50 protein-coding genes, 1 tRNA gene and 2 pseudogenes (1 of these 53 running past the window's edge) are annotated in these 56,901 nt (G+C 73.6%); 16 read left to right on the top strand and 37 right to left on the bottom strand.

Going from position 1 to position 56,901, the window contains the following annotated elements:
- Positions 1-101: 101 nt before the first annotated feature.
- Positions 102-1,235 (bottom strand): zinc-dependent metalloprotease, encoded by a 1,134-nt coding sequence (locus GL259_RS21590; RefSeq protein WP_159535010.1) that lies wholly within the window; start codon positions 1,233-1,235, stop codon positions 102-104.
- Between the two features lie 62 nt (positions 1,236-1,297).
- Complete coding sequence (gene dacB / locus GL259_RS21585; protein WP_159535009.1) at positions 1,298-2,911, bottom strand: D-alanyl-D-alanine carboxypeptidase/D-alanyl-D-alanine-endopeptidase; 1,614 nt, start codon at positions 2,909-2,911, stop codon at positions 1,298-1,300.
- Positions 2,912-2,990: 79 nt separating this feature from the next.
- Between dacB and GL259_RS21580 the strand changes: the two genes are divergently transcribed.
- Together GL259_RS21580 and GL259_RS21575 are read left to right on the top strand one after the other, a co-directional pair.
- Positions 2,991-3,482, top strand: a complete 492-nt coding sequence (locus tag GL259_RS21580) for an inorganic diphosphatase (protein WP_159538844.1) — start codon at positions 2,991-2,993, stop codon at positions 3,480-3,482.
- Between the two features lie 133 nt (positions 3,483-3,615).
- Positions 3,616-5,376 (top strand): threonine/serine exporter family protein, encoded by a 1,761-nt coding sequence (locus tag GL259_RS21575; protein ID WP_159535008.1) that lies wholly within the window; start codon positions 3,616-3,618, stop codon positions 5,374-5,376.
- A gap of 29 nt (positions 5,377-5,405) precedes the next feature.
- Here the strand turns inward: GL259_RS21575 and GL259_RS21570 are convergent, their stop codons facing one another.
- Positions 5,406-6,353 carry a VTT domain-containing protein gene (locus tag GL259_RS21570; RefSeq protein WP_159535007.1) on the bottom strand — a complete coding sequence of 316 codons (948 nt, stop codon included), beginning with the start codon at positions 6,351-6,353 and terminating at the stop codon, positions 5,406-5,408.
- Between the two features lie 134 nt (positions 6,354-6,487).
- Here GL259_RS21570 and GL259_RS21565 point away from each other — a divergent pair, with 134 nt between their 5' ends.
- Positions 6,488-6,853 carry a YbjQ family protein gene (locus GL259_RS21565; protein WP_159535006.1) on the top strand — a complete coding sequence of 122 codons (366 nt, stop codon included), beginning with the start codon at positions 6,488-6,490 and terminating at the stop codon, positions 6,851-6,853.
- A gap of 13 nt (positions 6,854-6,866) precedes the next feature.
- On the opposite strand, the gene GL259_RS21560 is transcribed toward GL259_RS21565, so the two are convergent.
- Positions 6,867-7,628 carry a MerR family transcriptional regulator gene (locus GL259_RS21560; RefSeq protein WP_159535005.1) on the bottom strand — a complete coding sequence of 254 codons (762 nt, stop codon included), beginning with the start codon at positions 7,626-7,628 and terminating at the stop codon, positions 6,867-6,869.
- 119 nt (positions 7,629-7,747) lie between these two features.
- Here GL259_RS21560 and GL259_RS21555 point away from each other — a divergent pair, with 119 nt between their 5' ends.
- Both GL259_RS21555 and GL259_RS21550 read left to right on the top strand, forming a co-directional pair.
- Positions 7,748-9,034: an ion channel protein gene (locus GL259_RS21555; protein WP_159535004.1), complete on the top strand. Its 1,287-nt coding sequence runs from the start codon at positions 7,748-7,750 to the stop codon at positions 9,032-9,034.
- 96 nt (positions 9,035-9,130) lie between these two features.
- On the top strand, positions 9,131-10,540 hold the full coding sequence (locus tag GL259_RS21550; RefSeq protein ID WP_159535003.1) for a glutamate decarboxylase: 1,410 nt from the start codon (positions 9,131-9,133) through the stop codon (positions 10,538-10,540).
- Between the two features lie 105 nt (positions 10,541-10,645).
- On the opposite strand, the gene GL259_RS21545 is transcribed toward GL259_RS21550, so the two are convergent.
- From GL259_RS21545 to GL259_RS21520, 6 genes are all read right to left on the bottom strand, one after another.
- The gene (locus GL259_RS21545) at positions 10,646-11,413 is read right to left on the bottom strand and encodes an ABC transporter permease (RefSeq protein WP_159535002.1); all 768 of its coding nucleotides are present in this window, start codon (positions 11,411-11,413) and stop codon (positions 10,646-10,648) included.
- Positions 11,410-12,375, bottom strand: a complete 966-nt coding sequence (locus tag GL259_RS21540) for an ATP-binding cassette domain-containing protein (RefSeq protein WP_166461539.1) — start codon at positions 12,373-12,375, stop codon at positions 11,410-11,412. The genes GL259_RS21545 and GL259_RS21540 overlap by 4 nt, the downstream gene beginning before the upstream one ends.
- A 73-nt stretch (positions 12,376-12,448) precedes the next feature.
- Positions 12,449-13,090: a PadR family transcriptional regulator gene (locus GL259_RS21535; protein WP_159535000.1), complete on the bottom strand. Its 642-nt coding sequence runs from the start codon at positions 13,088-13,090 to the stop codon at positions 12,449-12,451.
- Positions 13,091-13,115: 25 nt separating this feature from the next.
- On the bottom strand, positions 13,116-13,664 hold the full coding sequence (locus GL259_RS21530; protein ID WP_159534999.1) for a DinB family protein: 549 nt from the start codon (positions 13,662-13,664) through the stop codon (positions 13,116-13,118).
- A 124-nt stretch (positions 13,665-13,788) separates the two neighbouring features.
- Positions 13,789-15,249 (bottom strand): aldehyde dehydrogenase family protein, encoded by a 1,461-nt coding sequence (locus GL259_RS21525; RefSeq protein ID WP_159534998.1) that lies wholly within the window; start codon positions 15,247-15,249, stop codon positions 13,789-13,791.
- Positions 15,250-15,328: 79 nt separating this feature from the next.
- Entirely contained in the window at positions 15,329-16,153 is an 825-nt protein-coding gene (locus tag GL259_RS21520; protein ID WP_159538842.1) for a helix-turn-helix transcriptional regulator, read from the bottom strand.
- A 204-nt stretch (positions 16,154-16,357) separates the two neighbouring features.
- On the opposite strand from GL259_RS21520, the gene GL259_RS37740 reads away from it, so the two are divergent.
- On the top strand, positions 16,358-16,615 hold the full coding sequence (locus GL259_RS37740) for a hypothetical protein (RefSeq protein WP_166461408.1): 258 nt from the start codon (positions 16,358-16,360) through the stop codon (positions 16,613-16,615).
- Positions 16,579-17,121, top strand: a complete 543-nt coding sequence (locus GL259_RS21510) for an ATP-binding protein (protein ID WP_243762353.1) — start codon at positions 16,579-16,581, stop codon at positions 17,119-17,121. Before GL259_RS37740 ends, GL259_RS21510 begins: the two co-directional genes overlap by 37 nt.
- Positions 17,122-17,260: 139 nt before the next feature.
- Here the strand turns inward: GL259_RS21510 and GL259_RS21505 are convergent, their stop codons facing one another.
- From GL259_RS21505 to rpmG, 5 genes are all read right to left on the bottom strand, one after another.
- Complete coding sequence (locus GL259_RS21505) at positions 17,261-17,545, bottom strand: DUF397 domain-containing protein (protein WP_159534995.1); 285 nt, start codon at positions 17,543-17,545, stop codon at positions 17,261-17,263.
- Positions 17,546-17,826: 281 nt separating this feature from the next.
- Positions 17,827-18,060, bottom strand: a complete 234-nt coding sequence (gene rpsR / locus GL259_RS21500; RefSeq protein WP_159534994.1) for a 30S ribosomal protein S18 — start codon at positions 18,058-18,060, stop codon at positions 17,827-17,829.
- A 5-nt stretch (positions 18,061-18,065) separates the two neighbouring features.
- The gene (locus GL259_RS21495) at positions 18,066-19,208 is read right to left on the bottom strand and encodes a GTP-binding protein (RefSeq protein WP_159534993.1); all 1,143 of its coding nucleotides are present in this window, start codon (positions 19,206-19,208) and stop codon (positions 18,066-18,068) included.
- Positions 19,205-19,459 (bottom strand): type B 50S ribosomal protein L31, encoded by a 255-nt coding sequence (locus tag GL259_RS21490; protein ID WP_159534992.1) that lies wholly within the window; start codon positions 19,457-19,459, stop codon positions 19,205-19,207. Before GL259_RS21490 ends, GL259_RS21495 begins: the two co-directional genes overlap by 4 nt.
- 9 nt (positions 19,460-19,468) lie before the next feature.
- A complete protein-coding gene (rpmG, locus tag GL259_RS21485) occupies positions 19,469-19,633 on the bottom strand; it encodes a 50S ribosomal protein L33 (RefSeq protein WP_159534991.1) in 165 nt (54 codons plus the stop codon).
- 73 nt (positions 19,634-19,706) lie between these two features.
- On the opposite strand from rpmG, the gene rpmB reads away from it, so the two are divergent.
- From rpmB to GL259_RS21465, 4 genes are all read left to right on the top strand, one after another.
- Positions 19,707-19,943 (top strand): 50S ribosomal protein L28, encoded by a 237-nt coding sequence (gene rpmB / locus GL259_RS21480; RefSeq protein WP_159534990.1) that lies wholly within the window; start codon positions 19,707-19,709, stop codon positions 19,941-19,943.
- Complete coding sequence (gene rpsN, locus GL259_RS21475) at positions 19,943-20,248, top strand: 30S ribosomal protein S14 (RefSeq protein WP_159534989.1); 306 nt, start codon at positions 19,943-19,945, stop codon at positions 20,246-20,248. Before rpmB ends, rpsN begins: the two co-directional genes overlap by 1 nt.
- A gap of 178 nt (positions 20,249-20,426) precedes the next feature.
- Positions 20,427-20,972: a hypothetical protein gene (locus tag GL259_RS21470; RefSeq protein ID WP_243762352.1), complete on the top strand. Its 546-nt coding sequence runs from the start codon at positions 20,427-20,429 to the stop codon at positions 20,970-20,972.
- A gap of 87 nt (positions 20,973-21,059) precedes the next feature.
- Positions 21,060-21,578 (top strand): DUF4232 domain-containing protein, encoded by a 519-nt coding sequence (locus GL259_RS21465; protein WP_159534988.1) that lies wholly within the window; start codon positions 21,060-21,062, stop codon positions 21,576-21,578.
- A 4-nt stretch (positions 21,579-21,582) separates the two neighbouring features.
- Here GL259_RS21465 and GL259_RS21460 read toward each other — a convergent pair whose 3' ends face one another.
- A complete protein-coding gene (locus tag GL259_RS21460) occupies positions 21,583-22,701 on the bottom strand; it encodes a DUF2786 domain-containing protein (RefSeq protein WP_243762351.1) in 1,119 nt (372 codons plus the stop codon).
- An 86-nt stretch (positions 22,702-22,787) separates the two neighbouring features.
- Between GL259_RS21460 and GL259_RS21455 the strand changes: the two genes are divergently transcribed.
- Positions 22,788-23,558, top strand: coding sequence for a Clp protease N-terminal domain-containing protein (locus GL259_RS21455; protein ID WP_159534986.1), 771 nt, complete (start codon positions 22,788-22,790; stop codon positions 23,556-23,558).
- Between the two features lie 40 nt (positions 23,559-23,598).
- Entirely contained in the window at positions 23,599-25,296 is a 1,698-nt protein-coding gene (locus tag GL259_RS21450; RefSeq protein WP_159534985.1) for a bifunctional 3'-5' exonuclease/DNA polymerase, read from the top strand.
- 105 nt (positions 25,297-25,401) lie between these two features.
- On the opposite strand, the gene GL259_RS21445 is transcribed toward GL259_RS21450, so the two are convergent.
- The 13 genes and pseudogenes from GL259_RS21445 to bldG form a co-directional block, all read right to left on the bottom strand.
- A complete protein-coding gene (locus tag GL259_RS21445; protein ID WP_159534984.1) occupies positions 25,402-27,381 on the bottom strand; it encodes an AfsR/SARP family transcriptional regulator in 1,980 nt (659 codons plus the stop codon).
- 374 nt (positions 27,382-27,755) lie between these two features.
- Positions 27,756-28,649: a glycosyltransferase gene (locus GL259_RS21440; protein ID WP_159534983.1), complete on the bottom strand. Its 894-nt coding sequence runs from the start codon at positions 28,647-28,649 to the stop codon at positions 27,756-27,758.
- A gap of 428 nt (positions 28,650-29,077) precedes the next feature.
- Positions 29,078-29,151, bottom strand: a tRNA-Thr gene (locus tag GL259_RS21435).
- A gap of 118 nt (positions 29,152-29,269) precedes the next feature.
- Positions 29,270-30,856, bottom strand: coding sequence for an alpha/beta hydrolase (locus GL259_RS21430; RefSeq protein WP_159534982.1), 1,587 nt, complete (start codon positions 30,854-30,856; stop codon positions 29,270-29,272).
- Positions 30,857-30,961: 105 nt separating this feature from the next.
- Positions 30,962-32,167, bottom strand: coding sequence for a DNA polymerase III subunit delta' (locus tag GL259_RS21425; protein ID WP_159534981.1), 1,206 nt, complete (start codon positions 32,165-32,167; stop codon positions 30,962-30,964).
- A gap of 76 nt (positions 32,168-32,243) precedes the next feature.
- Positions 32,244-35,467: pseudogene (gene tmk, locus GL259_RS21420) on the bottom strand (dTMP kinase).
- A 146-nt stretch (positions 35,468-35,613) separates the two neighbouring features.
- A complete protein-coding gene (gene topA, locus GL259_RS21415) occupies positions 35,614-38,433 on the bottom strand; it encodes a type I DNA topoisomerase (protein WP_159534980.1) in 2,820 nt (939 codons plus the stop codon).
- Positions 38,434-38,678: 245 nt separating this feature from the next.
- Complete coding sequence (locus GL259_RS21410; protein ID WP_159534979.1) at positions 38,679-38,876, bottom strand: hypothetical protein; 198 nt, start codon at positions 38,874-38,876, stop codon at positions 38,679-38,681.
- Between the two features lie 531 nt (positions 38,877-39,407).
- Positions 39,408-40,928 (bottom strand): class I SAM-dependent methyltransferase, encoded by a 1,521-nt coding sequence (locus GL259_RS21405; protein WP_159534978.1) that lies wholly within the window; start codon positions 40,926-40,928, stop codon positions 39,408-39,410.
- 153 nt (positions 40,929-41,081) lie between these two features.
- Positions 41,082-41,672, bottom strand: a complete 591-nt coding sequence (locus GL259_RS21400) for a small secreted protein (RefSeq protein ID WP_159534977.1) — start codon at positions 41,670-41,672, stop codon at positions 41,082-41,084.
- 204 nt (positions 41,673-41,876) lie between these two features.
- Positions 41,877-44,282, bottom strand: a complete 2,406-nt coding sequence (locus GL259_RS21395; protein ID WP_159534976.1) for a sodium-translocating pyrophosphatase — start codon at positions 44,280-44,282, stop codon at positions 41,877-41,879.
- A gap of 321 nt (positions 44,283-44,603) precedes the next feature.
- A complete protein-coding gene (locus GL259_RS21390; protein ID WP_159534975.1) occupies positions 44,604-45,041 on the bottom strand; it encodes an ATP-binding protein in 438 nt (145 codons plus the stop codon).
- Positions 45,042-45,152: 111 nt separating this feature from the next.
- Positions 45,153-45,494, bottom strand: a complete 342-nt coding sequence (bldG, locus tag GL259_RS21385; RefSeq protein ID WP_003991900.1) for an anti-sigma factor antagonist BldG — start codon at positions 45,492-45,494, stop codon at positions 45,153-45,155.
- A 79-nt stretch (positions 45,495-45,573) separates the two neighbouring features.
- Between bldG and GL259_RS21380 the strand changes: the two genes are divergently transcribed.
- Positions 45,574-48,060 carry a DEAD/DEAH box helicase gene (locus GL259_RS21380; protein WP_166461538.1) on the top strand — a complete coding sequence of 829 codons (2,487 nt, stop codon included), beginning with the start codon at positions 45,574-45,576 and terminating at the stop codon, positions 48,058-48,060.
- Here the strand turns inward: GL259_RS21380 and GL259_RS38865 are convergent.
- The 7 genes and pseudogenes from GL259_RS38865 to ssd all read right to left on the bottom strand — a co-directional run.
- A pseudogene (locus tag GL259_RS38865) lies at positions 47,993-48,358 on the bottom strand (Rv3654c family TadE-like protein); the annotation flags it as partial. The gene GL259_RS21380 and the pseudogene GL259_RS38865 sit on opposite strands and share 68 nt — an antisense overlap.
- A gap of 158 nt (positions 48,359-48,516) precedes the next feature.
- Positions 48,517-48,882, bottom strand: coding sequence for a TadE family type IV pilus minor pilin (locus GL259_RS21370; RefSeq protein WP_159534973.1), 366 nt, complete (start codon positions 48,880-48,882; stop codon positions 48,517-48,519).
- Positions 48,869-49,078 carry a DUF4244 domain-containing protein gene (locus tag GL259_RS21365; RefSeq protein WP_159534972.1) on the bottom strand — a complete coding sequence of 70 codons (210 nt, stop codon included), beginning with the start codon at positions 49,076-49,078 and terminating at the stop codon, positions 48,869-48,871. The genes GL259_RS21370 and GL259_RS21365 overlap by 14 nt, the downstream gene beginning before the upstream one ends.
- A 93-nt stretch (positions 49,079-49,171) precedes the next feature.
- Complete coding sequence (locus GL259_RS21360) at positions 49,172-49,969, bottom strand: type II secretion system F family protein (protein WP_159534971.1); 798 nt, start codon at positions 49,967-49,969, stop codon at positions 49,172-49,174.
- Positions 49,966-50,823 (bottom strand): type II secretion system F family protein, encoded by an 858-nt coding sequence (locus GL259_RS21355; protein ID WP_243762592.1) that lies wholly within the window; start codon positions 50,821-50,823, stop codon positions 49,966-49,968. Before GL259_RS21355 ends, GL259_RS21360 begins: the two co-directional genes overlap by 4 nt.
- Before the next feature lie 71 nt (positions 50,824-50,894).
- Positions 50,895-52,073 carry a TadA family conjugal transfer-associated ATPase gene (locus GL259_RS21350; RefSeq protein ID WP_243762591.1) on the bottom strand — a complete coding sequence of 393 codons (1,179 nt, stop codon included), beginning with the start codon at positions 52,071-52,073 and terminating at the stop codon, positions 50,895-50,897.
- 26 nt (positions 52,074-52,099) lie between these two features.
- Positions 52,100-53,206 (bottom strand): septum site-determining protein Ssd, encoded by a 1,107-nt coding sequence (ssd, locus tag GL259_RS21345; protein ID WP_159534969.1) that lies wholly within the window; start codon positions 53,204-53,206, stop codon positions 52,100-52,102.
- A 581-nt stretch (positions 53,207-53,787) separates the two neighbouring features.
- Here ssd and GL259_RS21340 point away from each other — a divergent pair.
- Positions 53,788-54,621: an HAD family hydrolase gene (locus tag GL259_RS21340; RefSeq protein WP_159534968.1), complete on the top strand. Its 834-nt coding sequence runs from the start codon at positions 53,788-53,790 to the stop codon at positions 54,619-54,621.
- 409 nt (positions 54,622-55,030) lie between these two features.
- Here the strand turns inward: GL259_RS21340 and GL259_RS21335 are convergent, their stop codons facing one another.
- On the bottom strand, positions 55,031-55,855 hold the full coding sequence (locus tag GL259_RS21335) for an oxidoreductase (protein ID WP_159534967.1): 825 nt from the start codon (positions 55,853-55,855) through the stop codon (positions 55,031-55,033).
- 101 nt (positions 55,856-55,956) lie between these two features.
- Between GL259_RS21335 and GL259_RS21330 the strand changes: the two genes are divergently transcribed.
- Positions 55,957-56,901 carry the 5' portion of an ATP-binding protein gene (locus GL259_RS21330; RefSeq protein WP_159534966.1) on the top strand. Its footprint extends 36 nt past the window's final position, so the window shows 945 of its 981 coding nt (coding positions 1-945); it begins with the start codon at positions 55,957-55,959; the stop codon falls past the right edge of the window.

The following is a 56,901-nucleotide window of genomic DNA, read 5'->3' as shown; positions in this document are numbered from 1 at the left end:
GAGCATTGCACGCCTACCCATGGCTCACGGTCCCTCGGACGGGTGATTGAAGGGGCGTCCGCATGCCGTCGGCCGGATTCGCTTCACGACGTGCGCGGGGCTCACACCTCGGGCTTGCGGTGCACCCGTGTGATCCAGTCCGCCGGTTTGGCGATCTCCGCCTTGGTGGGGAGCGTGTTGGGCGAGGTCCACACGCGGTTGAAACCGTCCATGCCGACCTCCTCCACGACGGCGCGCACGAAGCGTTCACCGTCGCGGTACTGGCGGAGCTTGGCGTCCAGGCCGAGCAGCTTGCGCAGGGCGAGGTCCAGGCGGGAGGCGCCCTTGGCGCGGCGCTGCTGGAACTTCTCGCGGATCTCGGCGACGCTCGGCACGACCTCGGGGCCGACGCCGTCCATCACGAAGTCGGCGTGGCCCTCCAGCAGGGACATCACGGCGGTGAGGCGGCCGAGGATCTCGCGCTGGGCGGGGGTCTGCACGAGCTCGACGAGGGAGTGCCCGTCGTCGCCCTCCTCGCCCTCGGGACGGCCGCCGACGAGGGACTGGGCGGCCTCGCGGACGCGCTCCAGGACGGTCATGGGATCGACGTCGGTCTCCCCCAGGAACGACTGGATCTCGCCCTCCAGGTGGTCCCGCAGCCAGGGCACGGCGGTGAACTGGGTGCGGTGGGTCTCCTCGTGCAGCGTCACCCACAGGCGGAAGTCGTGCGGTTCGACGTCGAGCTCGCGTTCGACGTGGACGATGTTGGGGGCGACGAGCAGCAGCCGGCCGCCGCCGTTCTCCCCGGCCGGGAACTCCCGGGTGGCGGGGGCGAAGGTCTCGTACTGGCCGAGCACGCGGGAGGCGAGGAAGGACAGCAGCATGCCCAGCTCCACGCCGGTGACCTTGCCGCCGACGGCGCCGAGGACCGCGTTGCCGGGGCTGCTGCCGCGGCGTTCCTGCATCTTGTCGAGGAGCGGCTTGAGGAGCTCGCGGAAGCCGGCGACGTTGGCCCGGACCCAGCCGGGGCGGTCGACGACGAGGACGGGTGTGTCGTGGGTCTCCTCGGTGCCCAGCCGGGTGAAGCCCCGGACGTGCTCCTCCGAGGCCTTCGCGTGCCGGCGCAGCTCCGCGACGACGGCCCGGGCCTCCTCGCGGCTCACGTCGGGGCCCGGCCGCATGAGCCGGGTCGCGGTCGCGACCGCGAGATTCCAGTCGACCATCCCGGAAGAGGCAGCACCACCGATGCTCGTCATGCGTCAACGGTACGTGAGTGCCCGGGTTCGGGGCAGGGCGGCGAGGCGGCCGGGGCGGGCGGTCACCGGCAGCCGCACGCCGCCAGCGCCGTGGCCGCCTCGTCCAGGGCGGACTGGGCCGCCGCCGGGTCGGTGGTGCCGTTCGCCAGGAAGGCGAAGGCCAGCAGCCTGCCGTCCCGGTCGACGACGGTGCCCGCCAGGGTGTTCACACCGGTGAGCGTGCCGGTCTTGGCGCGCACGACGCCGGCCGCCCCGTCGGCGTAGCGGCCGGCGAGGGTGCCGGTGAAGCCGGCCACGGGCAGGCCGGTGAGGACCGGGCGCAGCTCGGGGCGGTCGGGGTCGCCGGCCTTCACGAGCAGGGCGGTGAGGAGGTCGGCGGTGAGCCGGCCGCCCCGGTCGAGGCCGCTGCCGTCCTTGAAGACGGCGCCCTTCACCGGCAGGCCGAGCTTCTTCAGCCGGGCGGTGACGGCCGCGCCGGCGCCGGCGAAGTCGGCGCTCCCGCCGGTGGCGAGGGCGGTGTGGCGGGCGAGGGCCTCGGCGAGGTCGTTGTCGCTGCCGGTCAGCATCCGTTCGACGAGGACGCCCAGCGGCGGCGAGGAGACCGTGGCGAGAGTGGAGGCGCGGGTGGAGGCCTTCGACCGGCCGGGGGGCGTGGCCTCGACGCCGTGCTCCTCGAGGAAGGCGCCGAACTTCCGGGCGGCGTCGGCCGCGGGGTCGGCGACGCGCGGGGCGGGGCCGCTGGTGGAGTCGTCGGTGCGGGCCTCGTCGGCCATCAGGGGGGTGACGGCGGCGAGGTTGGGGTTGACCCCGATCGGGTGGTTCACGGTGCCCCGGTAGAGCGTCGTGTCGTAGGAGAGGGTCACCTCGCGCACGCCCCGCTTGGCCAGGGCGGCGGCGGTGCGCCCGGCGAGGTCGCGCAGGCTGGCGAGGCCGTGGGCCTCCTTGCGGGCGGTGAGGGTGGGGTCGCCGCCGCCGACCAGCACCACCTCCTCGGTGTCGGGCTCGAAGACGACGCGGGTGGTGAGGCGGTGGTCGGCGCCCATCGCGGAGAGCGCGGCGACGCCGGTGGCGATCTTCGTGGTCGAGGCGGGGGTGAGCGCGTCGCCGGAGCCGGTGCCGTACAGCCGCTCGCCGGTGGCCACGTCGACCACGGCGGCGGAGCGGCGGCCGAGCGCCGGGGTCTTCAGCAGCGGGCCGAGGACGCCGGTGAGCGCCTTGTCGCCGGGCGCCGACCGCACGGCGGCGGAGCCGAGGCCGGTGAGCACGGAGGCGGCCGACGGGGCGGCCTCGGGCCCGCGGGGCGGCGTACCGGCGTGGGCGCGGGCGTGATCTGTGCCACGCGCGGCTTCCAGGGCCACGGCCCGGTGCCGCTCGGACGTACGCTGACCGTTGGAGTCCCAGGGACCGGCGGCGGTCACCGCTCCCGCGGCCAGCGCCAGACCGGCGGTGGCGGCGGTCGCGACGAACCGCCAGGTCTTCGGCCGCGCGACCCGCGGGACCCGTGGTGATTCCGGCCGGTCCGGCCGCGCGAACCGCGGCCCGGCGGCCGCGGCGACGCGCGCGAGACGCGACCGTACGGTCTCCGCGGCCCGGGCGAGACGCGGTCGTACGGCGTCCGCGATCCGCACGACGTGCGGTCCCGCGGCCCGCCAAGGCCCCAGCTCCGGCACGACCACCAGCCCCTTTCGCGATCACACACCTGCGTGAGGGACACTTAACCACCAGAACTATGTGCTGATCATGGAGGAGCCACCGGTGGAGTTCGACGTCACGATCGAGATCCCGAAGGGTTCGCGGAACAAGTACGAGGTGGACCACGAGACGGGTCGGATCCGCCTGGACCGTCGACTTTTCACCTCGACCGCCTACCCGACCGACTACGGCTTCGTCGAGAACACCCTCGGCGAGGACGGCGACCCGCTGGACGCGCTGGTCATCCTCGACGAGCCGACCTTCCCGGGCTGCCTGATCCGCTGCCGCGCGATCGGCATGTTCCGCATGACGGACGAGGCCGGCGGCGACGACAAGCTGCTGTGCGTCCCGGCGACGGACCCGCGCGTGGAGCACCTGCGGGACATCCACCACGTGTCCGAGTTCGACCGCCTGGAGATCCAGCACTTCTTCGAGGTCTACAAGGACCTGGAGCCGGGCAAGTCGGTCGAGGGCGCCAACTGGGTGGGCCGGGTGGACGCCGAGGCCGAGATCGAGCGGTCCTACAAGCGCTTCGAGGAGCAGGGCGGCCACTGAGCCTCCGGCCCCCGCGCCAGTCGCAGGACGGGTCGCACGCGTGCGCGTGCGGCCCGTCCTGCTGTGCGTGCGCATACTGGGCGGGGGCAGGCTCACGGGCGGTGCCGTACGTCGTACAGGGAGCGCAGGGCAAGTGACGGACGCGGAGGACCGCAAGCCGCAGTCGGACGAGGCGAGGAGCGCCTTCGCGCCTCCCCGGGGCCGGGCGGCGCCGGCCGAGGCCGAGTCGTCGACGACCTCCGAGTTCGCCCTCCCCAAGGGGCGGGCCGTCCCGAGGAGCGGTACGGACTCCGAGACGACCTCCGAGTTCGCCCTTCCCAAGGGGCTGGCCGTCCCGAGGACCGGTACGGACTCCGAGACGACCTCCGAGTTCGCCGTCCCGGACGGACTGGACGTGGCTCCGCCGCAGCCGGCCGAGGCGGAGGGGTCGGCGTTCAGCCCGCCGAGCACCTACAGCTCCAGGCAGCCGCCGCCGGCGTTCACCCCGCCGAGCGGGATACCGCTCGTCAGCCTGACCAAGGACGTTCCCTGGCAGGACCGGATGCGCACGATGCTGCGCATGCCGGTGACCGAGCGGCCGGCGCCGGAGCCGGTGCAGCGGCACGACGAGGCCGGTCCCGCGGTGCCGCGCGTCCTCGACCTGACCCTGCGGATCGGGGAGCTGCTGCTGGCGGGCGGTGAGGGCGCCGAGGACGTGGAGGCGGCGATGTTCGCCGTGTGCCGCTCCTACGGCCTGGACCGCTGCGAGCCCAACGTCACCTTCACCCTGCTGTCGATCTCCTACCAGCCGTCCCTGGTCGACGACCCGGTGACCGCGTCGCGCACGGTGCGCCGCCGCAGCCCCGACTACACCCGGCTGGCGGCCGTGTACCGGCTGGTGGACGACCTCAGCGACGACGAGACGCACGTCTCCCTGGAGGAGGCCTACCGGCGGCTGGCGGAGATACGCCGCAACCGGCACCCGTACCCCGGCTGGGTGCTGACCGGGGCGAGCGGGCTGCTCGCGGGGGCCGCCTCGGTGCTGGTCGGCGGTAACTTCCTGGTGTTCCTGGCCGCCGCGGTCGGCGCGATGCTCGGCGACCGGCTGGCCTGGCTGTGCGCGGGGCGCGGGCTGCCGGAGTTCTACCAGTTCACGGCGGCCGCGATGCCGCCGGCCGCGATCGGGGTGACGCTGACGCTGGCGCACGCGGACGTGAAGGCGTCCGCGGTGATCACCGGCGGGCTGTTCGCGCTGCTGCCCGGGCGGGCGCTGGTGGCGGGCGTGCAGGACGGTCTGACCGGCTTCTACATCACCGCGTCCGCGCGCCTGCTGGAGGTCCTGTACTTCTTCGTGGGCATCGTGACCGGGGTGCTGACGGTGCTGTACTTCGGCGTGCAGCTGGGCGCCAAGCTGAACCCGGACGCGGCGCTCGGCGTCTCCGAGCGGCCGGTGTGGCAGATCACCGCGTCGATGCTGCTGTCGCTGACCTTCGCGGTGCTGCTCCAGCAGGAACGGTCCACCGTGCTGATGGTGACCCTGAACGGCGGGGTCGCGTGGGTGGTGTACGGGGCGATGCACTACGCGGGCGGCATCTCGCCGGTGGCGTCCACGGCCGTGGCGGCGGGTGTGGTGGGCCTGTTCGGGCAGTTGCTGGCCCGGTACCGGTTCGCGTCCGCGCTGCCGTACACCACGGCGGCGATCGGACCGCTGCTGCCCGGTTCCGCCACGTACTTCGGTCTGCTGGGGATCGCCCAGAGCGAGGTCGACTCGGGGCTGGTGTCCCTCACGAAGGCCGTGGCGCTGGCCATGGCCATCGCGATCGGGGTGAACCTCGGTTCGGAGATCTCGCGCCTGTTCCTGCGGATCGGCTCCGCCGAGAAGCGCAGGGCGGCCAAGCGGACGCGGGGCTTCTAGCCGCCCCGCGTCCCCGGTCCGGTTCCGGTTCAGTAACCGCCGTTGTACGGCTGCTGCTGGTGGTAGCCCGGGCCCTGGCCCTGTTCCTGACCCTGGCCCGGGCCCTGCGGGTACTGGCCGTGGTACTGGCCGTTGCCGTACGGCTGCTGGGGGTGCTGGGGGTGCTGGGGGTGCTGGGGGTGCTGCTGCGGGTAGCCCTGGTGCTGGTTGCCGTAGGGCTGGTGGGCGGTCTGCCGGGGCGGCTGCCGGTCAGGGGTGATGCGGCGCAGCTGGGTCGTGGCGTCGTCCATGACGGGGGCCTGGGGGTGCCGTGCGTACTGCGGCTGCTGCGGGGCGGCCGGGGCCTCGGCGGCGGCGCGCTTCTTCTTGCCGCGCTCGCGCAGGTACTCGATGATGATCGGGACCACGGAGACGAAGACGATCAGGATGAGGATCGCCTCGACGTTGGTCTTGATGAACTCGATCTGGCCGAGCCAGTACCCGGCGAGGGTGACGCCGGTTCCCCAGGCGATGCCGCCGATGACGTTGTACGTGAGGAACGTGCGGTACTTCATGCGGCCGGCGCCGGCCACGATGGGGGCGAAGGTGCGCACGATCGGGACGAAGCGGGCCAGGACGATCGCCTTGGGGCCGTACTTCTCCATGAACTCGTGGGCCTTCTCCAGGTTCTCCTGTTTGAAGAGCTTGGAGTTCGGCCGGCTGAACAGCCGGGGTCCGAAGAACTTGCCGATCATGTATCCGACCTGGTCGCCGATGACGGCGGCCAGCACGATCAGCGTGCACACCAGCCACAGCGGCTGGCTGATGTAGTTGCCCTCGGCCACGAAGAGCCCCGCCGTGAACAGCAGGGAGTCACCGGGCAGGAACGCGAAGAGTCCGGACTCCGCGAAGACGATCAGCAGGATGCCGGGAAGGCTGAAGGTCTCGATCAGGTAGTCCGGGCTCAGCCACTCGGGGCCGAGCGCAAGGGTGGTCACGGGGATGTGGCTCCTGCTGCTTGGGGGATAAGGGCCGGGCTGGTTGCCCAAACTATCAACGCAACCGTCAGGACCCGGGTTCCACGGGGGTACCCAGGATGCACTGTGGCCCGCCCGGGGTGAAGCTGGGAGCCATGGGCATCGAGGAACACGGCGGCGGACAGGGGCCACGGCCCGACGTCCTGGTGGTCACGACGAACGACGTCCCGGGGTACCGGGTGCAGGAGGTCCTCGGTGAGGTCTTCGGTCTGACCGTGCGGTCCCGGCACCTCGGCAGCCAGATCGGGGCCGGCCTGAAGTCGATGGTCGGCGGCGAGCTCAAGGGGCTGACCAAGACGCTCGTGGAGACCCGCAACCAGGCCATGGAGCGGCTGGTCGAGCAGGCACGCGCGCGGGGTGCCGACGCCGTGCTGGCGTTCCGCTTCGACGTGACGGACGCGGCCGACGTGGGCACCGAGGTGTGCGCGTACGGCACGGCGGTGGTCCTGGCCCGGGAGTGACCGGGCCAGGGGCTCACGCGGTGTGCCGGGCGGCGTTGGCGAGGATCGCCTCGCGCTGGTAGGCGGCGAGACCGGGCCTCGCCTTGTCGATGGTGCGGGTGAACCGCTCGTCGGCCACGTACATCTCGCCGAGGCAGGTGTGCATCTCGTACCCGCAGTCGTAGTGGCTGCGCGAGATCCACCGGCGGTGCTCCTCGGCGGCGTCCATCGCCGCCTCGGAGTCGGCGGGTTCGCCCGCCTCCATCAGGGCGACGAAGCGCCGGGTGACCTCGTCGGCCTCGCGCTGGATCCGCTGCCAGTCCTCCTTGGTGCAGGACGCGGCGCGCTGCTGCGACTGCCGGTAGGCGTCGGTGTCGCCCCAGCGTTCGCGCACCTCGTCCTCGTACTGCTCGGGGTCGTGGTCCCCGAAGACCTCGAACTTCTCCTCGGGCGTGAGGTTGATGCCCATGTTGCGCGCCTCCATGGCGTGTTCGACGGCCGCCGCCATCTTCTGCAGCTTCTCGATCCGGGCGGTCAGCAGGTCGTGCTGGCGGCGCAGGTGCGCGCGGGGGTCCGCGTCCGGGTCGTCGAGCAGGGCGGCGATCTCCTCGAGCGGGAAGCCGAGCTCCCGGTAGAACAGGACCTGCTGCAGCCGGTCGAGGTCGGCGTCGCCGTAACGCCGGTGGCCCGCGTGGCTGCGCTCGCTCGGGACGAGCAGGCCGATGTCGTCGTAGTGGTGCAGGGTGCGCACCGTGACGCCGGCGAAGCCCGCCACCTGTCCCACGGAGTAGCTCACTTCCGCTCCCTTCTCGGTACGCCCTCCACCCTGGATCCTCACGCCGCGTGAGGTGCAAGCCGAACACTTCCCCGGATGTTGTGCCGGATTTGCGCCTTTGGTCCGCCTATCTTGTGCCCGTGGCCCAGGACAGCGCACAGCAGTCACCCTCCACCGCCCCGGCGACTCCGGCACGCGCCCTGCTGCCGACCCTCGTCCCGGCGCTGCTCGTGGGCGTGGCGGCGAGCCTGGTCCTGCTGGGGGTGAGCGCCGCGGCCGGGGAGCTCCAGGACGTGCTGTGGCAGGACCTGCCGGACGCGCTGGGGATCGGCCGGTACTCCGTGCCCTGGATGTTCGCGGTGCTCGTCACCACCGGGATCGCGGTGGGGCTGGTGGTGTGGAGGGTCCCGGGGCACGCGGGCCCCGATCCGGCGACCACCGGTCTCGACGCGCCCGTGCTGCCGCCCGCGGTGCTGCCGGGGCTGCTGCTGGCCGCCGCCCTGATGCTGGCCGGCGGGCCGAGCCTCGGACCGGAGAACCCGATCATCGCCGTGAACGTCTCCCTCGCGGTCCGGCTGGGCACGAGGGCCTTCCCCCGGGCGCCGGAACGCGGCTGGGTGGCGCTGGCGGAGGCGGCGACGATCGGCGCGCTGTTCGGCACGCCGGTGGCCGCCGCGCTGGTCATCTCCGAGGCGCTGGCGGGGCAGCGGGTCAAGGGACGGCTGTGGGACAGCCTGTTCGCGCCGCTGGCCGCCGCGGGGGCCGGTGCGCTCACCGCCTCGCTGCTGGCGGATCCGCACTTCGACCTGCACCTGCCGTCGTTCGGACGGCCCGGCTGGGGCGACCTGCTGGCGGCGCTCGTGATCGCCCCGGCGGGCGCGCTGCTCGGGATGTGCGCCGTGTACGCCTTCCCGTACGTCCACGGGGCGTTCCGGCGGCTGCGGCACCCGATGCTGATGCTTCCGGCCGGCGGTGCGGTGCTGGGCGCCCTGGCGGCCCTGGGCGGGCACCTGACGCTGTTCAAGGGGCTCGACGAGGTCGCGGAGCTGGCACACGATCCCGACGGCTGGTCGGCGGGCGGGTTCGCGACGATGACGGTGGTGAAGCTGGCCGCGCTGCTCGTCGCCGCGTCCTGCGGCTTCCGGGGCGGGCGGATCTTCCCGGCGGTGTTCGTCGGCACGGCGCTCGGGCTGTGCGCGCACGCCCTGGTGCCCGGGGTGCACCCGGCGGTGGGCGTGTCGGCGGGGGTGCTGGGGATCCTGCTGGCCATCACCCGGCAGGGCTGGATGAGCCTGTTCGTCGCCGCCGTCCTGGTCGCCTCACCGGGAATCCTCACGCTCCTGTGCCTCGCCTCCCTGCCGGCCTGGCTGCTGGTCACGGGCCGCCCGCAGATGCAGCTGCGGGCGGACGGGACGGCGGTCCGGTGACCGCCGTCCCGTCCTCGCCGGCGCGTCCGTCCCCGCCTTCCTCGCCCCTCCCCCTCCCCTGTCCCTCCCGCCCGCTCCCGAGACCCGGAGGCATCCATGCCGCTTCACGAAGGCCCGCAGCACGACGGGCGGCCCCTGTCCGTCAACCCCTTCCTCGGGCCGGCCAACCCGGTCGGGGACATGACCGAGGCGCCGCCCCTGCACCGGCTGCCCGAGACGCCCATGGCGCCCTCGACGGCCTATCAACTGGTGCACGACGAGCTGATGCTGGACGGCAACGCGCGGCTGAACCTGGCCACCTTCGTCACCACCTGGATGGAGCCGGAGGCCGGCGTCCTGATGGCGGAGTGCCGGGACAAGAACATGATCGACAAGGACGAGTACCCGCGCACCGCCGAGCTGGAGCGGCGGTGCGTGGCGATGCTCGCGGACCTGTGGCACGCGCCCGATCCGTCGGCGGCCGTGGGCTGTTCGACGACCGGTTCGAGCGAGGCGTGCATGCTCGCCGGGATGGCGCTGAAGCGGCGCTGGGCGCGCAGGAACGCCGGCCGGTACCCGTCCAAGGACGCCCGTCCGAATCTCGTCATGGGCGTCAACGTCCAGGTCTGCTGGGAGAAGTTCTGCACCTACTGGGAGGTGGAGGCCCGCCGGGTCCCCATGGAGGGCGAGCGGTTCCACCTCGACCCGCAGGCCGCCGCCGGGCTGTGCGACGGGGACACCATCGGGGTCGTCGGCGTCCTGGGGTCCACCTTCGACGGGTCGTACGAGCCGATCGCCGAACTGTGCGCGGCGCTGGACGAACTCCAGGAGCGCACCGGCCTCGACGTCCCGGTGCACGTCGACGGGGCGTCCGGCGCGATGGTCGCGCCCTTCCTCGACGAGGACCTGGTGTGGGACTTCCGCCTCCCGCGCGTGGCGTCGGTCAACACCTCCGGGCACAAGTACGGACTGGTCTACCCGGGCGTCGGCTGGGCGCTGTGGCGGGACGCGGACGCGCTGCCGGAGGAACTGGTCTTCCGGGTGAACTACCTGGGCGGCGACATGCCGACCTTCGCGCTGAACTTCTCCCGGCCGGGCGCGCAGGTGGCGGCGCAGTACTACACGTTCCTGCGGCTGGGCCGCGCGGGCTACCGGGCCGTGCAGCAGGCCGCGCGGGACGTGGCCCGGGGCCTCGCCGCACGGATCGGGGCGCTCGGCGACTTCCGGCTGCTGACCCGGGGCGACCAGCTGCCGGTGTTCGCCTTCACGACCGCCGACGACGTGACCGCGTACGACGTGTTCGACGTCTCCCGGCGGATGCGGGAGCACGGCTGGCTGGTGCCCGCGTACACCTTCCCGGCGAACCGTCAGGACCTGTCGGTGCTGCGGGTGGTGTGCCGCAACGGCTTCTCCGAGGACCTCGCCGGCCTGTTCGCCGACGACCTGGCCCGGCTGCTGCCGGAGCTGCGCGGGCAGCCGCGCCCCCTCACCCGCGACAGGGACGCGGCCACCGGCTTCCACCACTAGGGCCCGTCGTTCGGACCATGCCGCGGACGCGGGGCCCGGCACGTCACCGCCGGTGCCCTGCGACCTGGTCCGGACGGCGGACCCCGGGGTCCGCCGGGGCGGGCCCTACCGGCTGAGCCGCGCGAACCTCCGTACCGCCAGCGGGAAGAACACCGCGAGCAGCACCAGGGGCCACACGACGGCGGCCCACACGTGCCCCGGTTCCCCGCCGGGGCTGTCGAAGAGGTCGCGGACGGCCGTGGCGGTCTGGGACAGGGGGTTCCACTGGACGAGCGTGCCCAGCCAGCCGGGCATGGACTCGGGTGCGGCGAAGGCGTTGGACAGGAAGCCGACCGGCCAGACCAGGATCTGCACGGCCGACACCATCTCGGGCTTCCCGGCCACCAGCGCCAGGTGGATGCCGATCCACAGCATGGCGAAGCGGAACAGCAGGAGCAGCCCCACGGCGCCCAGCAGACCGGCCGGGCCGCCGTGGGGGCGCCAGCCGAGCGCGGCGGCGACGGCGAGCAGCACCGCCAGGCCGAGCACCGACTGGAGCATGTCGGCGGCGGCACGGCCCACCAGGACCGCGCCGTCGGCCATCGGCATCGAGCGGAAGCGGTCGACGACGCCCTTGCCCAGGTCCTGGGTGACGGCGACCATCGTGCCCTCCAGGCCGAAGGCCATGGTGAGCGCGAGCATGCCGGGGACCAGGAAGTCGAGGTACGCGCCGCTCACCCCCCGGCCGCCGCCGACCAGGTAGCCGAACATCAGCAGCAGCATCACCGGGAAGACCAGGTTCACCACCACCGTGACCGGCTGCCGCCCCCAGCGGGCGAGTTCGCGGCGGGTCATGGTCCAGGAGTCGGTCAGGGCGTACGGCACGGTGGTCATGCGGCCTCCTTCACTCGGTCGTCGTGCCCGGTCAGGCGCAGGAAGACCTCGTCGAGCGTGGGCCTGCGCAGGGCGATGTCCTCGGCCTCGACGCCGGCCTCCTCCAGCGCGCGGACGACCCCGGTCAGGGCCGCCATGCGGTCGGTGACGGGGGCGCTGAGCATCCGGCGGTCGGTGTCCACCGTGATCTGGTCCTTCGGCACGGGCAGCAGGGCGACGGCCGTGCCCAGCTGCCCGGCGTCGCGCAGGACGACGTCGATGCGGTCGCCGCCGGTCGCCGCCTTGAGCGCGTCCGCCGTGCCGTCGGCGACGACCCGGCCGGCGTCCACGACCGAGATGCGGTCGGCGAGCTGGTCGGCCTCCTCCAGGTACTGGGTGGTGAGCAGGACCGTCGTGCCGCCGCCGACCAGGGAGCGGACCGATTCCCACACCTCCGCGCGGCCGCGCGGGTCGAGGCCGGTGGTCGGTTCGTCCAGGAAGAGCACCTCCGGTTCGGTGATCAGTGAGGCGGCGAGGTCCAGGCGGCGCCGCATGCCGCCGCTGTACTGCTTCACCGGCTTGCGTCCGGTGCCGGTGAGCTCGAAGCGCTCCAGCAGTTCGCCGGCACGCGCGCGTGCCCGCCGCGCGCCCAGGTGGTGCAGGCGCCCGAACAGCTCCAGGTTCTGCCGGCCGCCGAGCTCCTCGTCGAGCGCCGCGTGCTGGCCGAGCAGGCCGATGCGCAGGCGCACGGCGTACGCCTCGCGCACCACGTCGTGCCCCGCCACCTCGATCCGGCCCGCGTCGGGCCGCAGCAGGGTGGCCAGGACCCGGACCAGGGTGGTCTTGCCCGCGCCGTTCGGTCCGAGCACCCCGTGCACCGTGCCGCGCGCGACCGTGAGGTCGAGCCCGTCCAGTGCGGGTGCGCCGCTCCTTCCGCCGTACGTCTTGCGTGCTTCCTCGACGGTGATCGCCGCGTCGGCCACTGGGACTCCCTCGCTAGTCAAAGTTGACTACCCGGCTGAGGGTATGCCCGCGCTCCTCATTGGTCAAACTTGATCAGTGGGCGTCCCCGGGATGCCGCTCCCCTGTCGCGTACGGGTTCTCCTCGCCCTCGGCCAGGACACCGACGAACGGCTCGCCCTCGCCGGCGAAGGTGTAGGCGCCGCCCCGGATGCGCTCGATGAGACCGCGGGTCCACTCGGCGCCGAAGTCGGCCGAGCGGACCCAGAAGTCCATGATCTCCCCGATGTGGCCCAGCTGACCGGGGCCGTCCTCGGGCGTGTAGTACGTGGTGACGGAGTCGCGCCACTCCCCGATGGCGCGCATCCGCTGCCCCAGGAGGGCGAGGGCCTCCTCCCGCTCGAGGTCGACCATGAGGCCGAGCCCGGCCGAGAGCACGTCCGGCTTCTGGTCGTAGGAGGTCAGGGACTCCCGCAGCAGCCGGAAGTACTCCTCGGTGCCCTGCTCGGTGATCTCGTACTCCGTGCGCGGCGGGCCCCCGGCCGTGGACGGCGCGATCTCGTGCGCGTGCAGCAGTCCCTGCTTGGCCATCTGCTTCAGGGCGTGGTAGATCGAGCCGGGCTTGGCGTTGGACCACTCGTGCGCGCCCCAGTACTCCAGGTCGTTGCGCACCTGGTAGCCGTGGGCCCGCCCGTGCTGGCGCACCGCGCCGAGCACGAGGAGACGGATCACTGACATGCGGTCCAGGGTAGGCCGCGGGCGGTCACCCCCAGGAGCCGCCCTGCTCCTTCGCGACCAGCTCGAAGGCGGTCGCGCCGTCCAGGGACTCGCGGATGATGTCGGCGTGGCCCGCGTGCCGGGCGGTCTCGCGGATCAGGTGCAGGCACAGCCAGCGCATCGACACGCGCCCCTCCGGGGGGAACCAGGGCTGGTCCGGCAGCGCGAAGGTGTCGTCGAGGCTGGGCACCGAGCGGATGAACGCCTCCGTCCCGGCGGCGACCTTCTCCCAGTACGCCAGCTGCGACTCGAGCGTCTCACCGCCGGTCAGCCGGAAGGTCTCGTCCCAGGTGGACGCGTCCCGCTGGACGGCCGGCTCCTCGCCCTTCGCCCGGGCCACCCAGCCCTGCTCGACCTCGGCGACGTGCTTGACCAGACCGACCAGGCTGAGTTCGCTCGCGCTGGGCCTCGCCGACGCCTGCTCGTCCGTCAGCCCGAGCACCGCGCGCCGGATGCCGCCGCGCTGCTCGGCGAGGAAGGAGAGGAGCGCGCCGCGCCCGTCGCCGTGCTCTTCCGCGGGAACGTGAGTGACCATGACCGTCGCCTTTCGCCGGGTCGCCCCCTCGGGGGCTCTCTTCCTGACACCGACGACGCTACGGACCATCGAGGTCAGGTCCTGTCCTCGATGGTCCGCCGGACACGGAATCCGGTGCGGAGGACTAGAACGGGAAGCCGCTCCGGCCGTGCTGGACCGAGATCCACTTCACCGTGGTGAAGGCGTCCAGCATCGTGTCGCCGTTCAGCCGGCCGATGCCCGAGTGCTTCTCGCCGCCGAAGGGGACGATCGGCTCGTCGTGCACGGTGCCGTCGTTCACGTGGAACATGCCGGTGTCGATCTGCTTGGCGAAGTTCACGCCGCGCTCGACGTCACCGGTGTGCACGGCGCCGCTCAGCCCGTACGGGGTGTCGTTGACGATGCGCACGGCCTCCTCCTCGCCGTCGAACGGGACGAGGAAGACGACCGGACCGAAGACCTCCTGCCGGAGCAGGGGGGAGTCGGCGGGCAGGCCGGTCAGCACGGACGGCTCGACCAGGTTGTCGGTGCGGGCGCCGCGCACCAGGGCGGTCGCGCCCTCGGCGAGGGCCTGCTCGACGACACCGGTCAGGGCGTCCGCCTGCTGGGAGTTGATCACCGGGCCGATGACGGTGGCGGGGTCGCGCGGGTCGCCGGCCCTGAGGGACTTCACCTTGGCGACGAACTTCTCGGTGAACTCCTCGGCCACCGAGCGGTCGACCAGCACCCGGTTGGCGGCCATGCAGACCTGGCCCTGGTGGACGTAGCGGCTGAACACGGCCGCGTCGACCGCGTAGTCGAGGTCGGCGTCGTCGAGGACCACCAGGGCGCTGTTGCCGCCGAGTTCGAGGATCGACCGCTTGAAGAGGGAGGCGCACACGGTGGCGACGTGGCGGCCGACCTGGTCGGAGCCGGTGAAGGAGATGACCTTCGGGACCGGGTGCTCCAGGAAGGCGTCGCCGATCTCCGCGATGTCGGTGATGACGACGTTCAGCAGGCCGCCGGGCAGGCCCGCGTCCTCGAAGATCTTCGCGACCAGCGAGCCGCCGACGACCGGCGTGTTCTGGTGCGGCTTGAGCACCACGCCGTTGCCCAGCGCGAGGGCCGGGGCGACCGACTTCAGCGACAGGAGGAAGGGGAAGTTGAAGGGACTGATCACGCCGACGACCCCGACGGGGACGCGGTAGACGCGGTTCTCCTTGCCGTCCACCGGCGAGGGGATGATCCGGCCCTCGGGGCGCAGCGCCAGGTGGACCGCCTCGCGCAGGAACTCCTTGGCGAGGTGCAGTTCGAAGGCGGCCTTCAGGCGCGTGCCGCCGAGCTCGGCGACGATCGCCTCGGATATCTCCTCCTCGCGCTCCTCCACCAGCCTGAGCGCCTTCTCGAACACCGCGCGGCGGGCGTACGGGTTGGTCGCCGCCCACTCCTTCTGGGCGCGGGCGGCCGCCCGGTACGCCTGATCGACCTCGTCGACCGTGGCTATGGTGATCGACGCGAGCTTCTCGTCGTCGTACGGGTTGAAGTCGATGATGTCCCAGGAGCCGCTGCCCGGGCGCCACTCACCGTCGATGTACTGCTGAGCGAGGTCGGTGAAGTACGACGACATGCGATCCCTCAATCCCTGGCTGCATCAGCGGAGCACTGATCGACTTCGTTGCCTGATCGCACGTCATCGTACTTGTGTTTCAAGAGAGTTGGAGGAGACCCCGGAGAAGGTCCCGGCTCTCCGACGGACCCGGGCTGTCGTGCTGGAGCTCCTTGAGCGCGCTCTCGTACTGGGCGACGTCCTCGGGCTTGTCGAGGTACAGCGCGCTGGTGAGCTGCTCCAGGTACACGACGTCCGACAGGTCGGACTCGGGGAAGCTGAGGAGGGTGAACGCGCCGGACTCCCCGGAGTGGCCGCCGAAGCTGAACGGCATGACCTGCAGACGGACGTTGGGCCGCTCGGAGACCTCGATCAGGTGCTGGAGCTGGCCGCGCATCACCTCGCGGTCGCCGTACGGCCGGCGCAGGGCGGCCTCGTCGAGGACGACGTGGAACTCGGGGGCGTTCTCCGAGACCAGGTACTTCTGCCGCTCCAGGCGCAGCGCCACCCGCCGTTCGACGTCGGCCTCGCTCGCGCCCTTCATGCCGCGCCGCACCACCGCGCGGGCGTACTCCTCGGTCTGCAGCAGACCGTGCACGAACTGCACCTCGTACGCCCGGATCAGGGAGGCCGCGCCCTCCAGGCCCACGTAGGTGGGGAACCAGCTGGGCAGCACGTCCGAGTAACTGTGCCACCAGCCCGCGATGTTGGCCTCCTTGGCGAGGGAGAGCAGCGAGGCGCGCTCCTGCTCGTCCGTGATGCCGTACAGCGTCAGCAGGTCCTCGACATCCCTGGTCTTGAAGCTCACCCGGCCCAGCTCCATCCGGCTGATCTTCGATTCCGAGGCGCGGATCGAATAGCCCGCCGCCTCACGCGTGATCCCCCGCGCCTCACGCAGTCGCCTGAGTTGTGATCCGAGCAGCATGCGCCGCACCACCGATCCCGGCTCTCCCGCGCTCACGTTCGCCAGCCTCCCCAACGTCTTCAGGGCCCGCAGTCTGCCACTAAAACACTTCGAGCAGTACTCGCCCGGTTACGGAAACGGAATCCGGCCGCGGATCCGCTCGGGGAGGGACGCGGAAGGGCGGGGAAGGGCGGGGAAGGGCGGGGAAGGGCGGGGAAGGGACAAGTGAGGAGCAAGAAGGAGGCAAGAGGACAGCCGGAAGAGGACGCGAAGATGACGGAAAAATTGGCCAACAACCGGCACGGGAAGGTCGATTTCGGTCAGCTGCACGTGCATCTGCCCTTGCATCTGCTGTACGCATCCGAAACCATGGTCTCCGCACCACCGCCGCATCGCTACGACCGCGAATTCCGGGAGTGCCTCGCATGGGGACGAATGGATCGACCATGCTCGAGCCGTTACGGCAGGGCCTTCCGCCGCTGAACCTCGCGGCCGCCTCCGACGCCGCCTCCTGCGCCCTTCCCGCCCGGCACGAAGCGGTCCGTGAGGCCCGGCGGTTCACCCGCACGACGCTCGACGACTGGGATCTGGGCGACCGTTTCGACGACGTGTGCCTGGTGGTGTCCGAACTGGTCACCAACGCCCTGCGGCACGGCCTGCCCTTCACCCACCACCGCCCTTCCGGCGAGGCCCTGCGGACCGCCCCCTGCGATCCGCCGGGGGGACAGGAGCCGCCGGTGCGGCTGCACCTGATGCGGTGGACCGAGCGGCTGGTGTGCGCGGTGCGCGACCTCAGCGACGACAGCCCCGTCACCCGCGACCCGGACGACTTCTCCGCCGAGTCGGGCCGCGGGCTGTTCCTGGTGGACTCCTTCAGCGACGGCTGGGGCTGGCACCCCATGGCGGGCGCGCTCAGGGGCAAGGTGGTCTGGGCACTGTTCCGGCTCCACCGCCCCGCCGGGCACCCCTGCGCTCGTACCGGCGCATGACCCGCACCGGCGCATGAAGGGGCGCGGCGCTTCCCGGCGCCGCGGCCCCGCGCGCGTCCCCGGGCGCGCCACCGCCCGCGTCACCGCCTCCCGGACACCGTGCGGAACGCCCCGGGGCGGACGTCCGCCCCGGGGCGCGTCAGCCGGCGACGAGGTGGTCGAACTCCCCGTCCTTCACGCCCAGCAGCATCGCCTCGATCTCCGCGCGGGTGTAGACCAGCGCGGGACCGTCGGGGAAGCGGGAGTTGCGCACGGCCACCTCCCCGCCGGGCAGCCGGGCGAACTCCACGCAGGACCCCTGCGAGTTGCTGTGCCGGCTCTTCTGCCAGGCCACGCCGTCCAGCCTGGTGGCCGCCATGCCGTTGTACACGCCGAACGCGTCGGCACCGTCGTACCCGTCACCGTCGTACACGTCGTGGTCCACAGGTCGCTCCCCGCTGGTGCACTGGCTGGTGTGGCCATTGATGCAGTAGTCAACTGACCCGGATCATAGCTTTGTTCATGTGCAGATGCGCGAGCAGATGCACGTGCACGCGGGGTGGTCCTGCGGTTACAGCCGCACCGGCCGCTCGGCGACCGCTTCGACGGACGCTCCACCGCCCCCGCTCACCTTAGAGACGCACGCGGGGGCCGTCGTGTTCCGATGTGTTTCCCTTTGTTCCCTCCTCGGGCCGGCGGACGTGCGCCCTCTCCCCCGTCCTCGCCTCAGCGTGCCGAGGAGGGCAGCAGCGCCATCTCGCGCGCGTTCTTGATCGCCCTGGCCAGCTGCCGCTGCTGCCGGGCGCTCACCCGGGTGACGCGGCGGCCGCGGATCTTGCCCCGGTCGGAGACGAACCTCCGCAGCAGATCGGTGTCCTTGTAGTCGATGTACGTGATCCCGGCCTGGTCCAGGGGATTGGGGCGGGACCGGGCGGGCTTGCGGTCGGGCTTGCGGGGCACGGCGGTCAGACCTCCAGGAGGGTGTCGAAGGAGTGCGGCAGCCGCTGCCAGGCGTCGCGCCCGGCGGCGTACTCGGCGTCGGTCAGCAGGCAGGACTCCAGGAGCCGCAGGAGTCCGTCGCGGTCGAGTCCGGGGGACGTGAAGACCAGGTGCTGGCAGCGGTCGCCGTGCTCGGGGTGCCAGTCCAGCGCGGCGGCGGCCCGGCGCACCGGCGGGACCAGCTCCCACGCCGCGTCGGGCAGCGAGCCCAGCCACGGGCCCGCGCTCTCCACGCACAGGGCGCCGCCCGCCGCGTCCCAGTGGAACAGCGTGTCCGGCTTGTCGGCGAGCCAGAACCGGCCCCGGCTGCGGGCCGCCGCGCAGGCCAGGTCCTCCAGGGCGGCGTAGAGCCGTTCCGGGTGGAAGGGGCGGTCACGGTGCCAGACGAGGGTGGAGACACCGTGCGCGTCGGCCTCGGCGGGCAGCAGCGCGCACGCGGGGTGCTGGGCCGCGGCGGCCGCCTCCACGTCGAAGCCGGCGAGCGCGGCGGCCACGAGGAGCGAGGAGCCGCCGGCCGGGCCGCCGACCGGGACCCGGTGGGCCGTCGGGTGCAGCTGCGCGAGCAGCTCGCGGTCCTCGTCGTCGGCCTCCGGGGAGTCGGCGACGGCCAGGACGGGCGCGTACTCCAGCTGGCGGGCGAAGGTGTCGGCGACCGTGCGCCGATCGGTGGGCGCGGCGGCGAGCCCGCCCTCGGCGAGGTCGTCGCCGTTGCCCAGGTACGGCAGCAGCAGGGCCGGATCGACGGCGGTGATCACCCCGGTGACGGTGAGGCCGCCCGCGCTGATCACCTCCGCCATGGCCTTCGGCTCGACGGAGTCCCACAGCTCGACGATCGCGAGCGGGGTGTCCCCGGCGTCCGCGAGACGTTCGAGCTCGGGGAGGAGGTCCTCGCGCAGGGCGCAGCAGGCGCAGTCGTCGACGAGCGGGGTCTCGCCGGTGGACCGGACGCCGCGGGCGTCCCGGACGGTCCGTACGACCGTGCCGGTGACGGCCGTCTCCAGGTCGTGGTGGAGTGCGACGCTGCCGGGCACGTCGGCGAGCAGCCGCGCGACGGCGGCCCTGCGGGCGTCGGCGTGCAGTCCGCCGACGATCACCACCGACAGCGTCACGACGCCCCCTGCTTGCCGTACCGGCGCTCGAAGCGCTCCACGCGGCCCGCGGTGTCCAGGACGCGCGCGGTGCCGGTGTAGAAGGGGTGGCTGACGTTCGAGATCTCGACGTCGACGACCGGGTAGGTGCGGCCGTCCTCCCACTCGACGGTCTTCTCGCTCGTCATCGTGGAGCGGGTGAGGAAGGCGTGGCCGGCGGCGCGGTCGCGGAAGACGACGGGGCCGTAGGGCGGGTGGATTCCCTTGCGCATGGCGGCTGTTCAGCGCTCCTCTCGGAAGTCGACGTGACGGCCGGCGACGGGGTCGTACTTGCGCAGCGTCAGGCGGTCGGGGTCGTTGCGGCGGTTCTTGCGGGTGACGTAGGTGAAGCCGGTCCCGGCGGTGGACCGCAGCGTGACGACCGGACGGAGTTCGTTGCGTGCCATGCTGCTACATTACTGAAAATGATTCCCATTTGCATAATGCTGTGGGAACGGCTTCGAGAGAGGTGCACCACTGGTGTCCGCGCACTGCATGCTGACCGGCGCACAGCCCGGCTTCGGCAACCGGATCTCCCACTCCCACCGGCGCACGTCCCGCCGCTTCGACCCGAACATCCAGACCAAGCGCTACTGGCTGCCGGGCGAGGGCCGGTACGTGCGGCTGCGGCTGAGCGCCAGGGCGATCAGGACCGTCGACGCGATCGGCGTCGAGGCGGCCGTGGCCCGCATCCGCGCCCGCGGGGAGAAGGTCTGATGGCGAAGAAGAGCAAGATCGCTAAGAACGAGCAGCGGCGGGAGACCGTCGCGCGGTACGCCGCCCGGCGGGCCGAGCTGAAGGAGATCGTCCGGCGGCCGTCGTCCACGGAGGAGGAACGGGCGGCCGCGCGGCGCGAGCTGCGCGGGCAGCCGCGCGACGCGAGCGCCACGCGCGTGCGCAACCGGGACCGGACGGACGGGCGCCCGCGCGGGTACCTCCGGGCGTTCGGGCTGTCCCGGGTGAGTCTGCGGGCGCAGGCGCACGCGGGGTACCTGCCGGGCGTGCGCAAGGCGTCCTGGTAGTCCCGGCGGGCCCCGCCGCCGCCCGTGCGCGCGGGGACCGGCGGGCGGTGCGAGGTGTGTCACTGGGGCCGGCGGGGTCTGGTGGAGTGCGGGGCGGGTCCTGTTAGCTGACTGCCGTTCGTCCCGGCCGTCGGGGCCGGCTACAGCTTGGGGGCTTGCAGTGACTTCGGTGGCTTCGGTGACCTTCTCGCGTCCCTCGTGCCCGCGAGGCGGGGCGGCACGCCGACGGGTGCGCGCGGCGGCCGCGGCCGCGGGGCTGGCGGGCGCGCTCGTCCTCACCGGGTGCGGTGACGGCGGCGACTCCGGCGAGGACTCCGCGGCCCCCACCCCGTCCGCCACCCCCTCCGTCACGGCGACCGCCGGCACCGGCGGCGGCACGGGCGGTTCCGGCGCGGGCGCGTCCCCGGCCGGCGAACTCGAGGGCAGCTGGCTCACCACGGCCGGGGGCAAGGCCGTGGCGCTGATGGTCACCGGCGAGCAGGCCGCCCTCTTCGCCACCGGCGGCACCGTGTGCAGCGGCACCGCGCGGGAGGAGTCCGGGACGCACACGATCCGCCTGAAGTGCGCCGACGGCAGCGAGGACCGGACCAACGGCACGGTCGTCCCCGCCGGCGCGTCCTCCCTGAAGGTGACCTGGCAGGGCGCCCCGGGCACCGAGACGTACACGAAGGCCGAGGGCGGCAAGCTGCCGACGGGTCTGCCGACGGCGGGGCTCGGGTCGTAGGGCGGACCGGTCGGCGGGGCCGGCGGCGGATCCGCCGCCGCGTGCGTGATGATCTGGGGGCACCTCCACGACTCCAGAGGATCCCTGATGCGCACCCCACCGATCGCCGTCCCCGCCCTCGCCGCACTCCTCCTGCTGACCGCCTGCGACGACACGGGCGACGACGGGAAGCAGAAGAGCACCAGCACAGCGTGTTCGCTCGGCCAGGTGAGCGTGGAGGCCGGCCCCGCGAGCGTCGCCCCGGCCGCCGGCGACACCGGTGAGGTGCCCGTCGCCCTCACCAACCGGGGCGCCACCTGCACCCTGGACGGCTTCCCCGAGGTGCGCCTGGCCGGCGCCGGCGGTTCCGCCGTCCTCGACCTGCCGCCGGCCGAGGGCGCCACGGCGCAGAAGCTGACCCTGGCCAAGGGCGACTCCGCGTCCTTCAGCATCGTCTACGTGCGCGGTCCGCGCGGCGACGGCGCCCTCGACGCCGAGGACCTGCGCGTCGTCCTCCCCGGCGATCCCGGCACCCGGACCTTCCGCTGGTCGTACGGCCCGGTCGCGTCCGACGGCGAGGGCGGGCACCAGGCCTCCGTGAGCGCCTACCAGCAGGCGGGCGACTGACGCCTCACCCGTTCCGGGGCAGCCGGGGGCGGGTCCCGACCCGCGCGTCGTCCGCCGCCCGCGCGCCCTCCTCCCAGCCCGCCGCGTCGCTCACCCCGCGCAGCCGGGTGGTGGTCGTCTCCGGGAACAGGCGGTCCGTCCGGTCGGTGACCGCGACCTCGCGGGAGGCGAGCACCGGGAGCAGGTCGTCGCTCACCTGACTCTCGGCGGCGGCCGCGAGGCGCGTCCCCACGCGGTGGGCGTAGGCCGCGAGGAAGGACTGCCGGAAGGTCTTGGTCCGTTTGCGTCCGCCGGCCCGCTGCGCCGCCTCCGCCCCGGTCATCGCCGTGGTCGCCTGCACCAGCAGCGAGGTGTAGAGGAGTTCGACCGCCTCCAGGTCGGAGGCGAAGCCGACGACGGTGGAGAAGCCGAGGGGTTCGTTCCACACGGCCCGGCAGTGGTTCGCGGTGGCGACCGCGTCCAGCAGCACCGCCTTGGCCTGCTCGTACGGCGGCTCCACCCCGATCCGGCAGGCGTCCGGCGCATCGGGCGCGGGCGCCTGCGCCGCGAGCAGCGCCTCGTCGACGCTGTGCCGCGCCATCAGCTGCTGCGCCTTGGCGCTGAGCGCCTCCGCCTCCTGGGGGAACCCGGTCGCCTCCGCCTTCGCCAGCAGCGCGCGGATGCGGCCGAGCACGCGGGACTCCGGCCGCCGGTCCCGCGGACCCGTCGCCGCCTCGTCGAGGGACTCCAGGGCGGGCAGGCGCAGCAGCAGCCGGTACAGCTCCAGGACGGCGGTGGCGTACGAGAAGCGGTCGGCGCGCGGCACGTCCCCGGCCTCCAGCCCGTCGAGCTGGGCCTTCCAGCGGGGGCCGCGGGGCCGGTCGTGCGGCGCCTGGGCGCGGATCAGCGCCGAGACGAGCCGCACGTGCACGTCGTCCAGCTCCCGCCGCACGATCCGCACGACGTCGGCCGGCTGCCAGCCGCGCCGCCAGGCCGCCGCCACGAACTCCCGCCCTCTCAGGTCGAGTTCGGCGTCGGACGCGGGATCGGCGGCGAGCAGCGACGCGCCGGTGTCGAGGGTCTCGTCGGTGGCGTCGTGGAGAGCGGTCCGCAGGGCGCGGTCGACGGTGCTGGGCGTACTCACGAGCCGATCGTGCCACGCCCGGGGCATCCACCCGAAGATGTCAACTCGCGGTTGACACCCCTTGACTGTCAACTTACGGTTGACACATGACCACGAACCCCGGAATCACATCGTCCGTGCGTCTCGACGACCTCATCGAGGCCATCAAGAAGGTCCACGAGGAGCCCCTCGAACAGCTCCAGGACGCGGTGCTCGCGGGTGAGCACCTCGGTGAGGTGGCCGACCACCTGATCGGCCACTTCGTGGACCAGGCCCGGCGTTCGGGCGCCTCCTGGACGGACATCGGCAAGAGCATGGGCGTCACCCGGCAGGCGGCGCAGAAGCGCTTCGTGCCGAAGGAGGGAGCCGGCCTCGACCCGAACCAGGGCTTCAACCGCTACACGCCCCGCGCCCGCAACGCGGTGATGGCCGCGCACAACGAGGCCAAGGCCGCGCGCAACGCCGAGGGCGTCCCCGAGCACCTGGTCCTCGGACTGCTGGCCGAGCCGGAGGGCTTCGCCGTGCAGGCGATCGCCGAGCAGGGCGTCACCCCGGAGGCGGTCCGCGAGGCCGCGTCCGCGGCGCTCCCGCCGGCCGTCGAGGACGCCCCCGAGCTGGTGCCGTACGGCCCGGCGGCCAAGAAGGTCCTGGAACTCACCTTCCGCGAGGCCCTCCGCCTCGGCCACGACTACGTCGGCACCGAGCACCTCCTGCTCGCCCTGCTGGAGCACGAGAACGGCGAGGGCGTCCTCAGCGGCCTCGGTGTCGACAAGGCCGCCACCGAGCGGTACGTCACCGAGATGCTGGCGCGGTTCCTGCAGGCACGGAAGGAGGGCGGGCAGGGCGAACAGGAGCAGCGGACCCCGCGGGAGGGCTGATCCGGAGCCGTTGTCAGACCCCCCTGCCACACTCGCGTACATGGCCGACCGGTGGGTGCTCGCCCCGGCCGAGGACGGTGGCGTGGACGTCGCCCCCCTCGGCCCGGACGGGCTGCCCGCCGGCCCGGTGCGGCGGGAGGCGGATCCCGCCGAGGCCGTGCGGAGCCGTCCCGGCGTCACGCGGTGGGTGTGGCGGTCCACCGCCGAGGTCTACCCGCGCCTGCTCGCCACGGGGGTGCGAGTGGAGCGGTGCTACGACGTCGAGGCCGCCGAGACGCTCCTGCTCGGTCACGAGGGACGGCACGGGGAACCCCGTTCGGCCGCGGCCGCCCTGGCCCGGCTGCGCGGCGGCCCCGTGCCGCCCGATCCGCCGCAGCGCCCGGCCGAACCGGGCGCGCAGTCACCCCTCTTCGAACCCCGGGGCACCCCGCTGCCGCTGACGGACCTCCTCGCGGTCTACGCCGAGCAGCAGCGGCGCACCGACCGGACCGCGCACCCGGACCGGATGCGGCTGCTGACGGCGGCCGAGTCGGCGGGGACGCTGGTGGCCGCCGAGATGAACCACGCGGGGCTGCCCTGGCGGGCGGACGTGCACCGCGCGGTGCTGCACGACCTGCTCGGCGAGCGGTACGCGGGCGGCGGCGAGCCGCGCCGGCTGGCCGAGCTCGCCGACGAGGTGTCCGCCGCCTTCGGCCGCCGGGTGCGGCCCGATCTGCCGGCCGACGTCGTCAGGGCCTTCGCGCAGGCCGGCGTCAAGATCTCCTCGACCCGCCGGTGGGAGATCGCGTCCGTCGACCACCCGGCCGTGAAGCCGCTGCTCGAGTACAAGAAGCTGTACCGGATCTGGGTCGCCCACGGCTGGTCCTGGCTCCAGGACTGGGTGCGCGACGGCCGGTTCCGGCCCGAGTTCCACGCGGGCGGGACCGTGACCGGCCGCTGGGTGACCAACGGCGGGGGCGCCCTGCAGATCCCCAAGGTGATCCGCCGCGCGGCCGTCGCCGACCCGGGCTGGCGGCTCGTCGTCGCCGACGCCGACCAGATGGAGCCGCGGGTGCTGGCGGCCATCTCCCGCGACCCCGGGCTGATGGAGGTGGCCGGCCGGGAGACCGACCTGTACCAGTCGGTGTCCGACCGCGCCTTCTCCGGCGACCGCGACCGGGCCAAGATCGCCGTCCTCGGCGCGGTCTACGGCCAGACCTCGGGCGACGGCCTGAAGAACCTCGCCGCGCTCAGACGCCGCTTCCCCCGGGCGGTGGCCTACGTCGACGAGGCCGCCCGCGCGGGCGAGGAGGGCCGGCTCGTACGGACCTGGCTGGGCCGCACCTGCCCGCCGGCCGCCCGCACGACGGAGGACGCGGTGGAGGAGGCGGGCATCCCGGTCGCCGACGCCGCCGGGGAGGAGACCGACGGCGGCCGGCCGTGGGCGCCGGGCCACGCCTCGAGCGACGCCCGCGCCCGCGGCCGCTTCGCCCGCAACTTCGTCGTCCAGGGCAGCGCCGCCGACTGGGCCCTGCTGCTGCTCGCCGCGCTGCGGCGGACCCTGGCGGACATGGCGGCCGAACTGGTCTTCTTCCAGCACGACGAGGTGATCGTGCACTGTCCCGAGGAGGAGACCGAGACGGTGGTGGCGGCGATCCAGGAGGCCGCGGACCTGGCGGGCCGGCTGACGTTCGGGCGGACACCGGTCCGTTTCCCGTTCACGACCGCGGTGGTGGAGTGCTACGCCGACGCCAAGTGATCGGCGGGGGGCGGGCGTGTCACGCCGGGTGCCGCCGCTGGTGTCGTCGCGGATGTCGTCCTTGACGCGGCCCTTGACGTCGCCCGCCGGCGGCTCCCCCGGCCCTCATGCGCCCCCGCCCGCGCAGGAGCAGACCGTGCCGGCGTCCCGGTCCGGGCCGCCGGCGGCGCCGGCGAGTTCGCGGGCGAAGTCGCGGACCAGGTCGTGGGGTACGTAGCGGCCGTACGCCGTCTCCTCCAGCAGGGCCACGTCGACGAGCCGGTCCAGCGCGGCCTCGGCGCGGCGCTCGTCGGTACCGGTGAGGCGGGCCAGCAGGGGCGCGCCGTACCCGGGCAGGTCGAGCGCCCCGATGCGGCGCAGGACGAGGGCCGCGTCCCGGTCGGCCTCGCGTTCGGAGGCGGCCAGCGCGTCGTACGCGACGGCCAGCGAGCGGCGGACGCTGAGGTCGTCGTACTCCAGGTGGGGAAGCCGGCTCTCCGTGGCCGACAGCTGACCGGCGAGCGCGTCCGGGGTGAGGACCTGCCGCGCGGCGAGCCGGGCCGCGACGATCCGCAGGGCCAGGGGGAGCCGGCCGGTGAGCCTGACGAGGGGGTGGCCGGCGCCGAGGTCGCCGCGGCCGGAGACCGCGCGCAGCAGGGCGGCGCTGTCCTCGTCGGTCAGCGGGGGGAGCGGGAACCGGGCGGCCCCGTCGAGCGCGGTGAGCGGTGAGCGGCTGGTGACGACCACCGCGCAGCCGGGGCCGGCCGGCAGCAGCGGCCGCACCTGTGCGGCGTTCGCGGCGTCGTCCAGTACCAGGAGGGTGCGGGTCGGTGCGAGCAGGGAGCGCAGCAACGCGGCCGCGGCGTCCGGGTTCCCGGGGACGGCGCCGGGGTCGGTGCCGAGGTCGCGGAGGAGCGCGCCGAGGGCCTGGGCGGAGGTGAGGGGGGCCATGCCGGGGGTCGCGCCGTGCAGGTTGACGTAGAGCTGACCATCGCTGAAACGTTCCGCCAGCGCATGGGCGACGTGCAGCGCGAGCGCGCTCTTGCCCACCCCGGCCGTACCGCTGATGACGGCGACGGCGGACCCGAACGGGCCCGACCGCGGAGCCAGCACCCGGTGCAGCTCACCCCGCACGTCGGCACGGCCGGTGAAGTGGGCGGGAGGAGGCGGCAGTTGGGCGGGCCGGAGTGGCGCGGGCACGGCACCGGCGCCGGGTCCCGCCGCTTCCGTCGGCGCGCCGGGCACCACGGACAGGACGGGCCGGACGTCGGACCCGGCCGGCGCGGCGGTCCCCCGCAACACCTCCACGTGCGCCTCCCGCACCCCCGCCCCCGGTTCGACGCCGAGTTCCTCCACCAGGCGGGCCCGCAGATCGCGGTGGACGGCGAGCGCCTCGGCCCGGCGGCCGGTGCGGTGGAGGGCGAGCATGAGCTGGCGGTGGTACGCCTCCCGCAGCGGGTGCTCGGCGGCCAGCGCCGTCAGCTCGGGCACGAGCCCGGCCAGGCGCCCCCCGCCGAGGGCGAGCTCGGCGTCGTACCGCCGCTCCAGGAGCAGCAGCCGCGCCTCGCCCAGCCGCCGCACGAAGGCGTACCCGCCCACCTCGGGCGGCAGCCCGGCCAGCGGAGTCCCCCGCCACAGCGCGAGCGCGGCCGTGCACTCGCGCACCACGCGCCGCCAGTCGCGCCCGGTGTGCGCGGCGCGGGCCGCGGCGGCACGGGCGTCGAACACATGGACGTCCAGCTCCCCCTGCCCGACGCGCAGCAGGTACCCGGTCGGCGCGGTGACCAGCCGCTCGGGGTCGTCGAGCAACCGCCGCAGCCGGGCCACGTGATTGTGCAGCGAGGGCTGCGCGGAGGGGGGCGGCGCCGCGCCCCACATCGCGTCCTTCAGCGCCTCCACGGAGACGACGCGCCCGGCGTCGAGCAGCAGCGCGGCGAGCAGGACGCGCAGCTTGGGGCTGCCTATCGGCCGGACGGACCGGACGGCCCGGGCCGCGTCCCCGGCGACGGAGCGGGGATCCCCCTCGGGGCCGCCCCCGCCCTCCGTGCCGCCCTCGTAGAGAACCGGTGTCCCCAGCAGGCCGAACCGCAGCTCGCGCCGTGTCACGCCGCACCACTGCCTTCCGCCCGTGCCCCGGACCCGCTCCGGACCCGGCGGGTCCCCGGTGTCCGCCCGACCGCCGATCACCACCGGTCGCGGATGGCTCAACGGGGAACCACGGGCCACATGTTAGCGATCCGTTGGCAACATCTGATGTGATCACTACATCGGGTCCGGTACGACGGCGCGCGCGTGGAAAGCGCAGCTCGGGGGAGTGTCGCCGCCGCACTCCGGTCCGCGCACGAGGGCCCCCGGTCGGCAGAGGTGAACGACCGGGACCCTCGTCCTTTTGCCTCACAGGTCGGACGAGCGGGCCCCCGGGCCAGGCGACCGGCGGCCGTCCCGGCCGAACCGGATGACCGGTGGCCGTCCCCGCCGGATCAGATGACCGGCGGCCGTCCCAGCCGGGTGAGGCGCCACACCGTCCGCCAGCGCATGGCCCGCCGCTCCCCGGCCGGCTCCCGCACCCCTTCCGCGAACCCGGCGAACCAGGCCCGCAGCCCCCTCGCCGACCGGTTCCGCAGCAGGGTGAGCAGCACCCACACCCCCAGGTGCACGGGGACGAGCGCGAACGGCAGCCGCCGGCGGGCCAGCCAGACCCGGTTGCGGGCGTTCACCCGGTAGTAGATGGCGTGCCGGGCGGGCGAGGTCCTCGGGTGCCGGAGCAGCAGCTCGGGCGCGTACAGGATCCGCCATCCGGCGTCGGCCGCGCGCCAGGCGAGGTCGGTCTCCTCGTGCGCGAAGAAGAACGCGGCGGGCCAGTCGCCGATCTCGTCGAGCATCGCCATCCGCAGCGCGTGCCCGCCGCCGAGGAACCCGGTGACGTACCCGCCCCGCAGGGGATCCGACCGCCCGATCCGGGGCACGTGCCGCTGCTGCGTCTCCCCCAGCTCGTCGGCGATCCGGAAGCCGACGATCCCGAGCCGCTCGTCGGCGGCGTACAGCTCCTGCACGCGGCGCAGCACATCGGCGTCGACGAGCAGACCGTCGTCGTCCAGTTCGACGACGACGTCCACGTCCCCGAACTCCCGCAGTCGCGCGATCGCCGCGTTCCGCCCGCCCGGGCAACCGAGGTTCTCGTCCAGTTCGACGGTGGCGACCTCGCCGGGCAGCGACAGCCGCCGGGCGAACTCGGGCAGCGGACAGCCGTTGCCCACGATCACGATCCGCGCGGGCGGCACGTCCTGCTTGGCCACGGACTCCAGCAGCGCGTCCACTTCGGCGGGCCGGTTCCCCATGGTCACCACGGCGACGGCGATCCTCGGCGGCTCCATGTCCTCACCTCACCATCCCGGCCGACGACTGTGCCCGCGATGCTAGCCGTTCACGCCGCGGTCTCCCGTAGTAGGCCGCACGGCCGCCCACGCGCCGCGTCGCCGGACACACCCCTTCCTACGGAGCGGGACGGGGCGGGTGTTCACCGAGTCGGGGCCGGGCCGGCGGCGGCGTGCTCACGGAACCGACTCCCGCCGCCGGCGGCGGTGACGGTCCGCCCGTCACCGGCGGTGACGTCCGTGGAGTGATCCGCCTGCACCAGCTGGTGGGCGGGTCCGACGACCCGCCGCGGTCGACCCCGGTTCCGGGCCCCACTGAGACCAGAGGGGGACCGCCGGCACTCGTGCGGCCCGGGCGCAGCGCCGTCGGCGCATCCGCTGAACGAAAAAGGCCCAGCTCAAGGGCACGGAGCTGGACCTTCTCGGAGAGCCGCCTTCGGGATTCGAACCCGAGACCTACGCATTACGAGTGCGTTGCTCTGGCCATCTGAGCTAAGGCGGCGCGCTGCCCGCACCATGGTGCGATCGGCAACGTCGGTAAGTCTACACAGTTTCCGAGGGTGCTTCGCACCTGCCCCGGAGACGGGCCCCCGTGCCCGCCTCCGGGGATGTGGCACCGGCTATGAGCAGCGCTTTCCGTCCGTGGGCGGGGTGCCGCGGAGCAGGTAGGTGTTGATCGCGGAGTCGATGCAGTCGCTGCCCCGGCCGTAGGCGGTGTGGCCGTCGCCCTCGTAGGTGAGGAGGCGGGCCGAGGACAGCTGGTCGGCCAGGGCCTCGGCCCAGCGGTACGGGGTCGCCGGGTCGCGGGTGGTGCCGACGACGACGATCGGGGGCGCGCCCTTCGCCTCGATGCGCTGCGGCTCGCCCGTGGCCCGCACCGGCCAGTACGCGCAGTTCAGCGCCATCCACGCGAAGCCCTCGCCGAAGACCGGGGACGCCTTCTCGAAGTCGGGGAGCGCCCTCCGCACCTCGTCCGGGGAGCCGAAGGCGGCGGGGAGGTCCAGGCAGTTCACGGCCGCGTTGGCGAACATCAGGTTGGCGTAGCCGCCGCCGGCGTCGCGTTCGTAGTAGCTGTCGGCGAGTGCGAGGAGTCCGGCGCCGTCGTTCTCCTCCGTCGCCGCCGTCAGCGCCTCGCGCAGCCGCTGCCAGGAGCCCTCGTCGTACATCGCCGCGATCACGCCCATGGTCGCCAGCGACTCGGTGAGCCTGCGGCCGTCGGCGTCACCGGTGGGGATCGGCCGGGCGTCGAGCTCGGCGAAGAACGCCCTGAGGTTCTTGCCGACCTTCCCGGGAGCGGTGCCCCGGCCGCCGAGCGGGCAGTCGTCCTGCCGGACGCAGTCCTTGGCGAAGGCGGTGAACGCCGCCTCGAAGCCCGCCGTCTGCTCGAGGTTGAGCCGCCGCGCGGGCAGCGAGGGGTCCATCGCGCCGTCCAGCACCAGCCGGCCCGCCCGCTGCGGGAAGAGCCCGGCGTACGTGGCCCCGAGGAAGGTGCCGTAGGAGGCGCCGACGTAGTTCAGCTTCCCGTCGCCCAGCGCGGCCCGCACGATGTCCATGTCGCGGGCCGCCTCGACGGTCGACACGTGGCGCAGCAGCTTCGGCGCGTCCGCTCCGCAGCCCTCGGCGAACTTCCTGTACGCCGCGACCAGCGTGTCCGTCTCCCTCACGTCGTCCGGTGTGACGTCGGTCTGCGTGTACGCGTCCATCTGGGGCCCGTCCAGGCACTCGACGGGCTCGCTGTGGGCCACGCCCCTCGGGTCGACGGCCACCATGTCGTAGCGGGCGCGCACCTCGGCCGGGTAGCCGATCCCGGCGTACGCCTGGAGGTAGCCGATCGCCGAGCCGCCGGGGCCGCCGGGGTTCACCAGCAGCGAGCCCAGCCGCTTGCCCGGGCCGGTGGCCTTCTTGCGGGCCATGGCGAGACGGACGTCGCCGGCGGACGGATCGGCGTAGTCGAGCGGGGCCTTCACCGTGGCGCACTGGAAGCCGGGGATCTTGCAGTCGCGCCAGGACGGCTTCTGCTCGTAGTACGGCGTGAGCGCCGCCGGTGTGGAGCGGGACAGCGCGGCCAGTGCCGGCACCTCCTCCTGCGCCGCCGAGCCGGCGGCACTCGGCGTGCTCCCGGAGGAGCAGCCGGATACCAGCAGCGCGGTGGCGGCGAGCAGGGAGCCTGCGGTGCGGATCCTACGGAAGGTGCGCCTTGTGTGCATTCTGCGAGCGTAACCGTGAGCGACGAAATGGGTACCTTACGCGCAGGCCGTGCCTCGTACGAGTGACGGCGGCCGACCGCCGAGCGGCTGCCGGCCGGGGCTTCCTCAGCCCGCTCTGAGGGCCATCGTCATCGCCTCCACCGCGAGGAGGGGGGCCACGTTGCGGTCGAGGGCCCTGCGGCAGGCGGCGATCGCCTCGATGCGGCGGAGCGTGGACTCGGGGGAGCTGCCGCGGGCCAGGCGCTCGAGCGCGTCCTCGGAGTCCGTGTTGGCGAGGGCGATGCGGGAGCCGAGCTGGAGGGCGAGGACGTCGCGGTAGAAGCCGGTCAGGTCGGTCAGGGCGACGTCGAGGCTGTCGCGCTGGGTCCGCGTCCTGCGGCGCTTCTGCATGTCCTCCAGGTCCTTGACCACACCGGCCGTGCCGCGCGGCAGCCGGCCGCCCTGGGCCGCGCCGAGCGCCGCCTTCAGTTCCTCGGTCTCCTTGGCGTCCGTCTCCTCGGCGAGCTGCTTGGCGTCCTCGGCCGCGGCGTCGACGAGCTCCTGGGCGGCCCTGAGCGCCCCGCCGATGTCCTCGACCCGCAGCGGCAGCTTCAGGACGGCGGCGCGGCGCTCCCGGGCGGCCGGGTCCGTGGCCAGGCGGCGCGCGCGGTCGACGTGACCCTGGGTGGCGCGGGCCACCGCCGCGGCGACGTCCGGCTCGATGCCCTCGCGCCGGACGAGCATGTCGGCGACGGCGTCCACGGAGGGCGTGCTCAGGTTGAGGTGGCGGCAGCGGGAGCGGATCGTCGGCAGGACGTCCTCGATGGAGGGGGCGCACAGCAGCCAGACCGTGCGGGGGGCGGGCTCCTCGACGGCCTTGAGGACGGCGTTGGCGGACTTCTCGTTCAGCCGCTCGGCGTCCTCGACGAGGATGATCTGCCAGCGGCCGCCCGCCGGGGCGGTGAACGACTTGCGCACGGTGTCGCGCATGTCCTTGACGAGGATCTCCGTGCCGACGGCGGCGACCGTGGTGACATCGGCGTGGGTGCCGATCAGCGCGGTGTGGCAGCCGTCGCAGAACCCGCAGCCGGGGGCCCCGCCGAGCGCGCGGTCGGGGCTGACGCACTGCAGGGCGGCGGCGAAGGCGCGCGCCGCCTGGCTGCGTCCCGCGCCGGGCGGGCCCGTGAACAGCCAGGCGTGGGTCATCCTGGACGCCTCGGGCGGCGGCGCGTCGGCCGCCGCCGCGGTGACGAGCGCGTCGGCGTCCCGGGCGGCCGCGGTGAGCTGCTCGCTCACCCGCTGCTGCCCGACGAGGTCGTCCCACACGGTCACGGGTCACGCCGCCCTTCCGTCGCGTTCGGCTTGCGGGATCCATTGTGGGGGCGAGCACCGACAACGCCGGACCGGGTCAGCGCCGGCGGCCCCGGCCGCCCTCGTCGCCGTGCTCGCCGTACTCGTCCTCGTGCGGGCCGAGCAGTTCGTCCGCCAGCGTCGGCAGGTCGTCCAGCGGGGTCTCCTCGGCCCAGTCGGAGCGCTGCCGGCGTCGGCGGGGCGTGTCCTCCGGGTCGATCCGGGGCAGCTCGCGCGTGCGGTCCGCGGGGCCGTCGGATCCGCTCGCCGGGCGTTCGTCCCGGAAGTAGCCGGGCGGCACCCGGTCCGTGTCGCCCCGGCTCTCCTCCCGCACCGGAGGCAGCACCGCCGTCTCGTCGGCGGCGCCCGGCGGCACGGGGGGCAGGACCGCGGTGTCGTCGGCGGCGCCCGGCGGTACGGGCAGCTCGGCCGTCACCTCGGAGTCGGAGGCCCCCGGCCGGCCGGACCGCCGCCCGCCGCCCGCGCCCTCGTCCTCGCCGTCACCCGGCACCCGGGGCAGCACCGCCGTCTCGTCCACCGGTCCGCCCGACGCGTTCGTCGGCGTCACGACCGGCGTCGGCACGGTCACCGCGTCCTCGGCCGCCGGCCGGGGGGCGCCGGGCGCGGAGGGACGCGGGACCTCGGGGACGGCCGGGACCCTCGGTACCGCCTCCGCCGCGGCCGCCGCCTGTTCCGCGATCCGCCGGGCCTCCTCCGCCCGCAGCAGGGCCTCCTCGGCCTTGCGCTGCTTCTCCAGGCGCAGGGCCTCGGCCTCGGCGCGCAGCCGCGCCTCCTCCTCGGCCTGCTTGCGGCGGGCCTCCTCCTCGGCCCTGCGGCGGGCCTCCTCCTCGGCGCGCGCCTTCTCCTCCGCGAGGAGCCGCTTGCGCTCCTCCTCGGCACGCCGACGGGCCTCCTCGGCGCGCTGCCGGGCCTCCTCCGCCTGCCGCTCGGCCTCGCGCCGCTGCGCCTCCTCCAGTTCGCGCCGCTTGCGCTCCTCCTCCTCGGCGCGCAGCCGCGCCAGCTGTTCCTCGCGCTCGCGCTCCAGGCGCTCCTCCTCGGCCTTGCGGGCCGCTTCCTCCTCCGCCCGGCGGCGGGCCTCCTCCTCGGCCTTGCGGCGCGCTTCCTCGCGGGCCCGGATCTCGGCCTCGGACAGCGGCAGCACCTGGTCCAGCCGGTGCCGGATCACCGTGGTGACGGCCTCGGGCTCCTGACCGGCGTCGACCACCAGGTACCGGCCCGGGTCGGCCGCGGCCAGGGTGAGGAAACCGGCCCGCACGCGCGCGTGGAACTCGGCGGGCTCCGACTCCAGCCGGTCCGGCGCCTCGGTGAACCGCTCCCGCGCGGTCTCCGGCGCCACGTCCAGCAGCACCGTCAGGTGCGGGACCAGCCCGTCGGTCGCCCAGCGGTTGATGCGGGCGATCTCGGTCGGCGACAGATCGCGCCCGGCGCCCTGGTAGGCCACGGAGGAGTCGATGTACCGGTCGGAGATGACGACCGCGCCGCGCTCCAGGGCGGGCCGTACGACGGTGTCGATGTGCTCGGCGCGGTCCGCGGCGTACAGCAGCGCCTCCGCGCGGTGGGAGAGGCCGGCGCTGGAGACGTCCAGCAGGATGGAGCGCAGCCGCTTGCCGACCGGCGTCGCCCCGGGCTCGCGGGTGAGCACGACCTCGTGGCCCTTGGCCCGGATCCACTCGGCGAGCGCCTCGGCCTGGGTGGACTTCCCGGCCCCGTCGCCGCCCTCCAGGGCGATGAAGAAGCCGGAGGCGGCGGGCCTCTGCTCGGGGTCGTCGCCGCCGAGCAGCGCGTCGCGCAGGTCGTGGCGCAGCGGCACCCCGGAGCGGTCGTCGACCTTGGCCAGCACCAGCGCGGCCACCGGCAGCAGCAGCGCGCCCACCAGCATCAGCGTGAAGGCGGCGCCGCCGTGCGCGAAGACGAACCGGCCGCTCTCCAGCCGGTGCGGCCCGATGCCCGCGGCCACCAGCGGGGCGATCAGCGCGCCGAGCGCCACCAGGACCCGGACGACCGCGTGCAGGTGTTCCGTCGTGCGGGCCCGGCGCTGGTCCTCGGTCTCCTGGTCGAGCAGGGCGTGCCCGGTGTTGGCGGCGATGCCCGCGCCGCAGCCGGCCAGCGCCATGATCAGCAGCACGCTGGTGACGTCCGGCACCAGTCCCGCGGCCAGCAGCGCGAGGCCGGTGAAGGCGAGCGCCAGCGCGAGCAGCCGGCGCCGGGACAGCGAGGGCAGCAGGGAGGGCGCCGTGCGGATGCCGACGACGACACCGCCGGTCAGCGCGCCCACCAGCAGGCCGTACAGCACGGGGCCGCCGCCGAGGTCCTTGGCGTGCAGCACCGACACGGCGACCGCGGCCGACACCGCGGCGGCGACGGACGCGGAGGCGAGCACCAGCAGCGGCAGCGCACCGGTGCGGCCCCGGTCGGCGCCGGCGGCGCTCCTCGGGCGGCGCAGTCCCTCCAGCGGGGACCGCGCGCGGGGGTGCGCGTGCCGGGCAGTTCCAGGAAGGTCAGCACGGACAGCGACGCGGCGAACAGTCCGGCCGCGACGTACGACGCGAGGGCCGCCTGGTGTTCGGCGAACCAGTCGATGCCCGTGCCCAGCAGGTTGTTGCACAGGGCCGCGGCGACGAGCGTGGCGGCCGCGAGCGGTATCGCCACGAAGCCCGTGCGCAGCGACAGGCGGCGCAGCGCGTCCATGTGGTCGGGCAGCGGCCGTACCGTCGCGCCCTCCGGGGGCGGCGCGGGCAGCAGCGCGGGCGCCGCGCTCTCCCGGCACACGGTCCAGAAGCGCTCGGCGACACCGGTCACGAAGGCGGTGACGAGCAGGACGGCCAGGGCGTTGCCGGGCGTCCAGTCGATCCACAGCGGCGCCACGATGAGCAGCGCGGCCCGCAGCCCGTCCGCGCCGACCATGGTCCAGCGGCGGTCCAGCGGGCCGTCCTGCGAGGTGAGCGCGGTGAGCGGGCCGAGGAGGACGGCGCCGAACAGCAGGGTCGCCAGGACGCGCACCCCGAAAACGGTCGCCACTGCGAACGCCGCGCCCCGGTAGCCGCCGCCGAAGGAGCCCTCGGCGATCGCCGCCTGGAGGGCGAGGAGGACCAGCACGAGGAGGGCGAGGACGTCGCCGACCCCGCCCACGAGCTGCGCGCTCCACAGCCGTTTCAGCTGCGGTCGGCGCAGCAGGGCGCGGACGGCGCGCTCGCGGGAGTCCGCGACCAGGGCGTCGTCGGGGACCGGTGGGTGGGCCGTTGGCTGCTCGGCTCGCGTCATGCGTTCAGCCTATCGGCCCGTGCCGACAGCACGGGGCGACGCGCCTGACATGCACACACCCCGGCAGCAATGTGCTGCCGGGGCGTTCGCATTCCGAACCCCGGGCGAAGATCCTCGCCGGGTGACGGACGGGTTCCCGGGAGCCCTCAGTCCTCCGCGCCGTTCGAGGCGGTGGCCTTCTTCGCCGCCGCCGTCTTCTTCGCGGTCGTGGTCTTCTTCGCCGCGGTCTTCTTGGCGGCCGCCGTCTTCTTCGCCGGAGCCTTCTTGGCCGCCGTCTTCTTGGCGGTGGCCTTCTTCGCGGTCTTCTTGGCGGGGCCCTTGGCGCGCTTCTCGGCGAGCAGCTCGAAGCCGCGTTCCGGCGTGATCGTCTCGACGCTGTCGCCGGAGCGCAGGGTCGCGTTGGTCTCGCCGTCGGTGACGTACGGGCCGAAGCGGCCGTCCTTCACCACGACCGGCTTGCCGCTGACCGGGTCCTCGCCGAGCTCCTTCAGCGGCGGCTTGGCGGCCGCCCGGCCACGCTGCTTGGGCTGGGCGTAGATCGCCAGCGCCTCCTCCAGCGTGATCGTGAAGAGCTGGTCCTCGGACTGCAGCGACCGCGAGTCGGTGCCCTTCTTCAGGTACGGCCCGTAGCGGCCGTTCTGGGCGGTGATCTCCTGGCCCTCGGCGTCGGTGCCGACCACGCGCGGCAGCGACATCAGCTTCAGCGCGTCGTCCAGGGTGACCGTGTCCAGGGACATCGACTTGAACAGCGAGGCCGTGCGCGGCTTGACCGCGTTCTTGCCGGTCTTCGGGGTGCCCTCGGGGAGGATCTCCGTGACGTACGGGCCGTAGCGGCCGTCCTTGGCGACGATCGTGTGGCCGGTCGCCGGGTCGGTGCCCAGCTCGAAGTCGCCGCTCGGCTTGGCGAGCAGTTCCTCGGCGAGCTCGACGGTCAGCTCGTCGGGCGCCAGGTCGGCCGGGATGTCGGCGCGCTGGTGCCGCTCGGTGTCCTTCTCGCCGCGCTCGATGTACGGCCCGTAGCGCCCCACCCGCAGCACGATGTCGTTGCCCACCGGGAAGGAGGAAACCTCGCGCGCGTCGATCGCGCCCAGGTCGGTCACCAGCTCCTTGAGGCCGCCGAGGTGGTCCCCGTCGCCGTTGCCCGCTTCGGCCGCGCCGCCGATGCCGTTGGCCTCGCCGAAGTAGAAGCGCTTCAGCCACGGCACGGCCTGCGCCTCGCCGCGCGCGATGCGGTCGAGGTCGTCCTCCATCTTGGCGGTGAAGTCGTAGTCGACGAGCCGGCCGAAGTGCTTCTCCAGCAGGTTGACCACGGCGAAGGAGAGGAAGGACGGCACCAGGGCCGTGCCCTTCTTGAACACGTAGCCGCGGTCGAGGATCGTGCCGATGATCGACGCGTACGTCGACGGGCGGCCGATCTCGCGCTCCTCCAGCTCCTTGACCAGCGACGCCTCGGTGTAGCGGGCCGGGGGCTTGGTGGCGTGCCCGTCGACCGTGATCTCCTCGGCGGTGAGGGCGTCGCCCTCGGCGACCTGCGGCAGCCGGCGCTCGCGGTCGTCGAGCTCGGCGTTCGGGTCGTCGGCGCCCTCGACGTAGGCCTTCAGGAAGCCGTGGAAGGTGATCGTCTTGCCGGACGCGCTGAACTCGACGTTCCGGCCGTCGGCCGCGGTGCCGCCGATCCTCACCGTGACGGAGTTGCCGGTGGCGTCCTTCATCTGCGAGGCGACGGTCCGCTTCCAGATCAGCTCGTACAGCCTGAACTGGTCGCCGGTCAGACCAGTCTCGGCGGGCGTGCGGAAGCGGTCGCCGGAGGGGCGGATCGCCTCGTGCGCCTCCTGCGCGTTCTTGACCTTCCCCGCGTAGGTGCGCGGCTGCGGGGGCAGGTAGTCGGAACCGTACAGCTGCGTGACCTGGGCGCGCGCGGCGGAGATCGCCGTCTCGCTCAGCGTCGTCGAGTCCGTACGCATGTAAGTGATGTAGCCGTTCTCGTACAGCTTCTGCGCGATCTGCATGGTGGCCTTCGCGCCGAAGCCGAGCTTGCGGCTGGCCTCCTGCTGCAGCGTCGTCGTACGGAACGGGGCGTACGGCGAGCGGCGGTACGGCTTGGACTCGACGGCGCGCACGGCGAACCGCGTGTTCTCCAGCGCGGCGGCCAGGGCGCGGGCGTTCGCCTCGTCGAGGTGGAGGGTGTTCGCGCTCTTGAGCTGCCCGAGGGAGTCGAAGTCGCGGCCCTGCGCGACGCGCCTGCCGTCGACGGTCTGGAGGCGTGCGACCAGGGACGACGGGTCGGAGGCGTCACCCGCCCGGCCGGTCGCGAAGGTGCCCGTCAGGTCCCAGTACTCGGCGGAGCGGAACGCCATGCGCTCGCGCTCCCGCTCGACCACGAGCCTCGTCGCGACGGACTGGACGCGGCCGGCGGACAGCCGGGGCATGACCTTCTTCCACAGGACCGGCGAGACCTCGTAGCCGTAGAGGCGGTCGAGGATGCGGCGGGTCTCCTGGGCGTCGACCAGCTTCTGGTTGAGCTGGCGCGGGTTGGCCACGGCCTCGCGGATCGCGTCCTTGGTGATCTCGTGGAAGACCATCCGCTTGACCGGGATCTTCGGCTTGAGGACCTCCTGGAGGTGCCAGGCGATGGCCTCCCCCTCGCGGTCCTCGTCGGTGGCGAGGAAGAGCTCGTCGGACTCCTTCAGCAGGTCCTTGAGCTTCTTGACCTGGGCCCGCTTGTCCGCGTTGACCACATAGATCGGCTGGAAGTCGTGGTCGACGTCCACACCGAGGCGGCGGACCTCACCGGTGTACTTCTCGGGCACCTCGGCAGCGCCGTTGGGAAGGTCGCGAATGTGCCCGACGCTCGCCTCGACGATGTAGCCAGGGCCGAGATAGCCCTTGATCGTCTTCGCCTTGGCAGGCGACTCGACGATGACGAGTCGGCGGCCGCCCTTCGCGGTCTCGCTGGTCGGGGACAACTTCGCTCTTCTCTCCGGTCGACGCTGGGGCCTCCCCAGGCGGTCTTCCCGGGGTCGGGTCATGGTGACGCTGCGGAGTGTGACGGTACATCCCGCCCCCGTGTCAAACGGGAAAAGCCCGCAACGGCCACTCGAACGGTAACCCGACTACCACCGTTCCTGCCGCCCGGAGTGTCCAGTCCTCGCCCGCGCTTATGCGGAGCGCTATCTACCGGTTACCCGGAACCGAGGGGGACATCCGCTCCTCACAGGCGGGTGAAGCACCATGCGCCGAGGGCCAGGAAGATCAACGCGGCGAGTCCGGCGACGGTGGCCGATGCGACGGGACTCACACCGTGGGCGACGGGACGGTGCTGTCGTGCGCGGGTCGCGGTCCAGGCCAGCAGCCCGCCTCCGAACAGGCAGAACACCAACCCCGCGAAGATCGCCGGTCCGCTCTCCATGGTCCCGCGAGACCCTCCTCCCCGTCCGCTGGTACCGGTCCGGGGGTGACGCTGCCACGCCCGGGCGGCGCGCAGGCGAACCGGGGGTGAACGGGGGGACGACGGGTCGGTGCGGACCGGAGCCGGGCCGGCCCGCGGCCCGTCGGCGGGACTCCGGACCTTTCGAAGAAATTCCGGATCGACGTGAGAAGACACTGCCGCGGGACGGGTCCGGCGGCCCGCGACCCGCGCGTCACGTCTCCGCGCACGCGCCACTTCGCCGCGCACGCGCCACTTCGCCGCGCACGCGTCACTTCGCCGCGCACGCGTCACTTCGCCGCGCACGCGTCACGTCTCCGCGCCCGAGTCGCTTTCCGCGCATACGTCACTTTTCCGCGCATACGTCATTTTTCCGCGCACACGTCATGGGTCCACGCGCACGCCACTTCGCCGCGCACACATCGTGTGTCCACGCACACGCCGCTTCCCCGCGCCCACCTCACTTCCCCCTGCACGGGTCACGCGCTCACGCCCGCGCCGCGCGCCCCGCGATCAGCCGGCCGGCTCCAGGAACCCCTGTTCCACCAGCAGCCGGATCTGTGCGGGCGTGCGGTCGCGGAGCAGCACGGGGTCCTCGCCGAGGAGCTGGGCGATGGCGTCCAGGATGCGGCCGGCGCTCATCGTGCCGTCGCACACCCCCGCGAAACCCGCGCCGACCGTGTCCACCTTGGTGGCCCGGCGCATCCCGCGGTTCTGGCGCAGCACGACGTGCTCCGGGTCCTCGGCGCCGGGCAGCCCGACCTGCTCCTGCACGACCTCCGCGGCCAGCCTGAAGCGCCCCTCGAGCAGCGCCGCGTCGTCGTGCGCGCGCAGGTGGTCGAGCCGGTCGAAGTGCGCCCGGACCGTCTCGCCGAGCGGCTGCTCGACCGGGTGCGGCCACTCCTCCACCGTGACCGACGGCACGGCGGACCCCGACCTGCGCAGGGTGATCCAGCCGAAGCCGACCGCCCGCACCTTGCGCGCCTCGAACTCGTCCAGCCACGCGTCGTACCGCGCCCGGTACTCGGCCGTGTCCCCGCGGTGGTCGCCCGCGTCCCGCAGCCACAGCTCGGCGTACTGGGTGATGTCCTGCACCTCGCGCTGCACGATCCAGGCGTCGCACCCGCGAGGCACCCACGACCTGAGTCTGTCCTGCCAGTCCTCCCCCTCGACGTGCTGCCAGTTGGCGAGGAACTGCGCGAACCCGCCCTCGTTCAAGCGGTCCCCCGCCTGCTGGACGAGCGTGCGGCACAGATCGTCCCCGCCCATCCCGCCGTCGCGGTAGGTGAGCCGCGCGTCCGGCGAGATCACGAAGGGCGGGTTGGACACGATCAGGTCGTACCTCTCGTCGTCCCGGACGGGCGCGAACAGCGACCCCTCGCGCAGATCGGCGGCCGGGGCCCCGGAGAGGGCCAGGGTGAGCGCGGTGATGTGCAGCGCGCGCGGGTTGACGTCGGTGGCCGTCACCCGCGTGGCGTGCCGGGTGGCGTGCAGCGCCTGGATGCCGGAGCCGGTGCCGAGGTCGAGCGCGGAGGCCACGGGCCTGCGGACCGTGATCCCGGCCAGGGTCGTGGACGCCCCGCCGACACCGAGGACGACCCCCTCGTCGCGGCTGCCGATGCCGCCGGCCCCGCCGACCGCGCACCCCAGGTCGGAGACGATGAACCAGTCCTCACCGGCCGGCCCGCCGTACGGCCGCACGTCCACGGTCGCGGCGAGGTCGTCCGCGCCGGCGCGCGTCAGCCACCCGCTCTCCAGGCAGGTGTCCACGGGCAGCACGTCCGCCACGCGCGCGTGCGGCACGGGCTGCTGCAGCAGGAACAGCCGTACGAGCGCCTCCAGCGCGGTGTCCCCGCGGGTCGCCCGGAGCGCGGGCACGGTCTCGCTGCGGGCCAGCGCCGCGTACGCGGGAGCGCCGAGCAGTTCGAGCAGTCCGTCGGCGGTGAAGGAGGCTCCGAGCAGCGCGTCCCGCAGCCGGGCGGCGGCGTCGGGGCGGTCGGACGAGGGCAGGGGCGGCAGACCGGTGGTACTCACGCCCCTATTGTGGCCGCCGCCCCCGGTCCGCGCGTGCCGCGGTCATACCCGCCGCGCCCCTCCGCACGTGTCCCGGCCGCTCCCGCCGCGCACGCCCGTCACCCGCCCCGCGTCCACGACGTCCGCCGTGCGCCCACGGCGACTGCCGCGGCGTCAGCTCTGCGCGGCCGGCGCCGACGCGGTGGCCGTCTTGCAGCTGGCCTGGCGGGCCATCGCCTCGCCGACCTCGCCCTCCTCCAGCTCGTTGAGGGCGTCGTTGCCGCTCTTGCTCAGCTTGTCCAGCTCGGCGGCGATGTCCTTCAGGCCGTCGGCGAACTTCGCCTGGTCGTCGGTGTCCAGACCGTCGACCTGCTTCTTCAGGGAGGCGTACGACGCGGAGATGCCGTTGAGCTCCTTCACCGCGTTCGTCAGCTTCTGCTCGCCGTCCTCGACGTCCGGCGCCCCGGCCTTGCTCACGGCGGCACCGATCGCCTTGTAGGCCTCGGACATGTCCTGGAAGGCCTTCGAGTCGGCCTTCTGGACCTCCTCGGGCGTGCTGTTGTCCGAGGTCTCCTTCTGGATCGCGGCGTTGGCCGACTCGATCTTCCTGGCCTGCGGCTGCACCGCGTCGCAGACCTCCTTCGCCCAGGCGTCCAGCTTCTCGTTGCCGTCGTCGCCGCCGCATCCCGTCAGCGCCAGTACCAGTACCGCACCGCCGGACAGTGCGGCCGCGAGCTTCTTGTTCACCGGATTGGTCCCTTCCATGGCTCTCGGCCCCGGAACATACACGCCGGACGGACGGCGCCCACCCGCCGGACGTCCGCCAAGACCCTTTTGAGTCCATTTGCACCAAGCGAGAGAAGGCTCACGCATGGGGGGCGCGCCACAGGGAACGGGCGGACGACGCGTCAACGCGCGCCGCCCGCCCCGGGGTTGTCCGGGCCCCGCCACGGGACCGCGGTGACCGGTCTACGAAACCACCGCCGGATCGGCCGACTTGGGCTTCGGTTCGGAGTCGCCCTCGTCCCCCACGGCGATACCGCGCCGCTTGGACACGTACACCGCTCCGACGATCACCACCAGCGCGAGGACCGCGATCAGCACCCGCATCCCGACGCTCCGGTCGGCCCCGTAGGAGAACTTGATGACCGCGGGCGCGATGAGCAGCGCCACCAGGTTCATCACCTTCAGCAGGGGGTTGATCGCGGGACCGGCGGTGTCCTTGAAGGGGTCGCCGACGGTGTCGCCGATCACGGTGGCCGCGTGGGCCTCGCTGCCCTTGCCGCCGTGGTGTCCGTCCTCGACGAGCTTCTTCGCGTTGTCCCAGGCGCCACCGGAGTTGGCGAGGAACACCGCCATCAGCGTGCCCGCGCCGATCGCGCCCGCGAGGAACGCGCCCAGGGCGCCGACGCCGAGCGTGAACCCGACGAAGATGGGCGCCATCACGGCGAGCAGACCGGGGGTGGCGAGCTCCCGCAGGGCGTCCCTGGTGCAGATGTCGACGACCTTGCCGTACTCCGGTTTCTCGCTGTAGTCCATGATCCCGGGCCGCTCGCGGAACTGCCGCCGCACCTCGAAGACCACCGAACCCGCCGACCGCGACACCGCGTTGATCGCCAGCCCGGAGAAGAGGAAGACGACCGCCGCGCCCGCGACGAGCCCGACGAGGTTGTTGGGCTGGGAGATGTCCATCATCAGGCTCATCGGCGCGCCCTCGCCGCTGAGCCGCTCGCCCACGTCCCGCGCTCCGGTGGTGATGGCGTCCCGGTACGAGCCGAACAGCGCCGCCGCCGCGAGCACGGCCGTGGCGATGGCGATGCCCTTGGTGATGGCCTTGGTGGTGTTGCCGACCGCGTCCAGGTTGGTGAGCACCTGGGCGCCCGCGCCCTCGACGTCGCCGGACATCTCGGCGATGCCCTGCGCGTTGTCGGAGACGGGCCCGAAGGTGTCCATCGCGACGATCACGCCGACCGTGGTGAGCAGGCCGGTGCCGGCCAGCGCCACCGCGAACAGCGCCAGCATGATCGACGTGCCGCCGAGCAGGAACGCCCCGTAGACGCCGAGGCCGATCAACAGGGCGGTGTAGACGGCCGATTCGAGACCGATGGAGATGCCCGCGAGGACGACGGTGGCCGGGCCGGTGAGCGAGGTCTTGCCGATGTCCCTCACGGGACGCCGGGCCGTCTCGGTGAAGTAGCCGGTGAGTTGCTGGATCAGCGCGGCGAGCACGATGCCGATGGCCACCGCGACGAGCGCGAGGATCCGCGGGTCGCCGTCCTTGCCCTGGATCGCCGCGTCGGTGACGCCGTCGAGGCCGGCGTACGACGACGGCAGGTAGGTGAACACCGCGATCGCGACCAGCGCCAGCGAGATCACCGCGGAGATGAAGAACCCGCGGTTGATCGCGGTCATGCCGCTGCGGTCCGCGCGCCTCGGGGCCACCGCGAAGATGCCGATCATCGCGGTGAGCACGCCGATCGCCGGCACCAGCAGCGGGAAGGCGAGCCCCGCGTCGCCGAACGCCGCCGAGCCCAGGATCAGCGCGGCCACCAGGGTCACGGCGTACGACTCGAAGAGGTCGGCCGCCATGCCCGCGCAGTCGCCGACGTTGTCGCCCACGTTGTCGGCGATGGTCGCGGCATTGCGCGGATCGTCCTCCGGAATGCCCTGCTCGACCTTGCCGACCAGGTCGGCGCCGACGTCGGCGGCCTTGGTGAAGATGCCGCCGCCGACCCTCATGAACATCGCGATCAGCGCGGCCCCGAGGCCGAACCCCTCGAGCACCTTCGGCGCGTCGGCCGCGTACACCAGCACCACGCAGGAGGCGCCCAGCAGGCCGAGGCCGACGGTGAACATGCCGACGACGCCCCCCGTACGGAAAGCGATCTTCATCGCTTTGTGCGAGACCGCGGTGAGATCCTTCTCCGGCTCGCCCTGAGCCGGAGTGGCTTCGCGCGCCGCCGCGGCGACCCGCACATTGCTGCGCACGGCGAGCCACATACCGATATAGCCGGTGGCCGCCGAGAACGCCGCTCCGATCAAGAAGAACACCGACCGTCCGGCACGCTGATTCCAGTCGTCCGCGGGCAGCAGCATGAGCAGGAAGAACACGACGACGGCGAATACGCCGAGCGTGCGCAGCTGACGGGCCAGATAGGCGTTGGCGCCCTCCTGGACCGCCGCCGCGATCTTCTTCATGCCGTCGGTGCCCTCGCCGGCCGCGAGCACCTGGCGCACCAGGACGCCCGCGACCACCAGTGCCGTCAGCGCCACCACGCCGATGACCACCACGAGCAGGCGGTTGTCGTCGGTCAGCACGGCGGCTGCGAGGGATGTGGGTTGGCCCGACTCATATGAGATGGAAAGCCCCGCCATTCGTCCTCCTTGACGCTTGGGCTGAGCTCAAGATGTGGACGGGATTGTAGGTACCGGAACCTGATCAAAACAGTACACGTGAAATGTAAATGGCCTGCACGCGCTCATCACCCGGTGATCGCCGGGCGGCCAGGGCCCGAAATCGGTAATGCTTTTGACGCATTCACGTGATCGCACTTCCACGGCGCAATTGATCGTGAATGAATTCACGCGATCAACCGCACGAGACCACTGTAAGCGCGGGTCCTGACGGCCGCACATGACGAAGGGCCCCACGAGGGGGCCCTTGGTCCGAAAGGGTCGCCGTCCGGGCGAGCCGGCTCAGGCGGGGAAGGTGACCGGCGGCGCGGTGGGCCACCTCATGCGGATCGACCCGCCGTGCTTCCCGGCGCTCACCTCGACGTCGTCGACGAGACCGCTGATGACCGCGAGGCCCATCTCGTCCTCCTCGGTCTCGACGTCGGCGTCGCCGGACCCGTCACCGGGCACGCTCCCGCCGGGGGCCGCGTGGGGCGCCTCGTCACCGACCTCGATGGAGAACTGCTTCTCCTCCTCGATCAGCAGCACCTTCACGGGTGCCGAGATTCCGCCGTTCTGGTGCAGTCCCACGGCCCGTGTGCACGCCTCGCCGACTGCGAGTCTGACCTCGTCGAGGACGGCCTCGTCCACTCCGGCCCTGCGCGCCACCGCCGCCGCCACCAGCCGGGCGGTCCTCACGTGCTCGGGCAGCGCGCTGAAGCGGAGCTCAACGGTGGCCATGCATCCCCCTCGCAACTACAGGCGTGCTGTGGAGGGGCCGGGCCGCCGAAGAGCCCGGTCCCCCTCGTGCTTCACTTCTGCCGCCCGGGCGCACCGGCCCGGGAGCGCAGGTCAGTCGGTGGCCGCCACCGCTTCCTCGACCGAGGTGTGGATCGGGAACACCTTGGTGAGGCCGGTGATACGGAAGATCTTGAGAATGCGCTCCTGGTTGCAGACCAGGCGCAGCGAGCCCTCATGGGCACGGACGCGCTTCAGGCCGCCGACCAGCACGCCGAGTCCGGTGGAGTCGAGGAAGTCCACACCCTCCATGTCGACGACAAGGTGGAAACTGCCGTCGTTCACCAGCTCGACCAGCTGCTCGCGCAGCTTGGGCGCGGTATATACGTCGATTTCGCCACCGACCCTGACGATCGTGCGATCGCCCATGGTCTCGGTCGACAGGGACAGGTCCACGGATCCTCCAGCACCTAGCTATCGAGCGGTCGCCCTCGGGGCATCTCGGCTCAGCCCCCGGGACGGTTCGCCAGCCGCGATGGCATTCAATCACTTACCGGCAGGCGTGCACGACGCCTTGGCCCCATTGTCCGTCACGCCAGTGACACACTCGGTGCCGATGGCCAAGAATCACCGATCCGATCGACCCCCGACGGACACCGCTCCCGGCACCGCACCGGGCACGGTCCTGGACCGGCTCGCGTCCGGACCGAGCCGGGCTTCGCGCATCACTCATACGGAGCACTTGCCCCCGCGCGCGGGTCGCCATGCCGTCTGGCCGGACCGGATCCGCGCGGAGGTCGTCGCCGCCGTGCAGGCCGCCGGCATCGACCATCCCTGGGCCCACCAGGCGCGTGCCGCCGAGCACGCCCTGGACGGCGAGTCGGTGGTGGTCGCCACCGGCACGGCCTCCGGCAAGTCCCTGGCGTACCTCACGCCCGTCCTGTCGACGCTCCTGGACGGCGCCGAGGCCCCGAACGGCCGCGGCGCGACAGCCCTCTACCTCGCCCCCACCAAGGCCCTCGCGGCGGACCAGTGCCGGTCCGTGAAGGAACTTTCACAACCTCTGGGCCATTCGGTGCGCGCGGCCGTCCACGACGGCGACACGCCGTTCGAGGAACGCGAGTGGATCCGTCAGTACGCCAACTACGTGCTGACCAACCCGGACATGCTGCACCGGGGCATCCTGCCGTCCCACCCCCGCTGGTCCTCCTTCCTCAAGGCGCTGAAGTACGTCGTCGTCGACGAGTGCCACACCTACCGGGGCGTCTTCGGCTCGCACGTCGCCCAGGTGCTGCGCCGGCTGCGGCGCCTGTGCGCCCGCTACGGGTCCTCGCCGGTGTTCCTGCTGGCCTCCGCGACCGCCGCCGAGCCGGCGGTCGCCGCCCGCCGCCTCACCGGCCTGCCGGTGGTCGAGGTCGCCGACGACGCCTCACCGCGCGGTGAACTGGTGTTCGCCCTCTGGGAGCCGCCCCTGACCGAGCTGCACGGCGAGAAGGGCGCACCCGTCCGCCGCACCGCCACCGCCGAGGCCGCCGACCTGCTGACCGACCTCACCGTGCAGGGCGTCCGCTCGGTCACCTTCGTGCGCTCCCGGCGCGGCGCCGAACTGATCTCCGTGATCGCCCAGGAACGCCTCGCCGAGGTCGACCGCTCACTGGCCCGGCGGGTCGCCGCGTACCGGGGCGGCTACCTCCCCGAGGAGCGCCGCGCCCTGGAACGGGCCCTGCACTCCGGCGAGCTCCTCGGTCTGGCCGCGACCAACGCGCTGGAGCTCGGCGTGGACGTCTCCGGTCTGGACGCCGTGGTGATCGCCGGGTACCCGGGCACCCGGGCCTCCCTGTGGCAGCAGGCCGGCCGCGCGGGGCGGTCCGGGCAGGGCGCCCTCGCCGTCCTGGTCGCCCGCGACGACCCGCTGGACACCTTCCTCGTCCACCATCCCGAGGCCCTGTTCGACCAGCCGGTGGAGTCCACCGTCCTCGACCCCGACAACCCCTACGTGCTCGCCCCGCACCTGTGCGCGGCGGCCGAGGAACTGCCCCTGACGGACGAGGACCTCGGTCTGTTCGGGCCCGCCGCCGCGGGGATCCTCCCGCAGCTGGAGGCCGCGAAGCTGCTCCGCCGCCGGACCAGGGCCTGGCACTGGACCCGCCGGGAGCGGGCCGCCGACCTCACCGACATCCGCGGGGAGGCCGGCCGGCCGGTCCAGGTCGTCGAGGCCGGCACCGGCCGGCTGCTCGGCACGGTCGACGCGAGCGCCGCCCACACGAGCGTCCACGAGGGCGCGGTCCACCTGCACCAGGGCCGCACCTATCTCGTCCGGTCCCTCGACCTGGAGGACTCCGTCGCCCTGGTCGAGCAGGCGAACCCGACGTACACGACGGTCGCCCGGGACACGACGTCGATCTCCGTGCTGGAGACGGACACCGAGATCCCGTGGGGCGACGGCCGCCTGTGCTACGGCTCCGTCGAGGTCACCAACCAAGTGGTCTCCTTCCTGCGCCGGCGTGTGATCACGGGCGAAGTGCTGGGCGAGACGAAACTCGACCTCCCTCCTCGTACGCTGCGCACCCGCGCGGTGTGGTGGACGGTCACCGAGGACCAGCTGGACCGGGCCCGGATCGGTCCGGAGATCCTCGGCGGCGCCCTGCACGCCGCCGAGCACGCGTCGATCGGCATGCTGCCGCTCTTCGCCACCTGCGACCGCTGGGACATCGGCGGCGTCTCGGTCCCCCTCCACCCCGACACCCTGCTGCCCACCGTCTTCGTCTACGACGGCCATCCGGGCGGTGCGGGCTTCGCGGAACGCGCCTTCCACACCGCCCGCGCCTGGCTCACCGCCACCCGTCAGGCCATCGCCTCCTGCGAGTGCGAGGCCGGCTGCCCGTCCTGCATCCAGTCCCCCAAGTGCGGCAACGGCAACGACCCCTTGCACAAACGGGGCGCGGTACGGCTGCTCACGGTGCTGCTGGAGGGGGCGCCGGCCCGGGGGCCGGCGGAGGCGGAGGCCCCGCCCGCGCCCTGATCTCGGCGGTGAACGGACCCCGGCCCGCCGCCACCGACACGTCCGAGACCTCGCCGACGACCACGCACCGCACGAGCCGCGTGCCCTGCTCCCGGGCCACCCGGTCCGCCCGGGCGCAGGCGGCCGTACCGCCCCGCGTCCAGTGGTCCGCCGCCGCGAGCGCCGCGAGGTCCGCGCCACCAGCGGCGCGGTGCCGGACCACCACCGCGTGCCCGAGGGCCAGGACGACACCGAAGACGGCACACAGCACGGCGATCGCCCCGACGCTCCAGACGGTCGCGGAACCCCGGTCGGCGGAACCCCGGCCGGCGAAATCCCGGCCGGAGCCCCGCCCGGACCGGTGATCGAGGTACGTACCGGGCCCGCGACCGGCGCGGGCGCGCCCGCGCCGGTCGCACCGGGGCCTCCGGCCGGGGCACCGGCCGGCCCCGGGCCTTCGCACCCGGTGCCCGGGCCTCACGCCTCCTCCCCCGCCGTCTCCTCCACCGCCGCCACGGCCTCCTCCCGTACGTCGAAGGGAAGCCCGTCCAGCAGCGGGGGCCTGGCCACGACGACCACCCGGACGTGCCCGGCCTCCCGGCTCACCGTGACCCGCGCGCCGGACGGTGCCGCCCCGCGGGTCACCTCGACGACCGCTGCGGGCGCGTCCTGCCGGGCCGCCGCGCGAGCGCCCGTGCGTGCCGCGTCCACGCACCGGATCTGTGCCACCACCACCAGCAGCCCGTAGACCAGCGCCGTCGCGAACATCACCAGCACGGGCAGCACCACGGCCGACTCCGCCGTCACGAACCCCCGGTCGCGGCCCCGCTCACATCCGGCCATCGAGCGCCTGCTGCACGATGTTGCGCAGCGCCGTGCCGACCGGCCCGCTGGTGACCACTTTGTAGAGCACCACGGCGAACGCCACCGCCGCCACGATCCCCATCGCGTACTCGGAGGTCACCATTCCCGCGTCCCTCCGCACCGCACGCACCCTGCACACCAGGGCACGCAGCCGTGCCCGTACCGCCTGATACATCTCGACTCCCTGAAAAGGTCGTGTTGGAACACCGCGTGAAACACCACTCGTCCGTGCGGCCCGCTCGTCGGCCGCCCGCCAGGTCACCGCCCGTCAGTCACCACCGCCCCCTCCCAGCACCCCGCCCGCGAGCCCGATCACCACGGGCAGCACGCCGACCGCGACGAACGCGGGCAGGAAGCACAGCCCCACCGGCGCGCTGACCATGACGGCCGCCCGCCGGGCCCGTGCCGTCGCCGCGCGGGCCCACTCCGCGCGGGCCCCGGCGGCGAGCCGGGCCACGGGGCCGGACAGGGGGAGCCCGGACACGTCGGCCCGTTCCAGCAGCCGGGCCAGGGCCGCGGCACCCGGCAGCGCGGCCAGCCGCTGCCACGCCGCACCCGGTTCTCCACCGAGCCGCACCTCCGCCGCGCCCCGTGCCAGCGCCTCTCCGACCGGTCCGCCCAAGGTGTCTCCGACGGCCCGCGCGGCCGTCACCGGGCCGGCGCCCGCCGCGATGCAGGCGGACAGCAGGTCGGCGGCGAGGGGCAGTTGACGCGCCGCCCCGGCCGCAAGGCGCTCCCGCTCGCGCGTGTGCGGGCCGTCCGCCGCCCGACGGCGCCGCCACCGCCGCAGTCCGGCTGCGGCGACCAACCCCACCGCGACGCCGGTGGGACCGCCCACCAGCGCCCACCCGGCACACGCCACGCACACGGGCGGCAGCCAGTTCCGCGCGGTGTCCGGCACCCTGAGACGCGGGACGGCCACCGCGGGCTCCGGGGCCAGCACCTCGGCCAGTCGCCGCCGCGCCCTCCGCCCGCGCCGCGTCCGCTCCCCCCACCGCACCAGCCACACCAGCGCCGACACCGTCCCCACCACTGCCCCCAGCCTGTGGACGACGTCCCCGCTCACCCGGCCGCCTCCTCGGCACCCCGCACGATCCGCAGCACCCACCACAGCCCCAGCCCCTCCAGCACCCCGCCGGCCGCCAGACAGCCCAGCCCCGACGGTGTGTGCAGCAGGACGTGCAGCGGGTCGGCGCCGAGGGCGGTGCCGAGCGCGAGCCCCACCGCCGGGAGCGCGGCGAGCATCACCGCCGTGGCGCGGGCGCCGGCCAGCTGGGCGCGCAGGTCGGCACGCTGGTCGCGTTCGGCCCGCAGTGCCGCTTCCAGCCGGTCCAGTCCGTCCGCGAGCCCAGCCCCCTGGTCCACCGCCACCCGCCAGCACGCGGCGAGTCCGCGCAGTCCCTCGGCGCCCGGCCGTCCCGCCGCCGCCGCGAGCGCCTCCGGAACGTCCCCGCCGAAGCGCGCCGCCGCCAGCACGGCGGCCTGCGCGTCACCGAGCCCGCCGGAGTCCCGCGCGGCCGACACGAGCGCCGCACCCGGCTGTCGCCCCGCACGCACCTCCCCGGCGAACGCGCCGCACAACGCGATCACCGCGTCCCCACGGCTCTCGCGCGCCCGGCGCTCCCGGGCGGCCAGCCGCACCCGCCGCAGCAGGGGCACCCCGGCCGCTCCCGCGACGACGGGCAGCACCGACGAGCCCAGCACCGCCAGCACGACCCCGGCGGCCAGCGACCACCACTCCGCGTGCCACCGCTCGCGGATCCGCCGCCACTCGCGGGCCACGCGGGGCCGTCCCGGTGGCCCGCTCCCGGCCGCCGCCCCGTCGGCCAGCAGCAACCGCGCCCGCCGGGCCCCGGCCCGCCCCCCGCCCAGCAGCCAGGCCGCGGTCCCCAGACACGCCACGGCCGCGCCCACCGACATCCCGGTCGTCGTCCCGGCCGTCCCGGCCGTCATCCGGGCCGCCGTCCCGACCGCCGTCCCGATCGCCCCGTTCATCCCCCGGTCCCCTCTCGCAGTCCCCCGCCGCGGTCCGTGAGCCGCAGCAGCCCCCGCAGCCGCTCCCACCCCCGCTCGCGCGCGAAGGCCTCCGGGCCCCACCGCAGCGCCGGCACCGTCCGCACCAGTCCCGACGGGTCCCGTTCCAGCACGTGCACCTCCGAGATCCGCCGCCGCCCGGTCCGGTCGCGCACGAGGTGCAGCACCACCGAGAGGGCGGCCGCCAGCTGGCTGTGCAGCGCGAGCCGGTCGAGCCCGGCCGCCGTACCGAGCGCCTCCAACCGGGCCGGTACGTCGGCGGCGGCGTTGGCGTGGACCGTCCCCGAGCCGTCGTGGCCCGTGTTGAGGGCGGCCAGCAGATGGACCACCTCCGAGCCGCGCACCTCGCCCACGACCAGCCGGTCCGGCCGCATCCGCAGCGCCTGTCGCACCAGGTCCTCGAGGGTGACCAGCCCCGCGCCCTCCTGGTTGGCGGGCCTGGTCTCCAGGCGCACGACGTGCGGGTGGTCGGGCCGCAGTTCCGCCGAGTCCTCGGCCAGCACGATCCGCTCGTCCGGCCCGACCAGCCCCAGCAGGGCGCTCAGAAGGGTCGTCTTGCCGCTGCCGGTACCCCCGCTGACGAGGAACGACAACCGGGCGTCCAGCAGCGCCCGCAGCACGCGGTCCCCGCCCGGCGGCACCGTCCCGGCCGCCACCAGCTCGTCGAGCGTGAAGGCGCGGGGCCGCACCACCCGCAGGGACAGACAGGCGCACCCGACGGCCACCGGGGGCAGCACCGCGTGCAGCCGTGTCCCGTCGGGCAGGCGCGCGTCGACCCAGGGCCGGGCGTCGTCCAGGCGCCGGCCGGCCACGGCGGCCAGCCGCTGCGCGAGACGCCGGACGGCCACCGCGTCGGGGAAGGAGACGTCGGTGAGCTCCAGCCCTCCGCCCCGGTCCACCCAGACCCGGTCCGGCGCGGACACCAGCACGTCCGTCACCGACGCGTCGGCGAGGAGCCGTTCCAGCGGCCCGCTGCCGACCAGCTCGGAACGCAGCTGCTCGGCGGCCCCCAGCACTTCGGCGTCCCCGAGCACCCGTCCCTGCTCCCGCAGCGCCTGCGCCACCCGCGCGGGCGTCGGCTCGGCCCCGCTCTCGGCCAGCCACCGCCGCACTCCGTCGAGCAGACCGGGCGGCATCACCGCTCCGGTCGTCACCGGCCTCCTCATGCCGTCCTCGCCTCCACCAGCGCCCGCTCCCAGAACTCCTTGCAGAAGCGGGCCAGGGGCCCCCGGCCCGACGCCCCGGGTGGTTGCCCCGTCCCGTACGGGCGCTGCAGGGCGGGTTCGACGGGCACCTCCCCCGCCAGGGGCAGTCCGAGCAGCCGGGCCACCTCACGGTCGTCCAGGCCGGGCGCGTACGGCCCGCGGACCGCCGCCCGCAGATCGCGCAGGACCATGCCCACGGCGGAGGCGACGCGCCCCGCCGCCGCGACGGCGCGCAGTTCCGCGGGGACCACGAGGAGCCCGAGGTCGAGCTGGGCGAGGACCTCGGCGACCCCGTCGTCGACGCGGCGCGGCAGGTCGACCACGACCGTGCCGCCCCCGCGCCGCGCCGCGGCGAGCACCGCGCGCACGGCCTGGGGCGGCACGGCGACGCAGTCGCCGCGGTCCCAGCTGAGCACCCGCAGCGCGTGCAGTTCGGGCAGCGACTCCTCCAGGGCTCCGCCGCCGACCCGCCCGCGGGAGGCGGCGAACGCCGGCCAGCGCAGCCCCTCGGCCGTCTCCCCGCCGAGGACCACGTCGAGTCCGCCGCCCAGCGGGTCCGCGTCCACGAGGAGCGTGCGCAGTCCCTCCCGCGCGGAGGTGACGGCGAGCGCGCACGCGAGCGTGGACGCGCCCGCCCCGCCCCGGCCGCCGATGACGCCGACCGTCAGGGCGGGCCGTCCGACGCCCTCCGCCACGTCGGCGATGCGGTCCACCAGCCACTGCTCGCCGTCGGGCAGCATCAGCACGTGGTCGGCGCCGATCTCGACGGCCCGCCGCCAGACCCCGGGATCGTCCTGGTCCCGGCCGACCAGCACCACTCCTCGTCGTCGCGGGGCCCCGCGCACGCGCCGTGCGGCGTCGTCCCCGACGAGGACGAGCGGCGCGGCCTCCCAGCCGCCCCTCGACTCCGGCACCCCGTGGTGGACCTCCGGCGTGGCGCCGGCCGCCGCGCACAGGCGCAGCAGGTCGTCGAGGAGTCCGGCGTCCTCGGTGACGATCAGCGGTGCGCCCTGGTGGCCTCCCCCGGAGGCGGGCAGCGGATCGCGCGTGACGGTTCCGGCCATGTTCGTCCCTCTTCGCTGTGTCTCTCGCGCGGCCCGCGCGGCCCCGCGATTCCCGACGTGTGGGGAGCCGGCAAGCGTCTCCCTGCGGAAGGCAGACGGAAACCGGCCCTGCGCGACCCGACAAACGACGAACCGGGTGTGAACTCGCGGCGAGCGGGACGCGCTGGAATCACGGTGCGGCGATCGGGGAAATCACGTGGATCTTGGTCGAAAACTGTGGATGCCCCGGCGGTTGTGAATATCGCTGTCACTCATACCGGTGAGGGCCGCGCATCTCCTGTGTGAATCCCGCAGAGCAGTCCTGCGGCTACCCACGGTTATATTTCATGTGCATGACAACAACCTCCCGTCCACGGCACCGGAGCGGCGCCCGGACCGCGGAAGGAGGAGGAAAACCCACCCGGACATGCGACGACCCCCGCCGGGGGGGAGAGCGGGGGTCGTCCCCACGGCCGACTCGGGGGGGGGAGGAGCCGGACCGGGTTAGCACGGTCGCGAACGATCCGTGACTTCCATGGTGTACCCGAGAGCCCTCTCAGGCAAACCCACACGCCCCACCTTACGCCGAATGGGCTGCACCTATGCTCAGGGGCGTGGAAAACCACTCGTCGCCCCGCACAGCCGCCTTCTTTGACCTGGACAAGACGGTCATTGCGAAGTCGAGCACACTCACGTTCAGCAAGTCCTTCTACCAAGGCGGCCTGATCAACCGCAGAGCGGTCCTGCGCACCGCATACGCCCAGTTCGTCTTCCTGGCCGGCGGCGCCGACCACGAGCAGATGGAGCGGATGCGCAAGTACCTGTCCGCGCTGTGCCGCGGCTGGAACGTCCGGCAGGTCAAGGAGATCGTCGCCGAGACGCTGCACGACCTGATCGACCCGATCATCTACGACGAGGCCGCCACCCTGATCGAGGAGCACCACACCGCGGGCCGCGACGTCGTGATCGTGTCCACCTCCGGCGCCGAGGTGGTCGAGCCGATCGGCGAACTGCTCGGCGCGGACCGGGTCGTGGCCACCCGCATGGTGGTGGGCGACGACGGGTGCTTCACCGGCGAGGTGGAGTACTACGCGTACGGCCCGACGAAGGCCGAGGCGATCAGGGAGCTGGCCGAGTCCGAGGGCTACGACCTGGCCCGTTGCTACGCCTACAGCGATTCGGCGACCGATGTGCCGATGCTGGAGTCCGTGGGCCACCCGCACGCCGTGAACCCGGACCGCGCGCTGCGCCGGGAGGCCCTCGCGCGCGAGTGGCCGATCCTGGACTTCCACCGGCCCGTCCGGCTCAAACAGCGCTTCCCCGCGTTCTCCGTGCCGCCGCGCCCCGCCCTGGTCGCGGCGGCCGCCATAGGGGCCGCCGCGGCCACCGCGGGCCTCGTCTGGTACGCCAGCCGACGCCGCGCGCCCGCGGCCTGACCGCGTCGCGGACAACGCCCCGCCCACCGCCGGCCGCCCCGCACGGCGATGTCCGTTTGACGCGTCTTTGAACCTAAAAGTAAAGAAGCAGGGCCAGGACTTCCACTCACTTCATTCCTGGAGTACAAAGGACTCAACGGCCCGCGAGACCAAGGACATCCGAGAGGATCACCTTCACAACGCATTTGGCCCCACGGACCGAGCATGGACACCGGGCACCCACGCGACGTCGACCCGTCGATTACGGGCCAGCCGCACCAGGTGACGGGCAAAGTCCCCGACCTGATGGGCACATATCGAGGACGCTTGGTAACCCGGTGGACATGCCAGCGGCGGTACGAGTTCTCGTACCGCCGCATTCGCGCGAGGCCCCTCTTACGGGGCCTTTTCCTTTCTCACCCCACGCGTGTCACGCCGCTCCGCGCTGGAGCGCCTCGCACACCGCCGTCGACTCGCGCGCCCCGAGCTCGATCGCGCGCCCGCAGTGGGCGATCCACGCGGCCACGCCCTCGGGCGTGCCGGAGACGTAGCCCTCCAGGGCCGCCAGATAGGCCTCGCGCCCCAGTTCGGCGTGTCCCACCTCGGCCGGGCAGACCGCCTTCGGGTCGAGACCGCTGCCGACCAGGACGATCCGTTCGGCGGTCCGCGCGACCAGGCCGTTGTGGGAGACGAAGGGACGCAGGGCGAGGAGCTCGCCGTGGACGACGGCGGCCGTCACCAGCGCCGGGGCGGAACCGCCCGCGATGATCAGTCCGGACAGCCCCTCCAGCCGGCCGTGCGCCTCCGCGGCGCTCGGCAGCCCGAGCCCGATCAGGGGCTCGTCGACCGCCTCGCCCTCCTGCCGGGGCCGCCCGACCTGCTCGGCCCTGTCGGCCGCCGCCACCAGGTGCAGCCTGGCCAGCACCCTCAGGGGCGACTGCCGCCAGATGGACAGCAGCTGGCCCGCCTCGGCGCTCAGGCGCAGGGCCGCGCCCATCGTGCGCGCCTCGGCGTCGCCGCCGAAGTCGCTGCGCCGGCGCACCTCCTCCAGGGCCCAGTCCGCGCCCGCGAGCGCCGCCGAGCCGCGGGCGCCGCGCAGCGCCGCCTCGGAGGTGATCTCGTTGCTGCGCCGCCGCATGACCCGGTGCCCGTAGACCCGGTCCACGGCCTTGCGCACGGACTCCACGGAGTCGGCCACTCCCGGCAGGGAGCCCAGGGCCGCGAGGGGGTCGGCGGTCGCGCCTGTCGTACTCATGAGTACGACACTACGCACCCCGGGCGCCGGCCCCACGATGGAGTGGTCTTCTTCACGCCCGACCGCCACCTACGGCCACTCGTCCACTACCCTTAGTGAACATGAAAATTGCTTTCGTTGGAAAGGGCGGCAGCGGAAAGACGACCCTGTCCTCCTTGTTCATCCGTCACCTCGCGGCCGAGGGCGCCCCGGTCGTCGCGGTCGACGCCGACATCAACCAGCACCTGGGAGCCGCGCTGGGCCTCGACGAGGCGGAGGCGGCCGCGCTGCCCGCGATGGGCGACCACCTGCCGCTGATCAAGGACTACCTGCGCGGCACCAATCCGCGCATCGCGTCCGCCGAGACGATGATCAAGACGACGCCGCCCGGTGCGGGCTCCCGGCTGCTGCGGGTGTGCGAGGACAACCCGGTCTACGACGCCTGCGCACGGCCGGTGGAACTCGACGGCGGGGCCGTCCGTCTGATGGTCACCGGCTCCTTCACGGACGCCGACCTGGGGGTCGCCTGCTACCACTCCAAGACCGGAGCGGTGGAGCTGTGCCTGAACCACCTGGTGGACGGCCCCGGCGAGTACGTCGTGGTGGACATGACGGCCGGTTCGGACTCCTTCGCCTCCGGCCTGTTCACCCGCTTCGACATCACGTTCCTGGTGGCCGAGCCGACCCGGAAGGGGGTCTCCGTCTACCGCCAGTACAAGGAGTACGCCCACGACTTCGGCGTCACCCTGAAGGTCGTCGGCAACAAGGTGCAGGGTCCGGACGACCTCGACTTCCTCCGCGCGGAGGTCGGGGACGACCTGCTCGTGACGGTGGGGCACTCGGACTGGGTCAGGGCCATGGAGAAGGGCCGGCCGCCCCGTTTCCCGCTCCTGGAGGAGCCGAACCGCCGGGCCCTGCGCCTGCTGCACACGGCCGCCGACGCGACGTACCGGCTCCGCGACGGGGAGCGCTACACCCGCCAGATGGTGCACTTCCACCTGAAGAACGCCCGGTCGTGGGGCAACGAGCGCACCGGGGCCGACCTGGCCGCGCAGGTCGACCCGGAC

The organism is Streptomyces sp. Tu 3180, from assembly GCF_009852415.1.
GTDB lineage: Bacteria > Actinomycetota > Actinomycetes > Streptomycetales > Streptomycetaceae > Streptomyces.
The sequence above is the reverse complement of the archived record's forward strand: the minus strand, read 5'-3'. Positions and strand labels throughout refer to the sequence as shown.

What these genes read in the sequence shown, in the direction of transcription:
- GL259_RS21590 (WP_159535010.1), bottom strand. Translation starts at nt 1,235, where the DNA reads ATGACGAGCATCGGTGGTGCTGCCTCTTCCGGGATGGTCGACTGGAAT.
- GL259_RS21565 (WP_159535006.1), top strand. Translation starts at nt 6,488, where the DNA reads ATGGGCATCGAGGAACACGGCGGCGGACAGGGGCCACGGCCCGACGTC.
- GL259_RS21550 (WP_159535003.1), top strand. Translation starts at nt 9,131, where the DNA reads ATGCCGCTTCACGAAGGCCCGCAGCACGACGGGCGGCCCCTGTCCGTC.
- GL259_RS21545 (WP_159535002.1), bottom strand. Translation starts at nt 11,413, where the DNA reads ATGACCACCGTGCCGTACGCCCTGACCGACTCCTGGACCATGACCCGC.
- GL259_RS21535 (WP_159535000.1), bottom strand. Translation starts at nt 13,090, where the DNA reads ATGTCAGTGATCCGTCTCCTCGTGCTCGGCGCGGTGCGCCAGCACGGG.
- GL259_RS21530 (WP_159534999.1), bottom strand. Translation starts at nt 13,664, where the DNA reads ATGGTCACTCACGTTCCCGCGGAAGAGCACGGCGACGGGCGCGGCGCG.
- GL259_RS21525 (WP_159534998.1), bottom strand. Translation starts at nt 15,249, where the DNA reads ATGTCGTCGTACTTCACCGACCTCGCTCAGCAGTACATCGACGGTGAG.
- GL259_RS21520 (WP_159538842.1), bottom strand. Translation starts at nt 16,153, where the DNA reads ATGCTGCTCGGATCACAACTCAGGCGACTGCGTGAGGCGCGGGGGATC.
- GL259_RS21510 (WP_243762353.1), top strand. Translation starts at nt 16,579, where the DNA reads ATGCTCGAGCCGTTACGGCAGGGCCTTCCGCCGCTGAACCTCGCGGCC.
- GL259_RS21490 (WP_159534992.1), bottom strand. Translation starts at nt 19,459, where the DNA reads ATGCGCAAGGGAATCCACCCGCCCTACGGCCCCGTCGTCTTCCGCGAC.
- rpmG (WP_159534991.1), bottom strand. Translation starts at nt 19,633, where the DNA reads ATGGCACGCAACGAACTCCGTCCGGTCGTCACGCTGCGGTCCACCGCC.
- rpsN (WP_159534989.1), top strand. Translation starts at nt 19,943, where the DNA reads ATGGCGAAGAAGAGCAAGATCGCTAAGAACGAGCAGCGGCGGGAGACC.
- GL259_RS21465 (WP_159534988.1), top strand. Translation starts at nt 21,060, where the DNA reads ATGCGCACCCCACCGATCGCCGTCCCCGCCCTCGCCGCACTCCTCCTG.
- GL259_RS21455 (WP_159534986.1), top strand. Translation starts at nt 22,788, where the DNA reads ATGACCACGAACCCCGGAATCACATCGTCCGTGCGTCTCGACGACCTC.
- GL259_RS21450 (WP_159534985.1), top strand. Translation starts at nt 23,599, where the DNA reads ATGGCCGACCGGTGGGTGCTCGCCCCGGCCGAGGACGGTGGCGTGGAC.
- GL259_RS21440 (WP_159534983.1), bottom strand. Translation starts at nt 28,649, where the DNA reads ATGGAGCCGCCGAGGATCGCCGTCGCCGTGGTGACCATGGGGAACCGG.
- GL259_RS21430 (WP_159534982.1), bottom strand. Translation starts at nt 30,856, where the DNA reads ATGCACACAAGGCGCACCTTCCGTAGGATCCGCACCGCAGGCTCCCTG.
- GL259_RS21410 (WP_159534979.1), bottom strand. Translation starts at nt 38,876, where the DNA reads ATGGAGAGCGGACCGGCGATCTTCGCGGGGTTGGTGTTCTGCCTGTTC.
- GL259_RS21400 (WP_159534977.1), bottom strand. Translation starts at nt 41,672, where the DNA reads ATGGAAGGGACCAATCCGGTGAACAAGAAGCTCGCGGCCGCACTGTCC.
- GL259_RS21395 (WP_159534976.1), bottom strand. Translation starts at nt 44,282, where the DNA reads ATGGCGGGGCTTTCCATCTCATATGAGTCGGGCCAACCCACATCCCTC.
- GL259_RS21390 (WP_159534975.1), bottom strand. Translation starts at nt 45,041, where the DNA reads ATGGCCACCGTTGAGCTCCGCTTCAGCGCGCTGCCCGAGCACGTGAGG.
- GL259_RS21380 (WP_166461538.1), top strand. Translation starts at nt 45,574, where the DNA reads ATGGCATTCAATCACTTACCGGCAGGCGTGCACGACGCCTTGGCCCCA.
- GL259_RS21370 (WP_159534973.1), bottom strand. Translation starts at nt 48,882, where the DNA reads ATGGCCGGATGTGAGCGGGGCCGCGACCGGGGGTTCGTGACGGCGGAG.
- GL259_RS21365 (WP_159534972.1), bottom strand. Translation starts at nt 49,078, where the DNA reads ATGTATCAGGCGGTACGGGCACGGCTGCGTGCCCTGGTGTGCAGGGTG.
- GL259_RS21355 (WP_243762592.1), bottom strand. Translation starts at nt 50,823, where the DNA reads ATGTCGGTGGGCGCGGCCGTGGCGTGTCTGGGGACCGCGGCCTGGCTG.
- GL259_RS21350 (WP_243762591.1), bottom strand. Translation starts at nt 52,073, where the DNA reads ATGCCGCCCGGTCTGCTCGACGGAGTGCGGCGGTGGCTGGCCGAGAGC.
- ssd (WP_159534969.1), bottom strand. Translation starts at nt 53,206, where the DNA reads ATGGCCGGAACCGTCACGCGCGATCCGCTGCCCGCCTCCGGGGGAGGC.
- GL259_RS21340 (WP_159534968.1), top strand. Translation starts at nt 53,788, where the DNA reads ATGCTCAGGGGCGTGGAAAACCACTCGTCGCCCCGCACAGCCGCCTTC.
- GL259_RS21335 (WP_159534967.1), bottom strand. Translation starts at nt 55,855, where the DNA reads ATGAGTACGACAGGCGCGACCGCCGACCCCCTCGCGGCCCTGGGCTCC.